The following is a 57,671-nucleotide window of genomic DNA, read 5'->3' as shown; positions in this document are numbered from 1 at the left end:
GGCGACGGCCAATCTACCTTCGCGGTCCCCGATCTGCGCGGCCGTGTGCCAATCCACACGGGCACCGCCAGCAGCGGCACGACCTATGTCATGGGGCAGACTGGCGGCGTCGAAAACGTAACACTCACGACGCAGACGATCCCGCAGCATTCACACGCCTTCATCGCCGCGAAGCAGACCGGCACCGCGTCGAACCCGCAGGGAAATATTCTCGATCAGACGACCGGTACGATCGCCATGTATATCGACGGCCAGCCGCCCGATGGCCCGATGGCGAGCGGAATGCTGACGAATACCGGCGGGAACCAGCCGCACAGCAATTTGCAGCCGCTGCTTTGCGTCAGCTTCATCATTTCGCTGTACGGCATTTTTCCGAGCCAGGGCTAGGAGCGCGACGACATGTCCGATCAGTTTCTCGCCGAGATCCGCATCTTTCCATTCAACTTCGCTCCCAAGGGCTGGGCCTTCTGCGGCGGTCAGATCCTGCCGATCTCGCAGAATACGGCGTTGTTCTCACTACTCGGCGTCACCTATGGCGGCAACGGCACGTCGAACTTCGCGCTTCCCAACATGCAGGGCAACGCACCGGCGGCGCCCGGACAGGGCCCCGGGCTGTCGCTGTATGACCTCGGAGAGACCACCGGCTCTCCCAATGTGACGCTGCTGCAAAACCAGATACCGCTTCACAACCATCCTGTGAACGTCGGCACGCAGGACGTCGCTGACGTTCAGGTCCCCAGCCCGACCCGCATCCTGGGCAAATCGGCCAATGCCTTCGCCTATGTGCCCGGTAGCGCGACGCCAACACTGACGCAGATGAACGCCACCATGATCGGCATGACGGGCGGCAACCAGCAGCACAACAACATGCAGCCTTACCTCACGCTGAACTTCTGCATCGCGCTGCAGGGCGCCTTCCCGGCGCGCGGCTGAGGTCGTCTTGGGTTTCGACGCGCCAGGCACCACGCCCGCACCAGCGTTCGGCTGGACGCGCGCGGCCGCTTCCGGCTGCCGCTTTCGCCGCCTGGCGGAGCCGGATCTGCCGTTCCTCGGCCAGCTCTATGCCTCGACCCGCGCCGAGGAGCTGGCGCCGGTGCCCTGGAGCGAGGCGGACAAGGCCGCCTTTCTCGATCAGCAATTCCGTGCCCAGCACGCGCATTACCAGAAATACTATCCGAACGCCGACTGGCTGGTGATCGCGCAGGGTGGTGAGGACATCGGCCGGTTCTACATCGAGCGCTGGCCGAGCCAGCACCGCATCATCGATATCGCCTTCATGCCGGCGCATCGCGGCAAGGGTTATGGCGCGGCGCTGCTGCGCGACGCGATCGACGAGGGGGCGGCCGCCGGCAAGGACGTCTCGATCCATGTCGAGAAGCTCAATCCGGCGATGCGGCTCTACCGGCGGCTCGGCTTCATCACCGAGGAAGACAAGGGCGTTTACGACCTGATGCGGTGGCGGGCGGCAGGAGCTTCCGACCGTCAGGTGAAGACCGCCTGATAGCCATTGCCGTCTCCGAGCGGGCCGATCGGCACCAGGAAGATCTCCATCACGCCCCGCGCCGGATGCCGCACCGGATAGATCGCCTGCGGCAGCCACGCGCCCTTCGGGCCCGTGAACAACAGCGAGAACGCACCGCCCGGCCGGCCGCTGTTGCCCGCGGGCTCGACCTTGGCGAGCTTCAGCGCCACCGCGCGATCCGCCGCCTGCATCTCGAACTCAGCATCCTGATGCGGCGTGAAGTCGTCAATGTGCAGTTTGGCGAGATCGACGGTGGATGTCATGCGCACGTCCCTGTTGCTTTCGAGGTGTAACACACGCCGCGATGTTGCCGTCAAGATTTCTGCCGGTCATCCGATTTCGACCTGAAGCTTTCACCGTCATTCCGGGGCGCCCGCTGCTTCCAGGGGGAGGCAAGTAAACGCAAGACTCGGATGCAGCGCGCCGCGAGGATGCGGATGTATGACTCACGCGAGCGCCACATATTCGATGTCGTCCCGGGCAAGCCAACGGGTCGGCGCGAAGCGCCGCCCGATGACAGGCTCCGCGCGACCCGGGACCCATAACCACCGATGCCAATTGTTTAGCCAGCGCTCGGGCCACAGCTCACTTCAACAACGCAACCCTGTGGTTAGCGACAGCGGAATGGGCGGCGCGACCGTATCAAACCACCGGCAGGACCCTGATGACGGCCCCGCCTTCCTCCGCTAACCTCCCGGCAAAGAGCCGCCAGCAAGGCGGCGAACCGTGTTGAGGGAGGATAGGCGCGTGCATCGAGGCCGTGTCGTATTCGGCGCCATGGACGAGGTCGTGTTCGGGCGGCCCGCGCGTGAGGCCATCGTCGAGCAGTTGGACCGGCTGGGCGCCGAGCGCGCCTTTCTGATGGTGTCGGGCACGCTGAACCGCGAGACCGACGAGATCGAGAAGGTTCGCGCGGCGCTTGGGCCCCGCTGCGTCGGCACCTTCGACAAGATGCCGGCGCATACGCCGCGCGCCGCGGTCATCGCGGCGGCGCAGCAGGCGCGCGGCGCGAAAGCGGATTTGATCGTCACGATCGGCGGCGGCTCGATCACCGACGGCGCCAAGGCGGTGCAGCTTTGCCTCGCCAACAACGTCACGACGTCCGACGGCATCGAGACGATCCGCACCCATGGCGGCGTCTCGCCCGCGATGAATCCGCCGACCGTGCGCCAGATCAGCGTGCCGACCACCATCGCCGGCGGCGAGTTCTCGTCGATCGCCGGCGTCACCAACGAGGCCAAGCGGCAGAAGGAGATGCTGCGCCATCCGTTGGTGATGCCGCGGGCCACCATCCTCGATCCGGAACTTTCGGTGCACACGCCGGAATGGCTGTTCCTGTCGACCGGCATCCGTGCCGTCGATCATTGCGTCGAAGGCATCTGCTCGCGCGAGGCGCATCCTTACGGCGACGCGCAGGCGCTGAAGGGGCTCGAGATGCTGGCGGCCGGCCTGCCGCGGGTGAAAGCCAACCCGAAGGATATTTCGGCGCGGATGGATTGCCAGATCGGCACCTGGCTCTCCACCGGCCCGCTCGCCTCGGGCGTGCCGATGGGTGCGAGCCACGGCATCGGCTACGTCCTCGGCGCCGAGTTCGACGTGCCGCACGGCTACACCTCGTGCGTGATGCTGCCCGCGGTGATGCGCTGGAACAAGCGCGACAATGCCGACCGGCAGGCGCTGGTCGCGGCCGCAATGGGGCATGCGGGCGCGGACGCCGGCGACGTGCTCGACCGCTTCATCCACGACCTCGGCATGCCGCGCAGCCTGCACGAGGTGCGCGTCGGCCCCGAGCATTTCGACCGCATCGCAACGCAAGCGATGCGAACGCCCTGGGTGCCGCGCAATCCGCGCAAGATCGACGATCCATCCCAAGTTCGCGAGATTCTGGAGATGGCTGCATAGAGCGTTTTCGAGCGAAGTGGGTACCGGTTCGCGTGAAGAAAACGCGTCAAAACAAGAATCTAGATCACGATAAAGGGGGATGTGACGTTCGATGTACACCGGCAAGCATGCTTACCTGCGCCCGCTGCAACCCGCCTTCATCATGGCCGGGACCGGCGAGACCGTCACCTATCGTGAGCTCGAGGCACGCTCCAACCGGCTCGCGCATCTGTTCCGCAAACAGGGGCTGCGGCGGCTCGACCATTATTCGATCTTCATGGAGAACAACAACCGCTACCTCGAGGCCTGCGGCGCCGGCGAGCGCGCCGGGCTCTACTTCACCTGCGTCAACTCCTACCTCACCGCGGGCGAGCTCGCCTACATCCTGACCAACAGCCAGTCGCGGATCCTGATCACCTCGAGGCTGAAGCTCGACATCGCGCGCGAGGCGCTGAAGGAGTGTCCGCAGGTCGAACTCTGCATCGTGGTCGACGGCGAAAGCGAGAGCGATCGCGTTGTCGGGCTGCAACAGGCCACCGCGGACCTGCCGTCAACGCCGATCGCGGACGAATATGCCGGCACCGCGATGCTGTATTCCTCCGGCACGACCGGCCGGCCCAAGGGCATCGTGCGGCCGCTGCCGGAGCAGCCGCCGTCGCAGAACCTGCCGCTGTTCGATTTCCTGACCAGGCTCTGGCACTACCGCGAGGGCATGGTCTACCTCTCGCCGGCACCGCTCTACCACTCGGCGCCGCAAGCCGCGGTCAACCTCACCATCCGGATGGGCGGCACCGTCGTCATCATGGAGAGTTTTGATCCCGAGCGCTATCTCGAGCTGGTGCAAAGATGGGGCATCACCCACAGCCAGCTGGTGCCGACCATGTTCTCGCGTCTGCTGAAATTGCCCGAGGAGGTTCGCTCCCGCTACGATCTGTCGACGCTCGAGATCGCGATACACGCCGCCGCGCCCTGCCCGGCGCTGGTCAAGGACGACATGATCAAATGGTGGGGTCCTATCATCCACGAATATTACGGCGCGACCGAGGGACTCGGCTTCACCGCCTGCAACAGCGAGGAGTGGCTCGCGCATCGCGGCACCGTCGGCAGGGTCCTGCTCGGCGATCTGCATATCCTCGACGAGAACATGCGGCTCTGCCCCAAGGGAACGCCAGGCACCGTGTGGTTCAGGACCGCCACACCATTCGAATATTTCAACGACCCCGCCAAGACCAGCGAGGCGCGCTCGGCCGACGGCAGCATGAGCACGGTCGGCGACGTCGGCTATGTCGACGACGACAATTTCCTTTATCTCACCGATCGCGCCACCTTCATGATCATCTCCGGCGGAGTAAACATCTATCCGCAGGAATGCGAGAACCTCCTGATCACCCATCCCAAGGTCGCCGACGCCGCGGTGTTCGGCGTGCCCAATGTCGATCTCGGCGAGGAGGTGAAGGCGGTGGTGCAGCCGGTCGACGGCATCGCGCCGGGGCCGGAGCTTGCCGAGGAACTGATCGCGTTCTGCGCCAGCGCGCTGTCGCGCCAGAAAGTGCCGCGCTCGGTGGATTTCGAGGCCGAGCTGCCGCGGCTGCCGACCGGCAAGCTCTACAAGCGCCTGCTGCGTGACCGCTATTGGGGCAACAAGACCTCGCGGATCGTGTGAGCGGCATCCGGACTGATGCTGCCAATCCAAGCCGGCGGACGCAACGGACTCGCCGGTCGCGCGGATTTCGCGCTATGCTCCGGGATCGCAAGCCAGCTTCGCCGGAGGCCGCCATGCCATCGCCCCAGCCGCGCGAGCCGGAGCCGGTGCAGGCCGGAAGGCTCGAATTCACTGCCGCCGAGATCGGTGCACTCGCCCATCTCTATCGTGGCGAGGTCTATCGCAGCACGGTCTGGCGCACCCGTCTCGACAGCTCGACCAACTGGGCGGTGGTCACGACCGGGATCGCGCTGTCGGCGACCTACAGCAGTGCGGAAGCCTCGCCCTTGCCGATGGTCCTGGTCGGACTGCTGGTGACCGTATTCCTGCTATTCGAGGCGCGGCGCTATCGCTATTTCAACGTCTGGCGCGCCCGGGCGCGGTTGCTCGAAACCGATTTCTACGCACCGATGATCCGCGGCGAGGGGCTGTCGCCGAATGCGGCCTGGACCGACCTGCTCGCCAACGACTACCGCCGCCCCAGCTATCACATCAGCTATGTCAGAGCGATCGGCCGGCGCCTGCGACGGACTTATGGCTGGATCTTCGCGATCCAGGCCATCGCCTATTACGGCAAGCTGGCGATCCACCCGCTGCCGCTGACCACGATGAGCGCGATCTTGGACCGCGCTTCGATCGGTCCGATTCCCGGAACCATCGTGATTCTGGCCGGTGTCGCCTTCCATTCCAGCTGGGCGCTGTTCGCCTTCGTCACACATCGCATCGAGGTCGCGGACCGGCGCACGCGGCACAATCTGATCGCAATGGGCTGAGGCGCCGCGGGCCGCGTTGCCGATCGCGGGCTTTTCCCCTAACCTCGCCTCAACAACAAAGAAAAGGGAGGACTTGCGATGGAAGTGATCCCACTGCGTCCGGGATTCGGTGCCGAGCTGCGCGGCGTCACGCTGTCAGACGTTGCCGCCAGCGATGCCGCCTATGCGGCGGTGCGCGCGGCGTTCGAGGAACATTCGGTGCTGGTGTTCCGCGGCCAGGAGGTCAGCGACGACACCCAGCTCGCTTTCTCGCGCCGGTTCGGTCCGCCCGAGGTGACCAAGGTCGGCTCGATGGGCACCGGCTCGCATTTCGTGATCCTCTCGACCTTCGGGCCCGACGGCAAGGTGGTTCCATCCGATCACCGGCAGCAGCTGCGCGCCAGGGCCAACCAGCTCTGGCACACCGATTCCTCCTTCAAGCGGGTGCCGGCGCTGACCTCGATCCTGTCCGCCCGCATCATCCCGGAGCATGGCGGCGAGACCGAATTCGTCTCGATGCGGCTTGCCTTCGAGCGGCTCGACAAGGACACGGCGAAGCGGCTGGAGAACGCGTTCGCCTGGCACTCCTACGCGCATTCGCGCAGCAAGGTGGCCACCGGCCTTGCAACGTCGGATGAAGTCGACGCGCTGCCGCCGGTGTGCTGGCGCATGGTCTGGCGCAATCCCGTCAACGGCCGTGGCGCGCTGTATCTCGCCTCCCATGCCTATGGCGTCGAGGGCATGGATGCCGAGGCCGGCAAGGCGCTGATCGAGCAATTGACCGAAGCCGCGACCGCGGCCGGCGTCAGCTATCTGCACCAATGGAAGCAGGGCGACGTCGTGATGTGGGACAACCGCGCCACCATGCATCGCGGCCGCCCCTGGCCGGCGCATGAGGGCCGCCTGATGATTCGCACCACGATCTCGGCGACCGAGGCCGATGGCGTCGCCAACATGCACCTGTCCTCGCCGCAGGCGGCGGAGTGAGGCGCTGCTGCGCCTGTCGTACCGTCATCCTGAGGAGCGCGCTCTTGCGCGCGTCTCGAAGGATCGACGGCCACCGGCCGGGCCGTGCATCCTTCGAGGCTCGCTCCGCTCGCACCTCAGGGGATGACGGGACAAGATAACGTGCGAAACGTCGGCGACAAACTGTCGCTGATTGCGAATCATTTCACACCGCACGCGTCAGTGGCGGCAACCGAATTCAAACGGAGTTTCGCCGCTGCATAGCAAAACAACCCGGGTTCCCCGCTATCACAGCCATTATTCCCGATCCGCGGAAATTTTAATGTTGTGGGGTCATCCGAATTGCCAATCCCCGCGCGATCCTCGCTGGTTGCCCGACAGCCTCACCGTGGTATCGTCGATGCCAATCGGCCATTGAGACCGAAATGTGGGAGGGGACCATGCGGAGCGTGCAAGCGCTGGCCGTCGCGGTGTTGTCTGTGCTGATCATCAGCGACGTTTCACGCGCAGCCGAGCCGAAACCGGGCGGCATCTTCAGGATCTATCACCGCGACAGTCCGGGCAGCGCCTCGATCCACGAGGGCGCGACCTATTCGCTGAACGTTCCGTTCATGCCGATCTTCAACAATCTCGTCATCTTCGACCAGCACATCGCCCAGAACAGCGCCAGCACGATCCGGCCCGAGCTTGCGGAAAGCTGGGCCTGGAGCGGCGACAACAAGACGCTGACCTTCAAGCTGCGCAAGGACGTGAAATGGCACGACGGCAAGCCCTTCACCGCGGCCGACGTCAAATGCACCTTCGACATGCTGATGGGCAAGTCGCAACAGAAGTTCCGGCAGAACCCGCGCAAGTCCTGGTACGAGCAAGTCGAGGAGGTCACGACCAACGGCGACTATGAGGCGTCGTTCAAGCTGAAGCGGCCGCAGCCCGCCCTGCTGTCGCTGCTCGCCTCGGGCTATTCGCCGGTCTATCCCTGCCATGTGTCGCCGGCCGAGATGCGCACCAAGCCGGTCGGCACCGGCCCGTTCAAGTTCGTCGAGTTCAAGGCCAACGAGTCGATCAAGCTCACCAAGAACCCCGACTACTTCAAAAAGGGCCTGCCTTATCTCGACGGTATCGAGTTCACCATCATCCCGAACCGCTCGACCGCGATCCTCGGCTTCGTCTCCGGCAAGTTCGACATGACGTTCCCGACCGAGGTCTCGATCCCCCTACTCAAGGACGTCAAGTCGCAGGCGCCCAACGCGGTCTGCGTGGTGGAACCGAACAACGTCTCCACCAACATCATCATCAATTCGACCGCGCCGCCGTTCGACAATCTCGACATCCGCCGCGCGCTGGCGCTGGCGCTCGACCGCAAGGCGTTCATCCAGATCATGTTCGAGGGCCAGGGTGACATCGGCGGTACCATGGAGCCGGCACCGGACGGGCTGTGGGCGATGCCGAAGGACATGCTGGAGCAGATCCCCGGCTACGGTCCCAACATCGAGAAGAACCGCGAGGAAGCCCGCAAGCTGATGCAGAAGGCGGGCTACGGCCCGGACAAGCACCTGCAGATCAAGGTCTCGACCCGCAACATCGCGGTCTATCGCGATCCCGCGATCATCCTGATCGACCAGATCAAGAGCATCTACATCGACGCCGAGCTCGACGTCGTCGACACCGCGCAATGGTTCCCGAAGATCGCCCGCAAGGACTACTCGCTCGGCCTCAACCTCACCGGCAATGCCGTCGACGAGCCCGACCAGTCGTTCTACGAGAACTATGCCTGCGGCTCGGAGCGGAACTACACCAACTATTGCAACAAGGAGATCGAGAAGCTGTTCGACCAGCAGTCGGAAGAGACCAACGTCGACAAGCGCAAGAAGCTTGTCTGGGAGATCGACAAGAAGCTGCAGGAAGACGTCGCGCGTCCGATCATCTTCCATGCCCGCACCGGCACCTGCTGGCAGCCTTACGTGAAGAATGTCACGATCATGTCCAACAGCTCCTATAACGGCTATCGTTACGAAGACGTCTGGCTGGACAAGTAGGCATAGCGTTTTCGGGCGAAGTGGATACCGGTTCGCGCAAAAAAAGCGCGCCGGAAGACAAGACACAGGCGGGATCAAGGAGAGAGCCAGGGTGTTTGCCTATATCGTGCGGCGGCTGTTCCTGATGCTGGTGACCCTATTCGGGATCTCGGTCATCATCTTCGTGCTGCTGCGCGTCGTTCCCGGCAACATCGTCGACATCCTGTTCGACGCCGCGGGCTTCGTCGACCCCGCCGACAAGGCCAATCTCGAGCGCGAGCTCGGGTTGAGCCAGCCGATCGTGATCCAGTATCTGCACTGGATCGGCGGCCTGCTGCACGGCGATCTCGGCTATTCCTACGTCTCGGAAAAGCCGGCGCTGGAGGAAATCCTGCCGCGGATTCCGATCACCGCGCGGCTTGCGGGGTTGGCGCTATTGTTCTCCGCCTCGATCGGCATTCCGCTCGGTGTCATCAGCGCCGTCCACCAGGGCTCACGGCTCGATTATGCGCTGCGCGTCGTCAGCCTCAGCGGCCTGTCGCTGCCGTCATTCTGGCTCGGCCTGCTGATTTTGATGGCCTCGGTCTCGCTGTTCGGCACCATGCCGATCTTCAATCCGAACCCGAAAACCTGGCTCGAGGCGCTGACCATCTATGCCGTGCCGGCGATGGCGGTCGGCTTCCGCAGCGCGGCGCTCACCATGCGCATCACCCGCTCGTCGATGCTGGAGATCCTGCGCCAGGACTATATCCGCACGGCGCGCGCCAAGGGCGCCTCCGAAGCCTCCGTGAACTATCACCACGCGCTGAAGAACGCGGTGCTGCCGGTCATCACCGTGATCGGCATCGAGGCCGCGTTCCTGATCGGCGGCCTGATCGTCACCGAGACCGTGTTCAACATCCCCGGCATCGCCCGCTTCCTGGTCGAGGCGCTGCGCTGGCGCGACTATCCGATCGTGCAGAACCTCGTGATGTTCATCGCCGTCGTGGTGGTGGTCGTGAATTTCATCGTCGACATGCTCTACGCAGCAATCGACCCGCGTATCCGGTTTGGAGACTGAGCGCGTGGCAACGATCAATTTCGACAGCGAATTGCGACGTGCCGGGGCCAACGCCACCGGCGGCTGGGGACGGTTTGCGTTCCTCGCGCAACGCCACGTGCTCGGCACAATCGGCCTCGTCATCATGCTGCTGTTCGTGCTGACCGCGATCTTCGCGAACGTCATCAGCCGCTACGATCCGCTCAGCGTCGATTCAGCGCACCGGCTGGCTGCGCCGTCCGCGCTGCACTGGTTCGGCACCGACTCCTTCGGCCGCGACGTCTGGAGCCGCATCATCCATGGTGCGCGGATCTCGCTTGCGGTCGGCATCGGCTCGACGACGCTCGGCGCCACGCTCGGCGTGATCGTGGGCCTCGCCTCCGGCTATCTCTCCGGCTGGGTCGACCTCGTGTTCCAGCGGGTCACCGACATCCTGCAGTCGCTGCCGCTCTTGGTGCTCGCACTCGTGATGACCGCGGCGCTCGGCCCATCGCTGCCGAACGTGATCCTGGCGATCGCAATTCCCCTGATCCCGACGGTCGCGCGCGTGATCCGCGCCAACACGCTGGCGCTGCGCGAGCAGCCGTTCGTCGAGGCCGCCAAATCGATCGGCATGAGCGAGACGCGGATCGCGCTGCGCCACGTGCTGCCCAACACCATCGCGCCACTGATCGTGCTCGCCACCGCGCAGCTCGGCTCGACCATCCTGACCGAAGCGTCGCTGTCGTTCCTTGGCCTCGGCATCCCCGAGCCTTATCCGTCCTGGGGTCGCATGCTGTCCGAATCCGCCGCCGAATATGTCCGCACCGCGCCATGGCTGGTGATCTTCCCCGGCATTGCGATCAGCCTTGCGGTGTTCGGCACCAATCTGTTCGGCGACGCGTTGCGCGACATTCTCGATCCGAGGCAGCGCGGCTGATGAGCGAGGCCAAGACGCTCGATACGATTCTCGACGTGAAGAACCTGCAGACGGTGTTCTTCACCAACTCCGGCCTGTTCCGCGCGGTCGACGACGTCTCGTTCTCGGTCCGTCGCGGCGAGACGCTCGCGATCGTCGGCGAGTCCGGCTGCGGCAAGAGCGTCAGCGCGCTGTCGATCATGCGGCTGGTGCCCGATCCGCCCGGCCGAATCGTCGGCGGCTCGGTGACACTCGAGGGCACTGATCTGCTGAAGCTCGACGATGCCGCGATGCGCGACATCAGGGGCAACCGCATCTCGATGATCTTCCAGGAGCCGATGACTTCGCTCAATCCGGTGATGCGGATCGGCGACCAGATCATCGAGGCGGTGCGGTTGCACCAGAAGGTCAGCAGCAAGGAGGCCTGGAAGCAGGCCGTCGACATGCTGCGGCTGGTGCGCATCCCGGAACCGGAGCGTCGCGCGCAGGAATATCCGCATCAGCTGTCCGGCGGCATGCGCCAGCGCGCCATGATCGCGATGGCGCTGGCGTGCCGGCCGGCGCTCCTGATCGCGGACGAACCGACCACGGCGCTCGACGTCACCATCCAGGCGCAGATCCTGGCACTGATCGTCGATCTGCAAAAGCGGCTCGGCACCGGGCTGATCCTGATCACCCACGACCTCGGCGTCGTCGCGCAAACCGCGCAGCGCGTGATCGTGATGTACGCCGGCAAGAAGGTCGAGGAGGCGACGGTCGAAGCTTTGTTCGAGACACCGCTGCACCCCTACACGCGCGGACTGATGGCCTCGATGCCGGCGGTGATCGCGCTCGGCGCGAAGACCGATGCGCGGCTGACCGAAATCCCCGGCATGGTGCCGTCACTGACCAAGCTGCCGCCTGGCTGCGCCTTCGCGCCGCGCTGCAAGCTGGCAGTCGACCGCTGCCGGCAGGAATATCCGCCGCTCGACGAGGTCAAGAGCAATCACTGGGCCGCGTGCTGGCGCGCCGGCGAGATAGCGGAGGCGTCATGACCGAACAGCGCCCGCTCCTCGAGGTGACCGACCTCGTCAAGCACTACGCGGTGCGCGGCGGTGTGCTGCGCCGGCAGGTCGGCACCGTGCATGCGGTCGACGGCGTCAGCTTCGCGCTTGGCGCCGGCGAGACGCTCGGGCTGGTCGGCGAATCCGGCTGCGGCAAGTCGACGGTGGCGCGCACCGTGCTGCGGCTGGTCGAGCCGACCAGCGGCGCCATCAAGCTCGATGGCGAGGACATCGCGCCGCTCAGCAAGACGGCGCTGCGGCCGTACCGGCGCTCGATGCAGATCGTGTTCCAGGATCCGTTCGCCTCGCTCAACCCGCGCATGACGGCCGGCGACATCGTCGGCGAGCCCCTCACCGTGCATGGCCTCGCGACCGGCGCGAAGAAGCAGGAGCGTGTCGCGGAACTGTTCCAGCAGGTCGGCCTGCGGCCCGACCAGATGAAGAATTTCCCGCACCAGTTCTCCGGCGGCCAGCGCCAGCGTATCTGCATCGCGCGCGCGCTGTCGCTCGGGCCGCGGCTGATCGTCTGCGACGAGCCGGTCTCCGCGCTCGACGTCTCGATCCAGGCGCAGGTGATCAATCTGCTGATCGACCTGCAGCGCCAACAGAACTTCTCCTATCTGTTCATCGCGCACGATCTCGCTGTCGTCGCCCATATCAGCCACCGCGTCGCGGTGATGTATCTCGGCCGCATTGTCGAGATCGCCGACAAGCACGAGCTGTTCGCCAATCCGCGCCACCCCTACACCCAGGCGCTGCTCGCCTCGGTGCCGATCGCCGACCCCAAGGCCAAGCGAACCGCGCCGCTGATCGACGGCGATGTCCCGAGCCCGATCAATCCACCGTCAGGCTGCGCCTTCCACACCCGCTGCCGCTACGCGATGGATCGCTGCAAGACCGAACGCCCGGTGCTGCAGGCGGCCGGCCCGGCGCATCAGGTCGCCTGCTGGCTGAATGACGGCACGGGGCGGAGCGAATAATTCTATCGTCGTCCCGGCGAAAGCCGGGACCCAGAACCACAAATGTTCGCTGTTGCGCCGCGCTGTGGCCTTAGCTTTTTTGAATCACCACGTCCTGTGGTTGTGGGTCGCGGGTCGCGCTCCGCTTGCCCGGGGCGACGGTGGTTAGGCGACAGCCTCGATCTCCACCACGATCTTCCCCGTCGTCACCTGCTCGCCCTCGGCGACATCGATCGACGACACCGTGCCCGCGACGCCGGCGGTGTGGACGTGCTCCATCTTCATGGCTTCCAGCGTCATCACCGGCTGGCCGGCCGCGACCTTGTCGCCCGGCTTCACCAGCACCGCGACGACCCGGCCGTTCATGGCGGCGCGGACCTTGCCGTCGCCTTCGGCCGCCGTCGCGCTCTCCGGCGGCGCCAGCGTGAGATCGCGCGCCGACAGCGTGACGCCACGGTGCAGGATATGGAGCCGATCGCCATCGCGCAGGAATTTGGCCTGCTCCATCACCCCATCGTGGTGGAAGCGGATGCTGTCCTGACCGAGCTCGTCGATCACGAAGCTGAAGCGATCGCCGTTGCGGGTCGCGAGGTAGCTGCCGTCGCGCTCGCGAACGATCTCGATCTCCTTCACGCCGTGGCCGAGATCGATCCGCAGGCCGAGCGGGAATGTCGCTGCGAGCGACCGGCCGCGCTGCCATGGCGGCGCGTGCGGATGGGTCACGTAGAGCAGCAGCGCCGCGAGCGCGATATCGCTGCCGCGATCGGGTCGGACCGCGAGCAGCGCATCGCGGTTGTCGCCGATGAAAGCCGTGGTCGCCTCGCCCCTGGCGAAGACCGGATGGCGCAGGCAATCGATCAGGAAGCCCTGATTGGTGGTGACGCCGAAGGCCGTGACCTGCTCCAGGGCGCAGATCAGCTTGCCGCGCGCTTCATCGCGGGTCGCGCCGCGGCTGATGACCTTGGCAATCATCGAATCGTAGAACGGCGGAATCTCCGAGCCGGACTGCAGCGCATGCTCGACGCGGATACCATCTGGCATCTGCCACCGCGCCATCGTGCCGGATTGCGGCATGAAATCGTGCGCGGCATTCTCCGAGCAGAGCCGGACCTCGATGGCATGGCCGGAGAACTTGACGTCCTCCTGGGTCAAGCCGAGCGGCGCACCACTGGCGACGCGCAGCTGCAATTCGACCAGATCGAGCCCGGTGATCGCCTCGGTGACGGGATGCTCGACCTGCAGTCGCGTGTTCATCTCCATGAAGTAGAAATTGCCGGCGCGATCGAGCAGGAATTCCAGGGTGCCCGCACCCTCGTAGCCGATCGCCTTGACCGCCTGCACCGCGACCGCGCCCATCCGCGCGCGCAGCTCCGGCGTCACCGCCGGCGACGGCGCCTCCTCGACCAGCTTCTGGTGCCGCCGCTGCACCGAGCAATCGCGCTCGCCGAGATGGATGGCGTTGCCATGGCGGTCGCCGAACACCTGAATCTCGATGTGGCGGGGATTGACGATCGCGCGCTCCAGAATGACGGTCGGATCGCCGAACGCGCCCTGCGCCTCCGATCGCGCACTGCGCAGCGCGTCGGGAAATGCCGCCGCATCGGTGACCAGCCGCATGCCGCGGCCGCCGCCACCGGCGACCGCCTTGATCATGACCGGAAAACCAATGGCCCTGGCTTCCGCCAGCATCACGGCAACGCTCTGGTCGACACCCTGATAGCCGGGCACGCAGGGCACGCCGGCCCGCTGCATGATCTCCTTGGCGCCGGCCTTGTTGCCCATCGCAAGGATCGCTTCCGGCGACGGACCGATGAACACCAGACCCGCATCGCGGCAGGCCTGCGCAAAATCCTCGTTCTCGGCGAGGAAACCATAGCCGGGATGCACCGCGCCGGCGCCGCTCGCCTTGGCCGCGGCGATGATCGCGTCGATCTTCAGATAGGATTGCGCCGGCAGCGCCTCGCCGATCCGCACCGCCTGGTCGGCCTCGCGCACATGCAGCGCATCGCGGTCGGCGTCCGAATAGACCGCGACGACGCCATGGCCGAGCCGCCGTGCGGATCGCATGATGCGCAGCGCGATCTCGCCGCGATTGGCGATCAGGATCTTGAAGAACGGCGTCCGCTTCACGATTGCCCCGCTCATGGCCGCGCCACCGAGAACTGCATGCGCTGCGGGCTGCGGGCCTCGGCCTCGCGGCAGATCGAAAGCACCTCTGACAGCACCGTCCGCGTATCGCGCGGATCGATCACGCCGTCGTCGAGCACGCGGGCGCTGGTCGAGAATACGTCCATCTGGCTGTCGAACACCCCGGTGATCTGCGCCTTCATCGCGTCGAGCTTCTCCTTCTCGATCGGCTTGCCCCGCCGCGCCGCCGCGGCTTCGGTGACGATCGCCATGGTTTCGGCGGCCTGCTCGCCGCCCATCACCGCGGTCTTGGCGTTGGGCCAGGAGAAGCAGAAGCGCGGGTGGAAACCGCGGCCGCACATGCCGTAATTGCCGGCGCCGAACGAGGCGCCGCAATACAGCGTGATCTGCGGCACCGTCGCCGAGGTCACCGCCTGGATCATCTTCGAGCCGTGCTTGATCATGCCGGCCTCTTCATAGGCCCGGCCCACCATGTAGCCGGTGGTGTTGTTCATGTAGAGGATCGGCGTGCGCGACTGGCAGCAGGCCTGGATGAAATGCGTCGCCTTGTTGGCGCCGGGCACGTCGAGCGGGCCATTATTGGTGATGATGCCGATCGCTTGGCCCTGGATGCGGGCATGGCCGCAGACCGTCGCCGGACCGTAATTGGCACCGAATTCGGTGAAGTCGGAATCGTCGATGAAGCGGGCGATCGCCTGGCGCATGTCGACGGGACGCTTGTGATCCATCGGCATGATGCCGAGCAGTTCCTCGGCGTCATAGCGCGGCGGCTTGAACGCGCCCGGCGCCGGTGCCGGGCGGTCCCAAGAACGGTCCCAAGGCAGCTTGGCCATGATGTCGCGCGCGATGCGCAGTGCGTCGCGGTCGTCCTCGGCGAGATAATCGCCAAGGCCCGAAATCGAGGTGTGCATCTCGGCGCCGCCGAGCTCCTCCTCGGTCGCGATCTCGCCGGTGGCGGCCTTGAGCAGAGGCGGCCCGGCGAGGAAGGCGCGGGTACGGCCGCGCACCATCACGATGTAGTCGGACAGACCCGTCTGGTAGGCACCGCCCGCGGTCGAGGAGCCGTGGGTGACGGTGACGACGGGAAGCCCCGCCGCCGACAGCCGCGCCAGGTTGCGAAAAATGTTGCCGCCACGGACGAAGTCCTCGACGCGGTAGCGCAGCAGATTGGCGCCAGCGCTCTCGACCAGCTGCACATAGGGCAACTTGTTCTCCAGCGCGAGTTCCTGCACCCGCAGCGTCTTGTCGAGGCCGTAGGGCTGCAATGCACCCGCGTCGATGCCGGCATCATTGGCGCTGACCATGCAGCGGATGCCGGAGACGAAGCCGATGCCGGCGACCAATCCGCCGCCGGGCACGCTCTTGTCGGCATCCGCCACGTCGAACATGTAGCCGGCGAGCGTCGACAGTTCGAGGAAGGGAGAGCCGGGATCGAGCACCAGCGCGACGCGCTCGCGCGGCAACAGCTGGCCGCGCTTGTGGAAGCGGTCCTTCGCCGCGGCCGACGCCGCACGCGTCCGCTCCTCTAGCCCCCGCATCCGGGCGATCAGCGCCAGCATGCCGTCGCGATTGCCCTGGAAGGCGGCGCTGCCGGTGGAAATCGTGTTCTCGATGATGGCCACTAGGCGCGCTCCACAAAATGCCCACTGTATTGCTGCCGCAACTCGACCTTGCGCAGCTTGCCGGTCGCGGTCATCGGCATCTCCTCGAGGATACGCACCAGCTTCGGCACCTGGAAGCCGCCGAGGTGCTTTCTGCAATGCGCCTCGATGCCGGCCTCGTCGGCCACCGCGCCGGGTTTCAGCTTGACGAAGGCGGAGACCGCCTCGCCCCATTGCGGATGCGGCAGGCCGACCACGGCGGCATTCTGCACGGCGGGGTGCGCCAGCAACGTCTCCTCGATCTTGACGGAGGCAACGTTCTCGCCGCCCGACTTGATCATATCCTTCTTGCGGTCGAGGAACAGCACCTCGCCATTGCCGTCGATCAGGGCAAGATCGCCGGTATGGTGCCAGCCGAACTTGCGCGCCTCCTCTGTCGATTTGGGGTCCTTGTAGTAGCCCATCATCACGTTGGGCCCGCGATGCACCAGCTCGCCGATCTCGCCGCGCGGCAGCAGGTTGCCATTGTCGTCCATGATCGCGGTCTCGTTGACGATCAGCGATTCGCCCCAGTAATTGCCGAAGCGGTCGAGCTGAACCTCCGGGCGGGACATCGTCGTCGCCGGATACATCTCGGTCTGGCCGCTGGACAGCACGAAGTTCGGACAGAGATCGGCCATGGCGCGCTCGAGCAGCGGCTTGCCCATCGGCGCCATGGTGTAGATGCAGCAGCGCAGACCCGACAGGTCGTAGTCGCGCCGGCGCGGATGGTCGAGGATCGCCTGGTACATCAAGGACAGGCCGACGAACACGGTGAGCTTATCGCGGACGATCGCCTCCATGCAGGCAACCGGATCGAAGCCGCCCATCAGCGCCATGCGTCCGCCGACCGAGAGATAGCTGAGCAGCAGCACGTGGCCGGCGCAGTGGAACAGCGGAAACTGTCCGGTGATCCCGTCATCGCGCGAGAGCTGCATCTCGATGCAATTGCTCATCACGGCCATGACAACGGCGAGGTGGCAATGCATCGCGCCCTTCGGCCGCGAGGTCGTGCCTGACGTATAGATGATCATCGCGAGGTCGCGGTCGTCGATCTCGATGTCAGGCTCGATATCGGACTGTCCCTCCAGCAGACCGTTGAACTCCTGCAATCCGGTCTTGCCGGCATTGCCGGTCAGGTCGATCGTGATCATCTCCAGGCCGCGCGCTTCCAGCGCGGCGCGGCGGTCGGCCTGGGCATGAAGCGCGTCGTCGATGACGGCGAAACGCACCTCGGCATGGCCGAGGATGTAGTCCATGTCAGACGGTCCGAGCATGGTGTTGATCGGCACCCAGACCAGGCCGGCGCGGTGAATGCCGAACAGCGCTTTGACGAATTCGACGGAGTTGTTGCAGATGGTCGATATCTTTTCGCCCGGCTTCAGCCCGCGCTGCACCAGATGATTGGCGAAGCGATTGGCGTCGCGCTCGAGTTCGGTAAAGGTCACCTGCCGGTTGCCGTCGGTGAGCGCGATGCGATCCGGAAACCGCCGCGCGGCGCGCTTCAACAGATCGCCGATCGCGACCCGCCCGATGCGGCCCGGCCCGGTGACACCGCCGGTTACTGCGAGATTGTCCATGCGTGTTGTCTCCCCTGCTCCGTCATTCCGGGATGCGCGAAGCGCAGACCCGGAATCCAGAGGTGTGACGCGAGATTCTCAGATGCGCAATTGCGCATCATAGTTCACGGTTCGCGTACCTCGGAATGACGGTCAGTGCCTGACCCCGAAAATCTGCCGCGCTTCCGCGGGGCTCGCGATCTCACGGCCGGCGCGGCGCGCGCAGGCGGCGAGGCCTTCGACGAGCTGCCCGTTCGACGTCACCTTGGTGCCGTCGCCGAGATAGAACGTATCCTCAAGCCCGCTGCGCAGATGGCCGCCGAGATCGGCGGCGCGCTGGTGCAGCGGCCAGATCTCGGCGCGGCCGATCGCGGTGACCTGCCAATGCGCCTCCGGCGCCTTCAGCTTCAACAGGATGGGCAACAGCTCCGGATCGGCGGGCATGCCCGAGGCGACGCCCATGACGAAGTTGTATTCGAGCGGCCCGGAATACATCCCGGTCTGCCGGTACATCCCGACGCAGCGCACGATGCCGACATCGAAGCACTCGAATTCGGGAATGGTGCCGGCCGCCTTCATCACGTCGAGATAGTCCTGCACCTTCTCGACGGCGTTATCGAACATCATGGGCGGCCAGGCCCAGGTGTTGTCGGCCTTCACCTTGAGATAATTCAGCGAGCCGGCATTGCAGGCGGCGATCTCGGGCCGCGTCTCGCGCACGCAATCGAGCGCGCCCTGGTAGTTCGGGCCCGAGGTGCCGGTGGTGTGGTTGATGATCACGCCGGGACAAGCCTCGCGGATCGCCTGCTGGATCTCCTTGCTGACGCCGACTTCCCAAGACGGCAGATGGCCCTTGTTCGGCTCTTGCTGGCGTAGGTGGATGTGCATGATGCTGGCGCCCGCGTTGAACGCGGCCCTGGCCTCGCGCGCCATCTCTTCCGGCGTCACCGGAACGTTGTGCTGCTTCGGGTCGGTAAGCACGCCGTTCAGCGCGCAGGTGATGACGGCCTTGTCGCTCATGGGTCTCTTGTCCGCTTTGCGGCGCACATGCGCTGCTGATCGCCCCATGATGAGAACTTTGTCGTCGCGTCATCTTGCGTTGACTGGCTAAGTGGATGCGCTCACGACGCAATCCGTCGCCAGCCGGTTAACACAAGACGCGACGCCCGCATCACGCCTAACCTTGCCGCCAAGCAGAAGCGGCGCAACAAGCCGGCATCACGGGGAGAACGTCATGGTCTCGATCAACCGGCGCACATGGCTTACGGGCGCGGCAGGCGCGGGATTTGCCGCGGCCGCGGGTCTTAAGCCTTCGCTAGCCGACGACACGCCAGGCGTCACCGCGACCGAGATCAGGATCGGCAGCACCACCTCCCTGAGCGGCCCGGTATCCGCGCTCGGCGTGCAGGCGCGCTGCCAGGAAGCCTATTTCAAGATGCTGAACGAGCAGGGCGGCATCGCCGGCCGGCAGATCAAATACATCTACTACGACGACGCGTTCAATCCGGCGAAGACGGTCGAGCAGGTACGCCGTCTGATCGAAAGCGACAATGTCGCCTTCCTGTTCAACATGCTCGGTACCGCGCCGAACTCGTCGGTCGTCAAATACATCAACGCCGCCAAGGTGCCGCACCTGTTCCTGTCGGTGAACGGCGACAAATGGGGCGACTACAAGACCTATCCCTGGACCATGGGCTTTGCACCGAGCGCGCGGACCGAGGCGCAGGTGTTCGTCAAATACGCGCTGAGCCAGAACAAGAACGCGAAGTTCGCGGTGCTCTACCAGAACGACGACCTCGGCAAGGATTTCGTCGCTGGGGCCAAGGACGTGCTCGGCGAGCGGTTCGCGACCGCAGCCGTGGTGGCCTCGCACGAGGTCACCGATCCCACGATCGATTCCCAGATCGTTGCGCTCCGCGGCGCCAATCCCGATGTGCTGATCTCGGGCACCACGGCAAAGTTCTGCGCGCAGTCGATCCGCAAGATCTATGAGCTCGGCTGGAAGCCGATGCACTTCATCGCCAGCGGCGCCGCCTCGATCTCCTCGACCATTGCGCCTGTCGGCCTCGACAAGTCGCAGGGCACGATCTCGTCGGCCTATGTCAAGGACGTCGCCGATCCGGCCTGGGCCAATGATCCCGGCGTGAAGAACTTCCTCGCCTTCATGGAGAAATACTTCCCCGACGGCAATCCGAAAGAGGGCTACAACCTCTACGCCTACACGGTGGCGCAGGTGCTGAAAATCGTGCTCGAGCAATGCAAGGGCAATTTCAGCCGCGACAACATCATGGCGCAGGCCAACAACCTGAAAGACATCGAGGTCCCGACGCTGCTGCCCGGCATCCGCGTCAACACCAGCCCGACCAATCATCACCCGCTGCAGCAGCTTCAGCTGCAACGGATCGAAGGGCCCGGCTGGCTGCGGTTCGGCGAGGTGATCCAGGGCGCGAATCTGTAGCGGAGGAGAATCCCAGGTGTCGTCCCTGCGAAAGCCGGGACCCATAACCACAGCCGATTATTGTTTCAAAAGGTCTCTGCCAGCCCACGCCATCGATAGATCACGCGGTATGGGTCCCGGCTTTCGCCGGGACGACAGTCTACGTCAGCGCGCGTTCGTTCGCGGCCTGTCCGGTGCGATAGATCGCAAGATCCCGCGAGCCGGAGAAGATCGCGCGCGGCTTCAAGCCATAGAAGCGACGAATCGAGTGGCTGAAATGCGTCGAGTCGGGATAGCCGATATCCTGCGCGAGATGCGCGAGGTTGATGTCCTGGTTGGCGAAGTGCAGCAGATGCCGCGCGCGCTTCCAGGCGCGGAAGGAGCGGAACGAGATCCCGGTCTCCTCCTTGAACAGATGCAGGAAGCGCGAGGGCGATAGCCCGGCCTCGGCGGCGCAGCCCGCCGCCGTCACCGGCTCGCCGGAGAACTGCCCAATGCGGCCGATCGCGCGCACGACACGCGGATCGAGCACGCGCTGCGGCAGCGCGTCGCCGAAGCACATGGTGTCGAACTCGGCATTCGCAATCGCATCGCGATGCTGCATCTCGGCAAGCGTCGCATAGGCGTTGCGAATCCGGTTCGCGAACAGATGAGAGTCCGGTCCTTGCAAACGGCGGGCGACCGCCTCAAGCGTGCCGTCGGGCACGCTTTCCGGCTCGATCGCGACGCAGATCGCCGAGCGATATTCGCTGGTGATGGTGTGGCGCACGTTCGGCATCGTCACCGCGAGCTCGCCATGCGACTCGCGGCCTTCGCTGGTCGACAGGTGCAGCCCGTCGCGGATCGCGACATAGACATGGAATGCGCCGGGACAGCGCTCGCGCGGGCGTCCGAGCAGCCCGGCATAGAACACCCGTTCCGGCGTAATCAGCATCCGGTGACCGGATTGCTGGCTGGAGCTCTGGCACTTCGTGTCCACGATCGCGTCCATGGCGGTTCCTCCTCGCGCGGCTCTTTGGGCCGCTGCGGCGGAGCTACCATAACGCAAATTCGCAAGCTGTCACCGATGTGCTGGATCAATTCCGGGACACATTGCCTTCGGCGAGATCAGAGCCGCGCCCGCGGCGCAACGTTCTGTTCCTGCCCGGCTTTTTGCTCCGCCGCCACCGCGCGCTTGTAGCCGTCGCGCTGCTGCAGCCGCGCCCAATAGGCCGCGACATTCGGCCCGAAATCCTTGGCGAGGCCGATATTGCTGGCAAGCCGCAGCGCATAACCGTTCGTAATGTCGGCCGCCGTGAAGCGTTCCGCGCAGAGGAATTCCGACTTCGCGGCGGCAGCTTCCACTGCACGCAGGCGGCCCAGGAACCATTTTGCATAGTCACCCGAGACCTGCGGATTGCGCCGCTCCTCCGGCTCGAGCTGGCTGTAGCGGAGCACCAGCGTCTGCGGAAAGGTCAGCGTCGCGTCGGAAAAATACATCCAGTTCAGGAACGCGCCATAAGCCGGCTCGTCGACGCCGACGATCAGCGGCGTCGGACCGTATTTGGTGCCGAGGTAATGGCAGATGCCGGAGGACTCGGTCATCCTGGTCTCGCCATCGATCATGAACGGGATGGTGCCGAGCGGATTGATCCCGAGATATTCCTTGGCGAACACCCGCGGCGGGAACGGCAGCATCTTCAGCTCATAGGCAAGCCCAAGCTCCTCCAGCATCCACAGCGGACGGAACGAGCGCGCGGCATCGCAGTGATAGAGCGTGATCATCAGGCGTTTCCCTTTTGCTTCAGGCCAGGCAGCGTGCCCATCATCTTGCACAATACCATGAGCATCACCTCGTCGGCGCCGCCGCCGATCGAGGTCAGGCGGCTGTCGCGATAGGCGCGGCTGACCGGCGTCTCGTTGGTGAAACCCATGCCGCCCCAATATTGCAGGCAGGCATCGGTGAGCTCGCGGCCGAGCCGGCCGGCCTTCAATTTCGCCATGGTCGCGAGCCGGGTCACGTCCTCGCCGGCCACCAGCGCCTCGCCGGCACGATAGATCAGCGAGCGCAGCAGCTCGACCTCGGTCTGCATCTCCGCGAGCTTGAAGTGCACCACCTGGTTGTCGAGGATCGAGCCGCCGAACGCCTTGCGGTTGCGCGTGTAGTCGATGGTCTCGTTGATGATGAATTCATGCGCCTTCAGGCAGGCCGCTGCGCCCCACAGCCGTTCCTCCTGGAACTGGATCATCTGGTAGGTGAAGCCCTGGCCCTCCTCGCCGATCCGGTTGCGCTTCGGCACCCGGACATTGTCGAAGAAGATCTGTGCAGTGTCGGAGGAGCGCATGCCGAGCTTGTCGAGCTTGCGCGCGACCTGCACCCCCTTGGTCTTCATCGGTACGCAGATCAGCGACTTGTTGCGGTGGACCTGACCGTCGCTGGTGTTGGCGAGCAGGCAGATCCAGTCGGCCTGGGTGCCGTTGGTGATCCACATCTTGCCGCCATTGATAACGTAGTCGTCGCCGTCGGAGCGGGCACTGGTCTTGATCGAGGCGACGTCGGAGCCGGCGCCGGGCTCGGAGACACCGATGCACGCGACCTGATCGCCTGATATCGCGGGCACCAGGAATTCGCGCCGTACCTCGTCGGAGCCGAACCGCGCCAGCGCGGGCGTCGCCATATCGGTCTGCACCCCGATCGCCATCGGCACGCCGCCGCAGGTGATCGCCCCTAACTCCTCGGCCATCATCAGCGCGTAGGAATAATCCAGCCCCTGACCGCCGAACTCGACCGGCTTGTTGAGGCCGAGGAAGCCGAGATCGCCGAGCTTCTTGAACAGCTCATGCGCCGGGAAGATGTCGGCCTTCTCCCATTCGTCGACATGAGGGTTGATCTCGGCCGCGATGAACTTCTGTAGAGCGCGGCGCGGTTCGTCGTGGTCGGCGGTGAAGAGCATGTTCTCGAACTATCCTTTGTCATTCCACGGCGATGCGAAGCATCGAACCCGGAATCCTTATCCATCATCTCGAGATTCCGGGTTCGCGCTACGCGCGCCCCGGAATGACTTTTCCATCTCACCTCCCCCTGAAAGGAGGAGGTCGGCACGCTCGGCAACGCCGAGCGGGCCGGGTGGGGGTCAAACTGGCAGTCGGACTCGCGGCGTGACCCCCACCCTGCCCTCCCCCCTTCAGGGGGAAGGTGCGTACCGCGGCTCACTAATTCACAATCCCATCTGCCGGCTCGCGAGATCCTTCATGATCTCCTCGGTGCCGCCGCCGATGGCGTTGACCTTGACCTCGCGGTAGATGCGCTCGACCTTGATGCCGCGCATGAAGCCGGCGCCGCCGAAGATCTGCACCGCCTCGGAGGCGCAATGCGCCATGGTCTGCGTCGCCTGGTTCTTCATCATACAGATCTCGGCGACCGGGCTTTCGCCCTGGCCGAGCCGCCACGCCAGCATCTCCAGCATCGCCTGCGAGGCCGCGACCTTCTGCGCCATGTCGACGATCTTGTGCCTGATCACCTGGTGCTGGGCGATCGGCTTGCCGAACGTCTTGCGCTCCTTGGCATAGGCGACCGCCTCGTCGAGGCAGACGCGCGCATAGGCGGTGCAGCTCGCCGCCATGCCCATGCGCTCGCTGTTGAAGTTCTGCATGATGATCTTGAAGCCCTGGCCTTCCTCGCCGATCAGGTTCTCGACCGGCACCCGGCATTCGTCGAAATGAAGTGTCGCGGTATCCGACGCCCACCAGCCCATCTTCTTCAGCTTGGTGCGGGACAGGCCCGGCGTGCTGCCTTCGATCAGCAGCAGGCTGACGCCGCCGGGGCCCTCGCCGCCGGTGCGCACCGCGACCGTCAGATAGTCGGCCCGCATGCCCGAGGTGATGAAGGTCTTCTCGCCGGAGACGACGTAATGATCGCCGTCGCGCCGCGCCTTGGTGCGCAGGTTCGCGACGTCGGAGCCGCCGCTCGGCTCGGTGATCGCGAGCGCGGAGATCTTCTTGCCGGCGAGCACCTCCGGCAGCACCCGTGCCTTGACCTCGGGCCGCGCGGCGCGCGCGATCGGCGGCGAGCCGATGGTGTGGCTCATCAGGCTCGAGGAGACGCCGCCGGCGCCGGCCCGCGCCAGCTCCTGCGAGGCCACGATCTTCATGAACTGGTCGGCGGCGATGCCGCCATATTCTTCCGGGAAGCCAAGGCCGAGCAGCCCGATCGCGGATGCCTTGGCATAGAGCTCGCGCGGAAACTCGCCGTCTTCGTCCCATTGATGGGCATAAGGCTCGATTTCCCTGGCAACAAAGCGCCGCATCACCTCGCGAAAGGCCTCATGCTCGCCGGTGTAGAACGGGTTTGCCATCCGCGTGCTCCGTTGATTCTTTCCTCCGACGATGTCCGGATTTCTCCCGGTTCACTTGCGTCGAGTGGCTGCCATCGGTGCCGGCGCCCGGTCCGACGATTTGCCAGCCACTAAACGCAAGACAGTATCCTAATACGCCGCCTCCACTGCCATTTCATGGCATCAATTGAGCCAGGAACAGGCGGCGCAAGACTGCCGTTCCGGAGGAGGGAAATTTGCCGGTTCGTTATTACGACTGGATCGCGCATCATCGCCGGCGCACGCCGGACAAGATGGCGCTTGTCGATCTCGCCAGCGATCGCCGCTTCAGCTATGCGGAGCTTGACGCCCGCGTGTCGCGGCTCGCCGCCTGGCTGCGCGATGGGCTGAAGGTCGCCCGCGGCGACCGCGTCGCGGTGCTGGCACTGAACACGACTGATACGCTGGAGGTGCAGTTCGCCTGCTTCCGGATCGGCGCGATCTTCCTGCCGCTCAACACGCGCCTCACCGTTCCCGAGCTGCGCTACATCACCGGTGACGCCGCGCCGAAGGTGATGATCCACGACGACGACCTCGCCGAGACCGCGCTTGCGGTGGCAAAGCTCTGCAATGTCGTCGCGACCGTGAGGCTCGGCCCGGGCGGCGCCTATGAGGCCGGCATTGCGGCAGCCGCGCCGCTCGAGCGGTTCGAGGAGGTCATGCTCGATGACATCTCGACCATCATGTACACCTCGGGGACGACGGGCCAGCCCAAGGGCGCGATCATCACCCATGGGATGACGTTCTGGAATTGCGTCAATCTCGGCGGCCCCGCCTACATCTCGCCGGCCTCGGTGCTGCTGACGGTGCTGCCGCTGTTCCACACCGGCGGGCTGAATTGCTACACCAACCCGGTGCTGCACGCCGGCGGCACCGTGCTGATCATGCGCGCCTTCGATCCCGGCGAGGCACTGAAGCTGATCGGCGACCCGGCGCAAGGCATCAACGTATTCTTCGGCGTGCCCGCGATCTACCAGTTCATGGCGCAGCATCCTGCCTTCGCATCAGCGGATTTCAGCCGCCTCGTCATCGGCGGCGTCGGCGGCGCGCCGATGCCGGTGCCGTTGCTCAAGACCTGGGAGGCGCGCGGCGTGGCGCTGCAGCAGGGCTACGGCATGACCGAGACCTCGCCGGCGGTGATGGTGCTCGACCGCGAGGATGCCGCGCGCAAGGCCGGCTCCTCCGGCAAGCCGGTGCTGCACACCGAGGTCCGCATCGTGCGGCCCGACGGCAGCGACGCCGCGGTCGGCGAGCTCGGCGAACTCTGGGTCAAGGGTCCGAACATCACGCCGGGCTACTGGAACAGGCCGGACGCCAATGCCTCCTCCTTCACCGACGGCTGGCTGCACACCGGCGACGCCACGCGGATCGACGAGGAAGGCTTCTACTACATCGTCGACCGCTGGAAGGACATGTACATCTCGGGCGGCGAGAACGTCTATCCGGCCGAGGTCGAGAGCGTGCTGCATCAACTGGCGGCCGTCGCCGAGGCCGCCGTGATCGGCATCCCCGACGAGCAATGGGGCGAAGTCGGCATGGCGATCATTGCCGTAAAGCCAAGCCATTCGCTGACCCCGGCCGAGGTCTACGCGCATTGTCAGGCCAATCTGGCGCGGTTCAAATGCCCGCGCCTGATCGAATTCATCGAGGTCCTGCCGCGGAACGCGACAGGCAAAATTCATAAGCCGACGCTCCGGCAACAATTCAGCCGGCCGAAGCCAACCGATACCGCGGCGTGAGTCAAACGCGCGCCGCGCGTTCCGGAATTCGCCGCGACAAGGATTCCCCCGTTGCCGTCTGCCGGGACCGGCTGCGGGTTCGTTGCGTAAGTCCCCAACCAAAATCAATCGAGGAAATTTCCTTTATGAAAACAACAACACTGTCGCTGCTGGCGGCCGCCACGGCGCTCTGCCTGCTCTCCACCCAGGCCGCCTTTGCACAAAAGAAGTATGATACCGGCGCCTCCGACACCGAGATCAAGATCGGCAATGTCGAGGCCTATAGCGGTCCCGCCTCCGCCTACGGCGTCATCGGCAAGACCGAAGAAGCCTATTTCAAGATGATCAACGACCAGGGCGGCATCAACGGCCGCAAGATCAACTGGATCTCCTATGACGACGGCTACTCGCCGCCGAAGACCGTGGAGCAGATCCGCAAGCTGATCGAGAGCGACGAAGTCTTCCTGGTGTTCAACGCGCTGGGCACGCCGACCCAGACCGCGGTGCAGAAGTATCACAATGCCAAGAAGGTGCCGCAGCTGTTCCTCGCCACCGGCGCCAGCAAGTGGAACGATCCGAAGGATTTCCCGTGGACCATGGGTTTCCAGCCGAGTTATCGCGTCGAGGCGCGGATCTTCGGCAAGTACATCCTGAAGGCCAAGCCGGATGCCAAGGTCGCGATCTTCTATGCCAATGACGATTTCGGCAAGGACTACCTGGTCGGCTTGAAGGAGATCCTCGACAAGTCGAGCGTCAAGATCGTCGCCGAAGAGAGCTACGAGACCACCGAGCCGTCGATCGATTCCCACATCGTCAAGCTGAAGGACACCGGCGCCGACGTGTTCGTCAACATCTCGACGCCGAAATTCGCGGCGCAGGCGATCAAGAAGATCGCCGAGCTCAACTGGAAGCCGATGCAGGTGATGACCGACGTCTCGATCTCGATCGGCGCGGTCATGAAGCCTGCCGGGCTCGAGGCCTCGGAAGGCGTGCTGTCGGCCGGCTATCTGAAGGACGCGTCCGATCCGCAATGGAAGAATGACGAGGGCATGAAGAAGTTCATGGCCTTCGCCGAGAAGTACATGCCGGGCGCCAACCTCGCCGACGCCAATCTGGTCTATGGCTACGCCGCGGCACAGACCATGGTGCAGGTGCTGAAGCAGGCCGGCGACAACCTGACGCGTGAGAACGTGATGAAGCAGGCCGCCAGCCTGAAGGATTTTGCGCCCGACACGCTGATCCCCGGCATCCGGATCAACACCAGCGCGACCGACTTCGCGCCGGTCGAGCAGCTCAAGATGATGCAGTTCAAGAACGGACAGTGGGAGCTGTTCGGCGACATCATCAGCGCCGAGACCGGCGGCTAGCGCCCGCCGCTCCACGAGCAACAATATCGCGAAGCCGCCCGTCCGGGCGGCTTCGTCGTTTCGGCGAGCACTCTCACCGTCACCCCGAGGAGCCGCGAAGCGGCGTCTCGAAGGGTCGACGGCCCGGCCGGTGGCCGTGCATCCTTCGAGGCTCGCCCAGCGGCGCAATTGCGCCGCAAGGCTCGCACCTCAGGATGACGGAGCTAACTCTGCCGTTGTTAGCCCGGCAGGAAAATCGCGAACGGCTCGTCGATGGTGCGGCGCAGATGCTCGCGATAGGCGGCGTAGTTCGCGTCATCGGCCGACACCCGGCCGAGGCTCGGCTTCGGCACGTTCTTCACCGGCAGGAACGCGATCGGCGCGGCGACCGGCGTCAGCAGCGAGCCGCGGCCGGCGAGCAGCGTCGTGATGATGCCGTACATCTCGCCGGAATTGCGCGGGCGCGAGACCGTAATCACGCGATGCTGGCCGTGCCTGTTGGTGACCAGGTAGACGAAGCCGGATTCATTGGGCACCGCGACTTCGCCGTACTGCGTATAGTCGGCGTCCTGCCGCTCGCCTTCGCGGAAGCCGAGCGATGAGGACGCCTCGTCCCAGGTAATCTCCGTCCGATAGGCATAGAGCGCGCCCTGCTCGCCGAACGACGGACGCACCGTGATGTAGGTCCCTTCGATCCGCGCCACCGCGCGGCGGGAATAGGATCCGAGGCTGTCGGGCGCGATCCCGCCAATGGCGGGTGCGGCCACCGTGATCGTCTCCGGCAGCTTGCGCAAGGACACACCCAGCGCCTGCTCCAGCCGCACCGTGGTCGCCAGCGTGAACGGGCGGCGGCCGCCGAGCACTTTTTCCAGCGTCGAAAGGCTCAGCTTCGCCTGCTCGGCCAGCGCCTGCCGCGAGATTCGGCGGCGCGCGATTTCCTCGCGGATGGTCTCCGCGACCTGCCGGCTCTGCTCGGCGGACAGCTGCTTGTCAGGCGTCGGCATCCAGATTCCTGCCCGGTTCCCCTTGATTCCGCGCAGTCTAGCAGACCGCACAACCCATCACAAAACCGCACAAACCCGCCGCAGGCGGCGGCGGGCCGCGCCGGACCGCGGCCAATCAATGCCGATCATTCTGCTCGCGCCACAACCGCCGTTCTCCATGATCGCGAGGCAGCGAAAGTCTCGCTCGGGAGTGACGAAAATGACGATTTACGATGCATGTAAGAGCAGCCCGCAGATCCGCCTGTCGCGCAGGATGCGCATTGCGCTGTTCTTCCTGGTGGAAGGTGTGGCCGCGCTGGTGATCGGCTTTGCGGCCTTGTTCGTGAGCTTCGATCCGGTGTGGTCGGCCGAACTGCCGCAACAGGCGGTGCTGCGGCCATCAGATGCGCGTTCCGGCTCGCTGCTGTTCAAGACCGACGATGGCTACAGGGATGCACTCAGGCTCGGCGTCGATGTCGACCTCACCGTGTCGGGCCCGACCGTCCGCGCCCGCGTCACGCAGATCTTCCGCAACCCGACCAAGGACTGGGTGGAGGCGACCTATGTCTATCCGCTGCCGGCGGGCGGCGCGGTCGACACGCTGAAGATGGTGGTCGGCGACCGCGTCGTGCTCGGCGACATCAAGGAGCGGCAGCAGGCTCGCGCCATCTATGAGCAGGCCAAGCAGAATGGCCAGAAGGCCGCGCTGACCGAGCAGGGGCGGCCAAACATCTTCACCAACTCCGTTGCCAATATCGGCCCCGGCGAAACCGTGCTGGTGCAGATCGAGTATCAGGAGCCGGTGCAGCAGAACGGCAACGAGTTCTCGCTGCGGGTGCCGATGGTGATCGGCCCGCGCTACAATCCGCGCCCGGTGGTGCAGAGCGTCGACCTTCGCGCCGATGGCAACGGCTGGGGCGCCACGTCAACCGATCCCGTGCCGGACCGCGACCGCATTGCGAGCGAAGTGCTCGATCCGGCGGAGAATGCGCCGGTCAATCCGACCAACATCACCGTGCACCTGAACGCCGGCTTCCCGCTCGGCGAGGTGAAGAGCCATTTCCACCAGGTCAGGATCGAGAGTCCCGACAGAACCACGCGCATCGTCAAGCTCGCCGAAGGCCCGGTGCCGGCCGATCGTGATTTCGAGCTGACGTGGAAGCCGGCCGCCGAGAAGGCGCCGTCGGTCGGGCTATTCCGCGAGCATGTCGGCAATTCCGACTATCTGCTCGCCTTCGTTACCCCGCCGTCGGTCGAGCAGGCGCAACAGAAGCCGTTGCCGCGCGAAGTGATCTTCGTGATCGACAATTCCGGCTCGATGGGCGGCACCTCGATCATCCAGGCCAAGGCGAGCCTGACTTACGCGCTCGGTCGCCTGCAGCCGGCCGATCGCTTCAACGTGATCCGCTTCGACGACACCATGGACACGCTATTCCCGTCGCCGGTCGCGGCAAACAGCGCCAATATCGGCAATGCGACGGCGTTCGTCAGCGCGCTGCAGGCCCGCGGCGGCACCGAGATGGTGCCGGCGATGCGCGCGGCGCTGTCCGACACCAACCATGACGACGCCAATTACGTCCGCCAGGTCGTGTTCCTGACCGACGGCGCGGTCGGCAACGAGCAGCAATTGTTCGAGACCATCAGCGCGCTGCGCGGCCGCTCGCGGGTATTCATGGTCGGCATCGGCTCGGCGCCGAACACCTATCTGATGACGCGCGCCGCCGAGCTCGGCCGCGGCACCTTCACCCATATCGGCTCGGTGGAGCAGGTCGACGAGCGCATGCGCGGCCTGTTCGCCAAGCTGGAGAACCCGGCGGTAACGAACCTCTCGGCGAAATTCTCCGAGGCGACGGCCGACCTGACGCCGTCGGCACTGCCCGACGTCTATCGCGACGAGCCGCTGGTGCTGGCCACCAAGCTCGACAAGCTGGCCGGCTCGGTCGAGATCAAGGGCCGCATCGGCGACCGTCCGTGGAGCGTGACGCTGCCGCTCGCGAATGCCGCTGAAGGCAAGGGCCTGTCGAAACTGTGGGCGCGCCGCAAGATCGCCGATGCCGAGGTCGCACGCACCACGCGACAGGAGAGCCCCGAGGAAGCCGACAAGACCATCCTCGCGCTGGCGCTGGAGCATCAGCTCGTCACGCGGCTGACCAGCCTTGTCGCGGTCGACAAGACGCCGAGCCGCCCCGAAGGCGAGCCGCTGAAGTTGAGCGAACTCCCGCTCAACCTGCCCGCTGGCTGGGATTTCGCGAAGCTGTTCGGCGAGCGTCCGAATCTGCCCGCCGTCCCGGGCGAGCGGCGCGCCGACGGCGGCGACGGCAAGGTGCAGCTCGCTGCGCTGAAGCGGTCACCGGTCGCGACGCAAGCTCCCGGCACGATCCAGCTGCCGAAGACCGCGACCGATGCGGAGCTGAAGATGATCGCGGGCGTGATCCTGCTCACGGTCAGCCTTCTCCTCCTGGTGTTCAACCGGCGTCAGACGTCGCCCCAATGACGTCGGATGAAAGGAGGAGGTGCCCCCCAACCTCCTCCTTCAAGAGCGCGCGCGGCCTTCCACCCGTCCCCCAAGGGCCGCGCGCGCAGCTTCTCCCACCCGAGGAAGGCATCGCGCGAATTTCCAACCCTCACCCTGAGGAGCACGCGAAGCGGGCGTCTCGAAGGGCGAGGCCACCGGACCGGCCTCACCCTTCGAGACGCGCTGCGCGCTCCTCGGGACGAGGGTCAGACAGTCGCTTCCCGCAATGGCCAGAGCAGAACAACATGCCCCGCGTCATCCCATCCCTCGCCTTCGCCCTCATCGGCCTGATCCTGTTCGGCCAGGGCGCCTATATCCACGCCAAGGCGCTGCTCGCGCAGGTCCTGCTGGAACGCGCCTTCGCACAGAGCATCGCGACCGGCCAGCCGGTGAAGCCGTGGAGCTGGGCCGACACCTGGCCGGTGGCGCGGATCGAGGTGAAGCGCCTGCACGCTTCCGCGATTGCACTTGCCGGCAGCAGCGGCCAGGCGCTGGCGTTCGGCCCCGGCCATGTCGAACAGACCGTCGATGCCGGCGAGCGGGGCGTGGCGGTCTATTCCGCACACCGCGACACGCATTTTCGCTTTCTCAGGGATGTCACAATCGGTGACGAGATCGACGTCACGCGAAGCGACGGCAAGATGTTTCGCTATCGGGCCGATCGCAGTTCGGTGGTCCGCTTCGATCAATCGGGGGTCGATCCGCTCACCGACCGACGTGAACTGGTGCTATCGACCTGCTGGCCGTTCGATGCGCTGACATCGGGGCCCGAGCGTTATCTGTTGCACGCGACTTTGGTCGAAGCGGATTCGCGCCCGCGCGAATCGGGTTCCTGATACGCAATCAATTTTGCGCCTGCCGGGATATTGCGCGCGGTGCCCTGACCTGCGCCAGCATGAGTTGCTACCCCCTTTCCCTCGCCATAAAAACAATGAAAAATCGCGCGCCTCACGGTGATCCGCCGTGGCCACAGGAAACAAAGACAACAAGGATAAGGGCAGGCTCCATGGAAGCTTTCGCAAGCACCGCGTCTCATGTGTCCCACAAATGGGCGCCGCCCGCTGACGCCAGCGATATCGTCAAGAGCATCCACGCGATGCTGCATCCGCGCAACATCGTGCTGGTCGGCGCCACCGACAAGCCCGGCAATTACGCCGAACGGATATGGAACAATCTGGTCAAATACGGCTACGCCGGCGGCCTCTATCCGATCAACGCCAAGCGCGAAGCGATCTGGGGCGTCACCTGCTACAAGGACTTCGCCAGCCTTCCCGAAAAACCCGACCATGTGCTGGTGCTGGTGCCGGCCCGGTTTGCGGTACAGGTGATCCGCGACGCGGCCGCGGCCGGCGCGCGCTCGGCGACCATCGTCACCTCCGGCTTCAGCGAATTGCAGGATGAAGAGAGCCAGCGGCTCGCGGTCGAGCTGAAGCAGGCGATCAAGGAGACCGGGCTTGCGGTCACCGGCCCGAATTGCCTCGGCAATCTTAGCGCCGGCGAGAACCTGTTCACCAATATCGACGACCGCATCGTCACCATGGAGCAGGGCGCGGTGGCGATCGCCGGCCAATCCGGCGCGATCGTGATGGCAATCCGCCAGGCGCTGGAGGATCGCGGCGTCGGCGTCGGCTACATGGTCACGACCGGCAACGAATCCGGGCTCGAGACCCCGGACCTGATGAGCTATTTCGCCGCCGATCCGAGCATCCGCGTCATCGTGGTCTATCTCGAAGGCGTCAGGAACACAAAAGTGTTCCGCGATGCCTGCAAGGCCGCGCGCGCCGCCGGCAAGCCGGTGATCGCGCTCAAGCTCGGCGCCTCCGAAGGCGGCCGCGCCGCGGCGATGGCGCATACCGGCGCGCTCGCCGGCTCGATCGAGACCTTCGATGCGATCTCGACCCGCGAAGGCGTGATCCGGGTGCGCGGGCTGGATGAACTGATCGAGACCACCGAGTGCTTCGTCCATGCCGATCCGCCGAAGGGCAATCGCCTCGCGGCGGTGTCGCTGTCGGGCGGCAAGCGCGGGCTTTTGATCGACGCGTTCTATTCCGCCGGGCTGAATTTTGCGCCGCTGAGCCCGAACGCCTCGGAGCAGCTGGCAAAAATGCTCGGCCCCGGCAGCATCGTCGGCAACCCGCTCGACGCCGGCTTTGCCGCGGTGGTCGATCCCTCCGTCTACATGAAGTCGATCAAGATCATGATCGACGATCCCGACACCGATATCGTCATCATCGATGCCGAGCTGCCGAAGGCGCCGCACGAGCTGCGCGAGCGCAATTTGCGCATCGTCAACGAGATGGCGGGCCAGGCTAACAAGCCGGTGATCTATATCAGCGCGATGTCGATCGGCTTCACCGAATTCACCAAGGGGCTGCGCAAGTCGCTGCCCGATATCGCAGTCATGCAGGGCCTCGACCGCGCGGTCGGCGCGATCAAGTCGTTGATCGAATATGCCGGCCTGCGCAAGGAAGTACCCGATATCGCGTCGAGCTCGAAGGCATCGGCGCGCGCGGTGCTAGAGAAGACGCTGAAGGCCGCCAACGGCGCCGCCGCGCTCGACGAGGTCGCCTCGAAGAAGCTGCTCAAGGCCTATGGCATCCCGATCTCAAAGGAAGAGGTCGCGCAGACCGCGGCTGAGGCCGTGAAGATCGCCAGGAAAATCGGCTTCCCGGTGGTCGCCAAGGTGGTCAGCCCCGACATCCTGCACAAATCCGATATCGGCGGCGTGGTGCTGAACCTTGCCAGTGCGGCCGAGGTGAAGAAGGCGTTCAACGACATCACCGCGCGGGTGAAGAAGCTGAAGGGCAAGCCGAAGCTCGAGGGCATCCTGATCGCACAGCAGGTCAAGGCCGACCTCGAGCTCGTGGTCGGTGCCTCGCTCGACGCCGAGATGGGCCCCGTCGTGCTGTTCGGCACCGGCGGCGTCGATATCGAGCTGATGAAGGACGTCGCCCTCGCCGGCGCGCCGCTCGACGCCGCCGAGGCGAAGGAGCTGATCGCCAGGACCAAGGCCGGGGTCAAGATGAAGGGCTACCGCGGCAAGCCCGCGCTGCACGAGCCGTCGGCGGTGAAGGCGCTGGTCGGTCTTTCCAACCTGATGGCAGACGCCAATGGCCGCATTGCCTCGATCGACGTCAACCCGTTCCTGATCAACAGCAAGCTCGGCGTCGCCGTCGACGGCCTGATCGTGCTGAACAACGCCGCCGCGAACAAGGCCGCGGGGCATTAGGCTTCACTCCCTCTCCCCGTTCTTACGGGGAGAGGGTCGGGGTGAGGGGCTCTCTCCGCGAGGCGGTACCAGACGAAAGACCTGTACCCCCTCACCCGGATCGCATCTCACGATGCGATCCGACCTCTCCCCGCAAGCGGGGCGAGGTGACTTTAAAAGCTCGCACCCCACTGCCGCGCGGTCTGCATCACCCAGTCGCGATAGAGTGTCAGCGGCGTCACGCCGGTGATGCCGCCGCAGCCGGCGGCGCCGTTCGGCCCGGTGGACCAACTCACCACGCCGACGATGGCGGGGCCGCCCTGCTTGTTCTCGAACACCGGCGCGCCGGAATCGCCGGTGCAGGCCCCGAGCCCTTCGCGCAAACCCTGCCCGACCGGATCGACGAGACGGATCTGCAACGTGCCGGGCTTGCCGCTCGCGATCAGGCCGGCGACGCGGGTAGCGCCACCGCTTTTGCCGTCACCGCGCACGGTGACGCCGACGCCCGCGATGGTGAAGCGGCCGCCGACCTGGATCGGAATGTTTGGCATGCCGAGCGCGGCCGGTGCCTTGCCTGCGGCCGGCGCCGCGAGCTGCAGCAGCGCGACGTCGGCGGTGGCGACATGATTGGTCATCGCCTGCATCCGAAAGCCGGGATGGATCGCAACCGTCCTGACGTCCTGCAGCGTCGGCTGCCTGTCCGCGCCATATTCGACGATCTTGTAATCGGCGCCGGGCTGCACGCAATGCGCCGCGGTCAGCACGACCTTCGGCGCGATCAGCGCGCCGGTGCAGAAATTGCCGCGCGAGCCGACGATGGTGACGACGGAGCGCGCAACGCCATCCGTCGACGGCGCGCCGCCGCCGACGATGGCCAGCGCCGGCGTCGCCACCAACAGGGTCAGAAAAGCTGTCGCTCGAATCACGCTCGTCATGAAACCCCGTCGGTCTGCTGCTGAATCGAGCCTATCCGAGGCGCGGCATTGCGTCGCTCGCACCGGGCTCTGGAGAACACGCAATATTGTACAGAGCATCCAGACCTGCGCGCGTCAATTGTCTAAATATCTACGCGTCGATCTCTACGACGTTGAAGTCGCCGCCGGAATCCTGCAGCGCCATTGCGTTCACGCGCCACACATCGCCGTCTTGTCGCCATACGCACACATCGAATCGCGCGTCCGGCGCGCGGGTGACGTTCGAATGTGAACTGCGTCTCTTGATTGCCCGCATCAGCGCCGTAATTTCGATCCGGCAATCATACAACCTCCGGCAGCATATCGCATACTTACCTTTATGACTTTTCTGGATGCCGGCGCCGTAGATCTCAACACGGCGCTCCATCCGTCATTTCGTTGAGTTAGAGGATAATGATGAGGATAGCGGTCGTCACGCCGATCAGGCTGTTCAGCGAGGGGCTTACCTCGAGTTTCCAGAACCACGCCGAGTTTGCGATTGCGGCGGCGGTGTCCGATCTCGCCGGCCTGCGCGAGACCCTCGAGACCGACAGTGTGAATGTCATTCTGATCGACGTCACACAGGGCATCGATCTCGACGAAGTGCGTGCGATTGCGAGCGACCATGCGGATGTCGCACTGGTGGCGCTCGGCCTCAACGAGGACCGGCGCGACGTGGTCCGCTGCGGCCGGGCCGGATTCAGCGGCTACATTTCCCGGAACGCCAGCTTCGATGAGCTCTGCCGGGCGCTGTCGGATGTGGCATCGGGGCGGCTCGCCTGCAGCGCCGAGATTTCCGGCGGCCTGCTGCGCGCGCTGTTCTGCATGGAACGTCAAGCGGATACGATCGACGCGGACCAGGGGCTGACGCGCCGCGAAAGCGAGGTTCTCAAGCTGATCGGACACGGCCTGTCGAACAAGGAGATCGCGCGCGATCTCAATCTCAGTCTTGCGACGGTCAAGCACCACGTCCATCACGTGCTGCAGAAGCTCGGCCTGCCGCGCCGGGCGCAGGCGATGCGACGGGTGCGCGAAGCACCGTGGATCGCATCATCGGCAGCGATCCCCGATCGGGCCCGCGAGCTCGACTGACACCGACATCCTGAATTCCGTGTTCGCCCGACGCGCGGGTCGCGTTCGCGCACCGGCGCGCAGATGCAAGCGCATGTCTGCCCTGGCACGCACAATGGTGCGGTGAGATCGGTCTCGACTAAACCCTTCGATCGATCGTTCGAGAGGCAGGATCGATCTCATCGACCGATCGATCCGTATCGCCGGCTCGATCCTTTCTGATCCACCGCGGTGAATAGGCCTTTCGCGTCACAGCTGCCACAACTGCACCAACGCAACGACATGTGGTTCGCTGCGTGAGAGCAAATTGTCGCGGAAGACGGATCGGCTGCACGGATTTGCGGCTGATCAGTCGGGATTGATTTCATGAATCCAGTTGCCGATATCGCTGGTCTGGCTGCCTTATGGCAGAGAACGTCGGGCGGCGACCCCGCGGTCAAGATCGCGATCATCGACGGCCCCGTCGATTTCAATCATCCTTCGCTCAGGCAGGCCCGCGTCGCCAGGGGCGGCGAGTTCGTCGCACCGGCTTCGCCGATGATCCAGTCCGAGCACGGCACGCATGTCACGAGCGTGCTGATGGGCACGCCCGGCAGCCCGGTGCTCGGCGTCGCGCCGAATTGCAGCGCGACCGTGTTCTCGATCTATCGCGAGAATGTCGCCGGGCAGATCGAGCCGTCGTCGCAAAGCACCCTGGCGCTCGCGATCAACCAGGCGCTCGCCGCCGGCGCCGACGTCATCAATATCAGCAGCGGCCAGCAATCCGCGACCGGCCAAGCCGACCGCATTCTGGTCGACGCGGTCCGCGCTTGCGAACGCGCCGGCAAGCTGATCGTCGCCGCCGCCGGCAATGACGGATGCCGCTGCGTCCAGGTGCCGGGCAGCCTCGCTTCGGTGCTTGCGGTCGGCGCGTGCGATCCGGCCGGCAATCCGCTGCCCTTCAGCAATTTCGGCGACGCCTATCTCGAGAACGGCATCCTCGCGCCGGGCGAAAACATCGCCGGCGCCTCGCCGGTCCGCAATATCAGCCTGCGCTCCGGAACGAGTTTCGCGGCGCCGATCGTCAGCGGCGTCGTCGCCCTGCTGCTCTCATGCCTGCGCCAGACCGGACGCAAGGCCGATCCGCAAGCCGTCCGTGCCGCGCTGCTCGAAAGCGCGGTGCCCTGCCGCAGCGACGGCAGCGCCTCGCGCTGCCTCGCCGGACGGCTCGATATTCCCGCGGCTGTCGCCGCCCTGCTTGGCGAGCAGGCGGACGCCGTCATGCCGTCGGGTGCCACGGCCGCGACTCCCCGTTTCCGGGGAGTGTCCGCGCGCCCTTTCGTCCAACCGTCATCCGCCGCTCAGCCAACTGCAACCAGAGAGGGTTCCATGGGAGATCTATCAGCAATGTCTGCACCATCGGCTCCGCGCATATTCGGGCCGGACGGCTCGGTCCTGCGCAGCAGCGCCGGGATCATGCCAAGCGAAGCGCAGCCTGCTGCGCCCGCAGCGCCTGCGGCCATCGCCGCGGCCGTTGATCACGGCGTCGCCGTCGCGCCGATCGCAGCGCCGGCGCCGTATCCGTATCACGCCCCCCACGCGGGCGGCGACATGGTCTGGATGCCGACGCCGGCGCCGCAGATGGTCATGCCGCCGATGATGATGCCGCAGATGGCGATGCCGGCGGCCGGCATGATGCCGCAGGCCTGGCTGCAGCCGCAGCAGCTGCCTGCGCTGATGCCGAGCAACGCGCTTCCCGTCGCGATGCCGCAGGCGCTGCCGATGTACGAAGCCCCCGCGGTTCGTACCAGCGAGAAGAGCTGCGGCTGTGGCGGCGGCATGCGTCCGCAGGGCGCCGCGGCGGAATCCACCGGACAGCTCGCGTTCCCGATCGGCCGGCTGTTCTACGATTTCGGCAAGGAGGCCCGCCTCGACTACTTCGTGCAGGCCATCGCCAATTGGCGCGACAGCCTGATCGGACGCGGCGATCCGGCGTTCGGACCGGAGCGCGACCGCTCCGGCGATACCTCGGCGCCGTACAATCCGGCGATCATGGCGCGCTATCTGTTGAACCAGGCCGAAGGCGAAAGCGCGACGCCGAGCGGCTCGGGCAACAACTTCCCGGATGCCGATGCCATCATCTGGACGATGACGATCGACTCGATCCCGATCTATGCGGTCAAGCCGCTCGATGTGTTCGGTCTCGGATTCTTCGCCGCGCTGATCCTGGCGCTCTGGCATCAGGAGGTCTCGCATGACGATCCATCGAACACCCGAACCGTGGTACCGGCAGCGCGCGGCGGCGACGATACGCCACCGACCACGCCCCCGGCTTTCCCGCCGCGCGGCGGTGTTGCGCGGATTTCGATGGCCGGCTGGGTCGACAGCGCCAACACGACCAAGCTCCTGAACGGGACCGTCGTGCCGACGCTGGTGACCGACTGGCGCGGCTTCTACCAGTGGGATCTCTACACGCTCTTCGGACCCGATCCCGACACCTGGCCGGCCGGCGCGGAAGGCTTCCTCGAACGGATCTACAACGAGTTCCGCAATGTCGGCCTCTCGCCGCAGGATCGCGCGCTGAACTATTCCGCGATGAATGCCTACAACACGCGGAAGATCTTCACCGACGTCGCCAAGAAGGGCTTGCGGCTCGACACCGTCGAGGTCGACCAGAGCGTCATCTGCCGCCCGGACTCGGTTTGTCACGACGTGACTTACCGCTTCTTCAATCCGACCCAGGTCCTGACCCAGGCGCGCGAAGTCTATCAGTACACGATCGACGTGAGCGACGTGGTGCCGGTGGCGGTCGGACCGCTGCGGCAGTGGCAGGTCTATTGACGCGATTGCTCCTCTGCGTCCGGAGGAGATCAGAACGTGGCGCGAATGCGTCACGTGGTCCGGGGGATCGACGCGATGAGCGATCCCCTGGGCGACGTCCAGCGACGGCTGCCCCGGTCGGTGCCCACCTCCCGTAGTTGCCGTCAATTCAAACCGAAAGAAGGAGCTGAACATGTACGCAAGGAACGACTTTGAGACCTTCGGCAGCGTGCGTAGCCCGATCCAGTGTGAGGGCATCGAGCGCGGTCCGAAGCGGATTGCCGACGTGGCGACCAACGGGTCGGTCAACCCGCAGGGCTGGGGAGAAATCCTCGGCGGCGTCGCGCAGGCGCTGCCGGGCGTCCTCGGTGCTTTCGGCATCTGATCGCCAAACTCGGGGCCCGGCGCTGTCGGGCCCCACCCCACCTTCGAGGAGGCCGACATGATGCAGAAATCCACCGCCAGGAGCCCACAGCAACAGCAGCAGAACGGTCGCCGGATCGAGCCATCCGGCAAGATCGTCGTGTCGTCAGTCGTGAGCCACGCCTCGCTGATCGCCGCGATCAGCGATCGCAATCCGATCATCGCCAAACGCACCACATCCGACGAAGACAAATCCTGACGTCGTCGTCATCACCGAACCTATGGAGCCGATGCCATGGCAAAACCGCCCCGCAAATCCGGATCCGACAGCGCCGCCTCGCCGCCGCCGGCGGAAGCACCTTCCGCAGCGTCACGCATGGCCCAGGCGCGGCGCCCGATGGAGGCCGCTGTTGTCGCCCGTCCGAAGATCGCCACCACCCCCACTCCGCCGACAACGCCGACCTATCTGGCGCCGCCGCAGGGCCCCGGGGCTCCGCAGCAGATGCGCCATGATGGCTCACCGCATTCGGAAGAGCGGCTCAACACTGCGATGAAGATCCTGCTCGATCCCACGGCGCGCGCGCTGCCGAGCAAGGTCTATTCCGGACAGGCGCGAAACTGGACTCGCAGATCGTAATCGGCGTTGCGCGCCGAGCAGGCGCGATCCGCAAGCACGCACGCAACGGCCCGCCCGATCCGGCGGCGCGGCCGTTGCCGTTCGCCGGAGAGCAACATGAACGAGAACGGCAGTCCCCCCCGCGTCAATCGGCGCCGCGCCGCCTTCACATGTGTTGGCCTCGGCACATTCCTGTTTCTCGCGGCCGGCACCCTGCGATGGGCCGGCGCCTGGGTGTTCCTGCTCGAGATCACGATCGGCGGGCTGATCACCGAGGCCTGGCTCGCCCGACACGATCCGGGGTTGCTGGCGGAGCGGCGCACCGCACGCGGCCAGGCCGGATGGGACCGCATCATCACGACGATCATGCCGCTGCTGTGGCTGACATGGCTGCCGCTGATGGCGCTCGACGCAGTCCGCTACCAGACATCGCTCGTGCCCTTCTGGTTGCAATGCGCCGGCGCCGTGATGATCGCGGCATCGTTCTACATCGTCTACCGGACCTACCGGGAAAACAGCTACGCCGCGCCGGTCGTGAAGATCCAGCGCGAGCGCGGGCATGCGGCGGTGACCACCGGACCCTACGCCTATGTGCGGCATCCGATCTATGCCAGCGGCCTCCTGACCTATGTCGGGACGCCGCTGCTGCTGGGATCCTGGTATGGCCTCGCCATCGTGCCCGTGATGGCGGCGCTGCTCGGCTTGCGGTCGCTGATGGAGGAGCGGATGCTGACCGCCGAGCTCGACGGCTATGCCGAATATCTCGCACGGGTGCGCTATCGCCTGGTGCCGATGGTCTGGTGAGCTGGTTCCGCGTGGCGGATTTTGCCGCGAACTGGCGGCTTGCCTGATCGGCGGCAATTCCAATAAAGAAGGCTGGACGCGCGTTTCCCTGTTGTCCTGCAATCGGCCGGACGATCCGAGGCGAAGCCGCCGCTTTGCAACGGGCAGGACTTTGATGATCGAGACTTTGATGATCGAGGCAGTGATCTGGGATTTCGGCGGCGTCTTGACCACCTCGCCGTTCGAGGCATTCGCGCGCTATGAGACCGAGCGCGGCCTGCCGATCGACATCATCCGCCGCACCAACGCCGCCAATCATCTCGAGAACGCCTGGGCCAAGTTCGAGCGCGCCGAGATCGATATCGAGGCGTTCGACGCGCTGTTCGCCACGGAATCGAAGGCGCTCGGCGCCGAGGTGCGCGGCAAGGACGTGCTGCCGCTGCTCTCCGGCGACCTGCGCCCCGAGATGGTCGAGGCGCTGAAGCGCATCAAGGCGGCATTCAAGACCGGATGCATCACCAACAATCTGCCGGCGAACGCGATCGGCAGCCGCAGCGGACGCACGCTCTATGTCGCCGAGGTGATGACACTGTTCGACCACGTCATCGAGTCCGCGAAGATCGGCCTGCGCAAGCCCGACCCGCGCATCTACCGGATGATGGTGGAGACGCTGCAGGTGAACCCGAAGAACTGCGTCTATCTCGACGATCTCGGCGTCAATTTGAAGCCGGCGCGCGAGATGGGCATGACCACGATCAAGGTCGCGAACGCCGCGCAGGCGATCGGCGAGCTTGAAGCCGCGACCGGCCTCACGCTGAGGTGAGGCGGTTTCGCAGCCGGCACGACCAGATGCAGCTCTGCATGGCGCATGCGCATCTGGACTGCCTGAAGTAGGCGATCGACCAGAAGATCGTTGGCCCGCAGCGCAAGGAATACGTGAGGAGCTGCGCGGGCTGACGGTAGCCGGTCTACGAGATTCTTCCCCTTCCCCCTGAAAGGGGGAAGGTCGGGATGGGGGTCAGCCGCAGACGCCGGTGTTGATGGAGAGAGTAGATCCCCACCCGCTTTGCTCTGGCGAGCAAAGCGACCTCCCCTTTTCAAGGGGAGGTTCGAACTACACGCTAACGACCGTATTGCGCTCGGCGGAAATACCCCGGAACCCTTGCGCTAACGCCAGCCTTTAGCCCTCATGCCTTTGCGGGCCAAACGAGCCTTGTGCTTTGTCCGCAACGGGCGCAGAACAGGTCCGAGTTCAAGGCAAATTCGGAGCTGATCCTCGTGGCTGACACCAGGCCCACCGCCTCGATCGAGGCCGTGGAAAGCGGCCTCGCCGCGCAAGGCTATATTGCGAGCCGGCAGATCGCGACCGCGGTCTTTCTGTCGCAGCAGATCGAGAAGCCGATCCTGGTCGAGGGCCCTGCCGGCGTCGGCAAGACCGAGCTGGCGAAGGCGATCGCCACATGGCGCGGCATGAAGATGATCCGCCTGCAATGCTATGAGGGCCTCGACGAGGCCAAGGCGCTGTATGAGTGGAAATATGCCAAGCAGCTGCTCTACACCCAGATCCTGAAGGACAAGCTCGGCGAGGTGCTCGGCGGCGCGCAGTCGCTGGCCGCTGCGCTCGACCAGCTCCACACCTTCGGCGACGTGTTCTTCTCCAAGGAATTCGTCGAGCCGCGGCCGCTGTTGCAGGCGCTGGAGCAGCCCGCCGGCTGCGTGCTGCTGATCGACGAGATCGACAAGTCGGATGCCGAATTCGAATCGCTGCTGCTGGAAATCCTCTCGGACTTCCAGGTCACGATCCCCGAGCTCGGCACCGTCTCCGCGGTGGCGCCGCCGACCGTGATCCTGACCTCGAACAGCGAGCGCGATCTTGGCGATGCCTTGAAGCGGCGCTGCTTGCATCTGCACATCGGCTTCCCCGAGCAGAAGCTGGAGGAGCGCATCGTCGAGAGCCGGGTGCCCGGCATCTCGCAGACGCTGCGCAAGCAGATGGTCGGCTTCATCCACGAGATCCGCTCGCTCGACCTGAAGAAGCTGCCCTCGGTCAGCGAGGCAATCGACTGGGCGCGCGTGCTGGTGCTGCTGCAGGCCAGCGAGCTCGACACCGAGATCGTCAAGGACACGCTCAACGTGCTCCTGAAATACGAGGCCGACATCGAGGCCGCGACGCCACAGATTTCGTCCTTCATCGCCAAGGCGTCGCGCCAGGGCGTGTTCAGCTAAACCAACATGCGCGAGAACCTGCATCGCTTCTTTCGTGCGGCGCGGGGAGCCGGGGTCCGGGTCTCGCCCGCCGAAAGCATCGATGCGATGCGGGCGGTCGCCCAGGTCGGCTTTGCCGATCGCGACATCCTGCGCGACACCTTCCTGCTGACGCTGGCCAAGACGCAGGACGAGAAGCGCGCGCTCGGCGAATGCTTCGACCTGTTCTTCAGCCAGCCCGAGCCGCAGCAGGAGAACGCCGAGCAGAGCGAATCCGGCGCCAACCCGTCGGCCGACGAGCATGGCGATGCCTCGGGCGGCGCCGCCAACGAGAATGTCGGACCGCTGGCGCAGATGCTGCTGTCGCAGGATCGCTCCGCGATATCGAGCGCAATCGCCAACGCCTCCGGCGCCGCCTCGCTGCCCGATATCCGCTACTTCACCCAGCGCGGCATCTTCCAGACCCGCATCCTCGATGCGATGGGGATCCAGCGCCTGCGCGACGACATCGACGACCTGACCACGCGCAATCCCGCGCTCGCCGAAAGGCTGCAGGAGGCGCTCAACGGCCTGCGCGGCACCGTTCGCGATGCGGTCTCGCAGGCCCTGCTGCTGTACGGGCGCGAGGAAGCGGAGAATTTGCGCAACGAGATCCTGCGCAACGCGCCGCTGGCGCGGATCGAGCCGCGGCAGGTCGAGCAGATGCGTACGCTGATCCGCCAGATCGCGCGCCGGTTGCGCGAGCGCTACTCCAAGCCGCGCAAGCGCCAGCGCCGCGGTCATCTCGACGTCCGCCGCACGCTGCGCCGGAACGCGGCCTGGGGCGGCGTCCCCTTCCTCACCGCGTGGAAGCGCAAGCATCGCGACCGGCCGAAGATCGTCGCGCTGTGCGACGTCTCGGGCTCGGTCGCCCGCGTCTCGGACTTCTTCCTGCTCCTGATCCACAGCCTGCACGAGGTGGTGGACGACGTCCGCTCATTCGCCTTCTCGGGCCACCTGATCGAGGTCAGCGACATCCTGGAATCGAACTCGCCGGAAGAGGCGATGAAGGAGATCATGTCCAAGGTCGGCTTCGGCTCGTCCGATTACGGCAATTCCTTCGCCGATTTCGAGGACAATTGGATGAGCGCGATCACGCCGCAGACCACGGTGATCGTGCTCGGCGACGCCCGCAGCAACAATCTCGATCCGCGCGCCGACATTCTGCGCCGGATCGGCGAGCGCTCCAAACGGCTGGTCTGGCTCAACCCCGAGGGCCGCATGGTCTGGGGTTTTGGCGATTCCGAGATGCCGCGCTACGCGACCTTCTGCAGCGTGGTGCGGCAGTGCGCGACCGCGCAGCAGCTCGAGCGCGCCGTGTCGGATATCGTCGCGACGTATCAGTAGGCCGCCGGCCGCGCCTTAGATGGCAAGCGACTCGCCGTGGAACAGCCACCCGACGAACGCCGCCAATGTCAGCGCGATCGAGGCGAAGATGCCGACCAGCTTGATCGTCGTGATCGCCTTCAGGATCGAGACCGACCGCGCCGCCGCATGCGGGTCGCCGTGCAGCAGCAGCCATGCCAGGAGACAATCCTCGATCAGATCGCTGAGCAGGTACACCGCCGGCACGACCAGGCCGAGCCACGCCGCGGACGGATAGATCCGGCTGAGCCAGTGCGATGACGCCGCCCCCATCGCGCCCGCCAGCGCCAGCATGACGATGAGATCGAGCGGAAACAGGATCGGAAAGACGTACTTCATCCGCAGATCGGACTGCACCAGCTCGCCAAGCTGGTCGCCGGTGTAACTCAGCGTCTTCTCCGGAAAGCGGGTGCGAAACCTGCTTGCGAACACACGGTCGGAATAGCTGCCGACCCACCAGAACAGTCCGAACGCCGCCACCACAAGTCCTGAGAGAATGGCCGTCACGAGAGCTTGAGGGCTCATGCCGACCCGTTCCTGTTGTTGTTGAGGAAGCTGTGGGAGGCCGCAGGAAAGATGATCGCGTGCACCGCGGAGTCCCTGAAAGGGAGAAAATGTCGACGCATATAGCAATGATCGACGGGCAGATTTCCATCTTTTCCGAAGTGTTGCAATTGAATTCTGGGAGCGCCATTGGCGGCCGACTCAACGCATCACGAACGGAATTGGATCACGGCAACTCTCCGTCATGGCCGGCATCGGCGAGCCGAAGCGACGCCGTCCTTGGCGCAGCTTTGGCCGGCCGTGGCGAGATTCAATTCGATCCAAAGGCAGGCAATGCCGGCGCGCATCACACTTCGGCTACCCGGCACCACCGGCGGTCACGCCGCCGCCACAGAACCGTCTTCAATTGGAGATTGAATTTTCACCGCATTCTGCCGTACATAGAGGCCGCGAATTTTCACGGCGGCCGCGAGGGCAACGGATGCCGAAGGATATTGTGATTTGCTGCGACGGCACCGGCAACGAGATCGGTGACAATATTTCCAATGTGCTGAAGCTGTTCCGCGTCGCCGACAAGAATGACCGGCAGCGGATCTATTATCATCCCGGCCTCGGCACCATCGGCCTGCAGAACGCCTGGGGCCGCTTCAAGCAGCAGATGCGCGGCTTGTTCGGGCTGGCCTTCGGCGCCGGTCTCGACCAGGACACGCTCGGCGCCTACCTGTTCCTGTGCCGAACGTGGGAGCCCGGTGACCGGGTCTGGATGTTCGGCTTCAGCCGCGGTGCCTACACGGTGCGCGTGCTCGCGGCCTTCGTCCATGTGATGGGCCTTCTGCCCGTCGACCAGCTCGACCTCGCGAGCTACGCCTTCGGCACCTACAAGAAAGCCAGCTCCGACGCCCAGAAATCCGACGGCACGTTCGACTATGCTCCGTTGAAGGAAGCCTGGCATTTCAGCCAGATTGCCGGCGGCCGCAACATCGATATCGAGTTCGTCGGGGTCTGGGACACCGTGGCCTCGATCATCGTGCCGCGACAGGACAATTTCCTGTTCGACTTGCAGACGCTGCTGTTCACCCGCACCAATTCCAGCGTCAAACGGTTCCGCCAGGCGATCTCGATCGACGAGCGCAGGCGCATGTTCCGACTCAATCGCTGGATCGAGCCGCAGAAATTCCGCTCGGATCCGTTCGATCCGGCGACGGAGGTGGAGCAAAACATCAGCCAAGTCTGGTTTGCCGGCGTGCACTCCGACGTCGGCGGCGGCTATCCGGAAGACCAAAGCGGACCGTCAAAGTTTCCGCTGATCTGGATGCTCGAGCAGGCCAAGGCGGCCGGGCTGCACATGGATCAGGCGCTGATCGATCATCTCGCCTGGGGGATGCCGTTGCCGCCGCACAAGCACGACTATGTGCCGCCGAGCGCGACCGCCCCGCTGCACAATTCGCTGACCGCCGCCTGGGAAATCCTGGAATGGATTCCGAAGAGCGACAAATGGAAGGAATGGCCAGAGCGGAAATCCTTCCTCGGCTTCTATCTGCCGCGCGGCGAGCCGCGGCCGATTGCGGACGGCGCGACCATCCATGCCTCGGTGCTGGAGCGCATGGAGAAGGATCCGGCCTACAAGCCGATCAATATGCCGAAGACCTACAAGGTCGAGCCAATGACGCCGGCGCCGGCTCCACCCGCGCCGACAGCTTGAAGACCAGAATGAATTTGCTTTGGATGGGACAGCGCTCTGCTTCACCTCGCCCCTCCTGGGCAAGGCTATCGCATATGCTCCTTGGCGACCGCGCAAGTGCTGGGCCTCGTGGTTCGAGACGCGCCGCAAGCGGCGCTCCTCACCATGAGGGTCTACTATTGTGCCGCAGAACAAGACCTCATCCTGAGGAGCCCGCCGAAGGCGGGCGTCTCGAAGGATGGCCACGAGGGCACCACCACGAAATGCGATAGCCCTGCCGTGTGCGGGGAAAGGCACAGGCCGCCTTCGGCGGCCGTTCTCAAGAACGCCGAAGCAGAGCTTCGGCTATGACGCATCGCCAGATGCGTTCCGGGTGAGGAGAAGTCTCCGCAAAGGCAGCTATCACCTTACACGCGGAGAAGGCCCCTCACCCCAACCCTCTAAGAGCGAGCTTCGCTCGTCTCGACCCCGTAAGCACGGGGAGAGGGAGCGTAGCGCCGTCGCATTCGACCTAATCTCGCCACGCGCTACGTATCGATCGCGTCCTTGATCCGCTTGCGGCTGAGCGGCAGGTCGCGCAGCCGCTTGCCGGTCGCATGCGCGATGGCATTGGCGAGCGAGGCGGCAGCCGGGCCCTGCCCGGTCTCGCCGCTGCCGAGGAACGGCTGGCCCGGACGGTTGATGATGTGGACGGCGATGCTGTCGGGCACCGCATTGAAGCGCAGGATCGGGTAGGTCTGCCAGTCGATGCTGGTGATCCTTGTCTCATCGAAGGTGACGCTTTCATAGAGCGTCCAGCTCGACGACTGCATGATCGCGCCCTCGATCTGGTTGGTGATGCCGTCCGGATTGACGACCTGGCCGGCGTCGACGGCGGCGACCGCGCGCACCAGCCGGGCCCGCCCGGTTTCGCGATCGACCTCGACCTCGGATGCGATGGCGCAATAGGCGGCAAGATTCTTGTAGCGCGCGAACGCGAAGCCGTAGCCGCGATTTCGCGGCGGCTGCTGCCCGCGCGTCCAGCCGAACTCCTCCGCGGCCTTCTCGACCACCGCGCGGCCGCGCTGGTCGTCGAGATGCCTGAGGCGAAACTCGACCGGATCGGCGCCGGCGAGAGCGGCCAGTTCATCCATGAAGCTCTCGGTCGAGAACACGTTGTGATAGGCGCCGAGCGCGCGCATCGCGGAGATCCGCAGCGGCATCACGGGGATGAAGTGATGCATCACATGCGCGTTCGGGAAATTGTAGATCGGGATCGCGTTGCGATCGCCGCCACCTTCCGGCAGCGGCAACGGCTTTGGTGCGGGCACCGCGAATGATCGCGCCATGTGCTGGGCCGCAAGCAGCGCGCCGGCGCCGCCCGGCCGCATCGAATGGGTGTTGCTCCACACCGCAAAATTCCAGTCGGCAATCTTGCCGTCGGTCGTAAGCGACGCGCTCAGCCTGGTCACCATCGCCGGACCATAGGGCTCCCAGCCGTGCTCCTGCTCGCGCATCCACTGCACCCGTACCGGGCGCCCTGGCAGCACCCGGGCGATCAGCGCGGCGTCAGCCGCGGCATCGTCGGCGCCATTGTGGCCGTAGCAGCCGGAGCCTTCGACATGGATCAGGCGGACGCTGGCGGGCGTCATACCGAGCATCTCGGCGATCGCCTGCCGGTCGGGATAGACGCCCTGCGTGTGCGTCCACACCGTCATCGCGCCATCGACGAATTGCGCGACCGCGCAAGACGGCCCGATCGAGCCGTGCGACTGGTAAGGCCGCGTATAGGTCGCTTCGAGCGACCGCGCGCCGCTCACCGTGGGATCGCTACGCCGGAAGATCGCGAAATCCTGTGAGAGCAGCGCGGTCAGCACGTTGGCCAGATCGTGCTGGTTCGGCAGCTTCGCGCTCTCCCGCCACTTCGCCGCGGCGGCCAGCGCGTGCATGGCCTTGACCGCCGAAAATTCCTTCTCCGCCACCACGGCCAGGAAGTTGCCGTCGCGCACGATTTGAATCACGCCGGGCATTTTCTCGATCGCGGCCGTGTCGCATTCCACGAGCTGCGCGCCGTAGCTCGGCGGGCGCACCACGCGCGCATGCACCATGCCGGGAAGCCGCATGTCCTGCACATAGGCGGCGCCGCCCGTGACCTTGGCCGGAATGTCGACGCGCGGCACCGGCTGGCCCATCACCTTGAAGCTCGCCGGATCCTTCAGGCTCGATGCCGGTTGCGCCTGGACGTGCAACATTTCCGCGGCAACAAGCTCGCCATAGCCGAGACGTCGGCCATCGGGAGCGACGACAGCCGCATTCTCGGTTCGCAAGACGTCGGGCGGCAAGTCGAAACGGTTTGCCGCCTCGGCCACCAGCAACATGCGCGCCTGCGCTGCGGCATGCAGGATCGCCGTGCCGCTGTCCTGCATCGAATGACTACCGGACGTATAGCCTTCGTTCGCCGTGAGTTTGGTGTCGGCGGTGATCACCTTCAGCGCATCGAAGGGAATGTCGAGCTGCTCGGCCGCGATCTGCTGGAACGCAGTGCGGAATCCCTGGCCGAGTTCGGCCTTGCCCGTAAGGGCCGTGACCTGGCCATTGGCATCGATGCGGATCCAGGAATCCAGATTGGGCGCTTTCGCCAGGCTGCCCGGCAACGCCGGGCTCTGCGCAGCCTTCTGCTCCTGTGCCACCGCATGGCGAAGCGAGAAGCTGACGATCAGCGCGCCGGTGCCGGCCAGCACGCTGCGGCGATCGAGAACCACCGGCGCGGTCATCGGACGCTCCTGTCGCTTGCGGCGTCGGCCGTATCCATCAACCTGGCGGCGCGGTGCACTGCGCGCAGGATGCGCATATGGGTGCCGCAGCGGCAGAGATTCGACTCCAGCTCGGCGCGGATCTGCGCATCCGATGGCTTCGGGTTGCGCATCAGCAGCGCCTGCGCGCGCATCATCATCCCGGCGATGCAGTAGCCGCACTGCGCCGCCTGCTCCTCCATGAAGGCACGCTGGATCGGCGCCGGCGTGGCCACGGTGCCGAGCCCTTCGAGCGTCGTCACCTGCTTGCCTTCGACCAGGACCAGCGGCGTGACGCAGGACAGCACCGCCTTGCCGTCGACGATCACCGTGCAGGAGCCGCATTGCCCGAGCCCGCAGCCGAACTTGGCGGCATTGAGCGCCAGATCATTGCGCAGCACATAGAGCAGCGGCGTATCCGGTTCCGCATCGACCTGATGATCCCGGCCATTGACCTTCAATATCATCATGGCTTGCCTCGCTGTCTGGATTCTGATGGCGTGTCGCGCGCCGCAAGCGACGCGGCCTGCACCGCCCGCGCATCACGCACCGCCTTGTCGAGATTGGCCCACGCCGGCCGCTTGCCGAATCGGGCGCGCAGATAGGCCGTGAGCGCAACCATCTGCGCATCATCGATGCTGGCGGCGAAGCCCGGCATGATCGGGCTGCGCTCGCCTTCGACGGCGCCAACGCCCGACAGCACGATATTGAGGAGGTTGCGCGGGTCGGGGCTCGCGATCGCCGTGCTGAGCGCGAGATTGATGCCGCCATAGGGCAGCGCGCGGTTGCCCTCATGGCAGGAGGCACACGCCGCGGCATAGATCGCCGCGCCGGCAGCATGGGCCTGTGCCGCATCATCCGAAGACGATTGTGCTACGACGTCGGCTGGCCGCTTGCGATCCGGCGCCGGCGCGCCCGAGATATCGGCCATGTACACGGCGATGGCCCGCACGTCGCTGTCGGGCACCGTTGCCAGATTGCCGACCACTTCAGCCATGGGCCCGCGCGCGGTGCCATGATCGGCCTGCCAGCCGTGGCGCAGATAGGCGTAGAGCGCGTCGGCGGTCCACCGCACCGGGGCGTGCGAGGTGTCGTTCAGCGCGTAGGCATGCCAATTGTCGACCTCGCCGCCGGAGAACTGCGCATTGACGCGCTCGGCGCCCAGCGCGTTGCGCGGCGTGTGGCAGGCGCCGCAATGCGCGAGCCCCTCCACCAGATAGGCGCCGCGGTTCCATTCCGCGCCCTTCGCCGAGTCCTGAGGGGCATCGCCGCCGCGAAGATACAGCAGTTTCCACCCTGCGATCAGCGGTCGATAGTTGAACGGAAACGACAACTGATTCGCCGGCGGCGACGCGTGGACCGGCTGTCGTGTCATCAGGAATGCATATAGTGCCCGGTCGTCCGCATCCGAGACGTTGGTGAAATGGTCATAGGGAAAAGTCGGGTAGAGATGCTGGCCATCGCGCGCCACGCCCGAGCGCATCGCGCGGACGAACGCCTCCTCCGGCCAGCGCCCGATGCCGGTTTCGGCATCCGGCGTGATGTTGGATGAGAAGACGATGCCGAACGGCGTTGGAACCGGGAGCCCGCCGGCATAAGTCGCGCCGCCCTGCACGGTATGGCAGGTGTTGCAATTGCCGATCGCGGCGAGTTCGCGGCCGCGTTTGACCGCATCGGGGTCGAAGGTATCGGCCCGCGGCGGCGCAATGGCGGCAATCTGCGGCCGCCAGGCGACCGCGAGGCCCATTGCCGCGCCCGCGACCAGCACGATCGCGGCAATGCCTGTGATGATCCGCAGCTGACCAGTCATGCTGAATTGAGTTTGTTGTTGGGACGTGTATTAACACCTTTCGTTCCGGTATCGTTCGGCCATAAGACCTCGATCACCGCCTGTTGACCCCAAGGAAATCCTGGGAAATCCCAAAGGGATCGCGCAAGGGACCATGACCGCCCAGCCCGCCCTCGATCGCGCCTCCGCCCCGTCTCGCGATGCGCTGTCCGTGCTCAGTTCCGTGTTCGGCCTGTCGGGCTTCCGCGGCGCGCAGGAAAAGATCATCCGCCACGTCACCGATGGCGGCAATTGCCTGGTGCTGATGCCGACCGGCGGCGGCAAGTCGCTGTGCTATCAGCTGCCGTCGCTGCTGCGCGACGGCTGCGGCATCGTGGTGTCGCCCTTGATCGCGCTGATGCGCGACCAGGTCGCGGGCCTCACTGAAGCCGGCGTCAACGCCGCGGTGCTGAATTCGACGCTGTCCTATGAGGAAGCCTCCGAGGTCGAGCGGCGGCTGCTCGCCGGCGATCTCGACCTGCTCTATGTGGCGCCGGAACGGCTGCTGACGCCGCGCTGCCTCAATCTGCTCGGCCAGGCGCAGATCGCGCTGTTTGCGATCGACGAGGCGCATTGCGTCTCGCAATGGGGCCATGACTTCCGCCCGGAATATATCGGCCTGTCCGCACTCGCCGAGCGCTTCCCGAAAGTGCCGCGCATCGCGCTGACCGCGACCGCAGACGCGCTGACCCGAAGGGAGATCGCCGAGCGGCTGCAGCTTACCGACGCACCGCAATACGTCGCGAGCTTCGACCGGCCCAATATCCGCTACGAGATCGTCGACAAGCAGAATGCGACCACGCAGCTGAAGAACTTTATCAAGGAGCGGCATGCCGGCGACGCCGGCGTGGTGTATTGCCTGTCCCGCGCCAAGGTCGAGGATGTCGCGGCGGCGCTCAGCGAGGCCGGCATTGCCGCGTTGCCCTATCATGCCGGGCTCGACGCCGGCCTGCGTGCCCGGCATCAGGACCGCTTCCTCAACGAGGACGGCATCGTGATCGTCGCCACGATCGCGTTCGGCATGGGCATCGACAAGCCCGACGTGCGCTTCGTCGCGCATCTCGATCTGCCGAAGAGCATCGAAGCCTACTACCAGGAGACCGGACGTGCCGGCCGTGACGGCAAGCCGTCGGCCGCGTGGATGGCCTACGGGCTCTCCGACATCGTGCAGCAGCGCCGCATGATCGATGAATCGACCGGCTCCGACGCCTTCAAGCGCGTCTCGGTCGGCAAGCTCGACGCGCTGGTTGCGCTGGCTGAAACGGTGCATTGCCGCCGGCAGCGCTTGCTCGGCTATTTCGGCGAGACCCGCGCGGAGGAAATCTGCGGCAATTGCGACAACTGCCTGACGCCGCCGCGCGTCCGCGACGGCAAGGTGCTTGCACAAAAGCTGCTGTCCTGCGCCTACCGCACCGGGCAACGTTTCGGCGCCATGCACCTGATCGACGTGCTGGTCGGACGGCTGACCGAACGGGTCAAGCAGTTCAACCACGACCAGCTGTCGGTGTTCGGCATCGGCCGCGAGCTCAACGAGAAGCAATGGCGCGCGGTGCTGCGCCAGCTGGTGGCGATGGGCCATCTGCGCGCCGACAGCGACGCCTTCGGCGCGCTTGTTCTGACCGACAGCGCCCGCGGCGTGCTGAAGGGCGAGACCGCGGTGATGCTGCGCGAGCAGCCGGAAGGCGCGCGCAACCGCGCAGTCCGCGGCAAGTCGCGCCGCGGCGAGCTTGTGCCCGCACCCGACAGCCCGGGTGGCGTCGCAAATCCCGCGCTGCATGCGGCGTTGCGCGCCTGGCGCTCGGACGTCGCGCGCCAGCGCGGCGTGCCGGCCTATGTCGTGCTGCACGATTCCACCATCGACGGCATCGCCGCGATGCGGCCGGACACGCTGGGCGAGCTGCGCAACATCGCAGGGATCGGCGACAAGAAGCTCGAGCACTACGGCGACGAGCTGATCCGCATCGTGAAGGCGACGGAAGGCTGAACCTGGGCCAAGCTATATCCAGATCCGCCAGCATTTCCGGATCAGTCTCGAACGAAGCGGCGTCCGGATGTGCGCCAATGGTCGGCAGATCTAGGGCGACTGCACCTCAACCTTGATTGGCGAGGCAACATTTCTTGTATTTCTTGCCGCTTCCGCATGGACATGGATCGTTGCGTCCGACATGGCGGAGGGGATTCCTCACGGGCTCCGAGGGCATCCATTGCGTGTCGAGATCGTCCTCGGCGTCATCGTAATCGGTCCACGCCAGCGCATCGACCACATCTTCGATATAGCCGAGATAACTTTCCTCGAAGCGGGTAATGTCGTCGGGTCTCTGCTCGGCGGTGGCGAGCAAGTCGTCGAACTCGCTGCGTACGAACGGCGAGTCAGGGATGCGGCCATCGTCGATGGCGCTATGCACCAGCGGTGCCAGCTCGCGTAGTCCCAGCAAGGCAATTGCCTGCTGCCAGCCATACCAAGCTTGGCCCTCATCGTCGGCAAGTCTGTCCTCAAAGAATGCTACGAGCAGGTGTCGCATCCGCTCGTGCGGGATGCGTCCGTTCCACGTAAGGAAGGCTGCCGCGCCGAGAATTTGGTCGCGGACGAACTGATCAATGGATCGATCCCCCACCATGCCCAATAGTGTATCGACGTCCCCATCGAAAACGCCGGCGACGATGCTCGCCATGCTTTGGGGCACAACATCCCCGAGCAGATAATCGAGCTCGGCTTCGGGCCGGCGCAGCAACCGCAGCAGGTCGCGGCATACGTCCTGGTCGCGGGCTCCGCCGAGGATATAGAGGCCGCGGAACAGAAGCGTGACCTCGTCGTCGGAGAGCGCTTCACCATTCGCCGCACGAGCGACCAGGGCGCGCAGCGGCGGAGCCGCCTCTTCCATCCTGACCAGACACATCCCAACCGCAAGGGCAGGTAACCGCTTTTCAGTAGCGACCGCTTCCAGGTAACCGTCGATCGGCCCCAAGTCGCCCCGCTTGAAGATAGCTTCTACTTCTTCCTTCTTCATGGGAACTCGATCTTTTCGGGCAGGTGAACGATCGCGACAGAACAACTACCGGATCACCGCTCATCCCCATACTCTACCAGAGACAGCATAGGAGCTATTCGCTGGACGGCAATACGCTTGCTTGCGGGCCGCGCCGCCCTCGCCCTAATCTTCGTCCATCGCGTCCAACGAGGCGCGGACACGACATAACGATATAGGGAAGAGACGGCCCATGGCTCAGGAGAGCACCGCGCGCAAGGCTGCGCGCCCTGCCGAAACCGGAACGTTCGATGCCGTGGTGATCGGCGCCGGGTTCGCCGGCATGTACATGCTGCATCGGCTGCGCGGACTCGGCTTCACCGCGCGGGTCTATGAAGCCGGCGGCGGCGTCGGCGGCACCTGGTACTGGAATCGCTATCCCGGCGCGCGTTGCGACGTCGAGAGCCTGCAATATTCCTTCTCGTTCTCCGAGGAACTCGATCAGGACTGGAGCTGGTCGGAGAAATATTCTCCGCAGCCCGAAATTCTCGCTTACGCCAATCACGTCGCCGATCGCTTCGATCTGCGCAGCCAGATCGTGTTCGACACCCGCGTCACCGCGGCGACCTTCGACGAGCAGGCAGGCACATGGCTGATCGAGACCGACCGCGGCGACAGGGTCACCGCAAAGTTCTGCATCATGGCGGTCGGCTGCCTGTCGGCGCCGAACCGGCCGGCTTTCCCAGGCATGGCGGATTTCCGCGGGCCGATCTATCACACCGGCGAATGGCCGCATGAGGGTGTCGACTTCACCGGCCTGCGTGTTGGCGTGATCGGCACCGGCTCATCGGCGATCCAGTCGATCCCGATCATCGCGCAGCAGGCCTCCGAGCTCACCGTGTTCCAGCGCACCGCGACGTGGTCGGTGCCGGCATGGAACGAGCGGCTGTCGGCGGAATATCTGAGGGAAGCCAAGGCGCATTATCCCGAGCTGCGCGCAAAAGCCCGTGCGCGCCCGACCGGCTTCTATTTCCAGTTCAACGCCCAGCCCGCCTTGCAGGCGAGCGAGCGGGAGCGCGAGCAGCAATACGAAGAAGCCTGGCAGCGCGGCGGCCTGCCCTTCCTCGGCGCGTTCGGCGATCTCCTGTTCGAGAAGGCCGCCAACGACACCATCGCCGATTTCGCGCGCGAGAAGATCCGCGGCATCGTCAAGGATCCCGCGACGGCCGAGCTGCTGTGCCCGCGAAACGTGTTCGGCTGCAAGCGGCTCTGCGTCGACACGAATTATTTCGAGACCTACAATCTGCCGCATGTGAAGCTGGTCGACGTGTCGACGACGCCGATCGATCGCTTCACGACGGAAGGCATTATCGTCGACGGCACCGAATACACGTTCGATGCGATCGTCTCCGCCACCGGCTTTGCCGCCATGACCGGCTCGTTCGACAAGATCGCGATCACCGGCCGCGGCGGCCAGACACTGGCCGAGAAATGGCGGGCGGGCCCGCGCGCCTATCTCGGCCTTGCCTCCGAGGGCTTTCCGAACCTGTTCATGATCACCGGGCCCGGCAGCCCCTCGGTGCTCGCCAGCATGATCCAGGCGATCGAGCAGCATGTCGACTGGCTGGCGGATTGCATCAGTCATATGCGCGACATTGGCGCCGGCACGATCGAGGCGGTCCGCGACGACGAGGACGCCTGGGTCGCCCATGTCAACGACGTCTCCACGGTCTCGCTGCGCTCGACTTGCAGCTCCTGGTATGTCGGCGCCAACATCCCGGGCCGCCCCCGCGTGTTCATGCCCTATATCGGCGGCTTCCCGATCTATGTGCAGAAGTGCAATGAGGTGATGAACTCGGGTTACGACGGCTTCGTGCTGCAGGGCGGGCGCAACGGCAATGCACCGCCGCAGGTGCGCTTCACCGAGCGCTGGCAGGTGCCGCTCGACATCGAGGTGATCTCGCCGGCCGCGGTCGCCGCGAAGCGAGTTCCCGTGGTCTGAGTGCCGGCGGTATCCGCACCGGGATTGCGCATGATAGTGTCGCGCCGGTCCGCGCTTCAAACCGCGGGCCGACGGGGAACATGGCCGACACGGCATTGCAGGGATTGATCGAGCGGATCGGCGCCGACCATGTGGTGCGCCGGCTTGGGATCGAGGCCGCGCACGAGAAGCAGCTGTTCGGCCAGGGCACGCTGGTGTTCAATGTCGAGAACTGGAAGCTGGCGCCGCGGATCATCGAGACCGCGCTCAAGGTGACCGGCCTGCACGGCCGCGCGCGGCGCAATGCCGATAGGGTAGAGGTGCGGCGCAACCTGGTGACGTCGGCGCGGCTGCCGGCGGCCTTCGACGGCTTCACCATCCTGCAGCTCAGCGATCTCCACGCCGACATCAGCCAAGGCGCGATGCGGCATCTGATGGACATCGTGCGCGATATCGCCTGCGATATCTGCGTTCTCACCGGCGACTACCGCGGCAAGACGTATGGGCCGTTTGAAACGAGCCTCGCGCTGATGCGAGATCTGTGCGCGCGGATCAAGCTGCCGCTCTACGGCATCCTCGGCAATCACGACAGCATCCGCATGACGCCGGCACTGGAGGCGATGGGCATCAGGATGATGTTCAATGAGCAGGAGCCGATCACGCGCGATGGCGCGACGATCCACCTCGCCGGGATCGACGACGCGCATTTCTACCGCACCGACGACATCGCAAAGGCTGCCGCGGCGATCCCGCGCGATGCGTTCTCGATCCTGCTGGCGCATACGCCGGAATCCTATCGCGCGGCGGCGGCCGCCGGCTTCGATCTGATGCTGAGCGGCCATACCCATGGCGGCCAGCTCTGCCTGCCCGGCGGTATCGCCATCAAGCTCGAGGCGCGGCTGCCGCGCCGGATGGGCAGCGGCGCCTGGCGCTTCGGCGCGCTTGCCGGCTACACATCGACCGGCGCCGGCACCAGCCTCGCGCCGGTGCGGCTGAACTGTCCGGCCGAGATCACCGTGCACACGCTGCGGCGGCTCGGTTGAGCTCACCCCGCCCGTACGTC

The 57,671-nt window shown here is 65.3% G+C and carries 49 protein-coding genes (1 of these 49 cut by a window edge); 32 read left to right on the top strand and 17 right to left on the bottom strand.

Features of this window, described 5'->3' with window-relative positions; genetic code table 11:
* The 3 genes in view from IF803_RS16495 to IF803_RS16485 are tightly spaced (at most 12 nt apart) and all read left to right on the top strand, a layout consistent with a single transcriptional unit that may run on beyond the window.
* Positions 1-387: the 3' portion of a phage tail protein gene (locus IF803_RS16495; protein ID WP_028344247.1), read on the top strand. It extends 138 nt beyond the left edge of the window; only the last 387 of its 525 coding nucleotides appear in the window; its start codon lies off the left edge, out of view; it ends in the stop codon at positions 385-387.
* A gap of 12 nt (positions 388-399) precedes the next feature.
* Complete coding sequence (locus IF803_RS16490; protein WP_028344248.1) at positions 400-933, top strand: phage tail protein; 534 nt, start codon at positions 400-402, stop codon at positions 931-933.
* Positions 934-940: 7 nt separating this feature from the next.
* Entirely contained in the window at positions 941-1,501 is a 561-nt protein-coding gene (locus IF803_RS16485; protein ID WP_461192799.1) for a GNAT family N-acetyltransferase, read from the top strand.
* On the opposite strand, the gene IF803_RS16480 is transcribed toward IF803_RS16485, so the two are convergent.
* Positions 1,483-1,785 carry a DUF6916 family protein gene (locus tag IF803_RS16480; protein ID WP_245288904.1) on the bottom strand — a complete coding sequence of 101 codons (303 nt, stop codon included), beginning with the start codon at positions 1,783-1,785 and terminating at the stop codon, positions 1,483-1,485. The genes IF803_RS16485 and IF803_RS16480 overlap by 19 nt on opposite strands.
* 484 nt (positions 1,786-2,269) lie before the next feature.
* Here IF803_RS16480 and IF803_RS16475 point away from each other — a divergent pair, with 484 nt between their 5' ends.
* From IF803_RS16475 to IF803_RS16435, 9 genes are all read left to right on the top strand, one after another.
* Positions 2,270-3,424, top strand: coding sequence for an iron-containing alcohol dehydrogenase (locus tag IF803_RS16475; RefSeq protein WP_411783861.1), 1,155 nt, complete (start codon positions 2,270-2,272; stop codon positions 3,422-3,424).
* A gap of 91 nt (positions 3,425-3,515) precedes the next feature.
* Complete coding sequence (locus IF803_RS16470) at positions 3,516-5,066, top strand: AMP-binding protein (protein WP_461192798.1); 1,551 nt, start codon at positions 3,516-3,518, stop codon at positions 5,064-5,066.
* Positions 5,067-5,179: 113 nt separating this feature from the next.
* Positions 5,180-5,878 carry a DUF2270 domain-containing protein gene (locus tag IF803_RS16465; protein ID WP_375764010.1) on the top strand — a complete coding sequence of 233 codons (699 nt, stop codon included), beginning with the start codon at positions 5,180-5,182 and terminating at the stop codon, positions 5,876-5,878.
* 78 nt (positions 5,879-5,956) lie between these two features.
* The gene (locus tag IF803_RS16460; RefSeq protein WP_461192797.1) at positions 5,957-6,844 is read left to right on the top strand and encodes a TauD/TfdA dioxygenase family protein; all 888 of its coding nucleotides are present in this window, start codon (positions 5,957-5,959) and stop codon (positions 6,842-6,844) included.
* Between the two features lie 419 nt (positions 6,845-7,263).
* A complete protein-coding gene (locus IF803_RS16455; protein ID WP_461192796.1) occupies positions 7,264-8,859 on the top strand; it encodes an ABC transporter substrate-binding protein in 1,596 nt (531 codons plus the stop codon).
* 91 nt (positions 8,860-8,950) lie between these two features.
* Positions 8,951-9,898 carry an ABC transporter permease gene (locus IF803_RS16450; protein ID WP_028335293.1) on the top strand — a complete coding sequence of 316 codons (948 nt, stop codon included), beginning with the start codon at positions 8,951-8,953 and terminating at the stop codon, positions 9,896-9,898.
* 4 nt (positions 9,899-9,902) lie between these two features.
* Entirely contained in the window at positions 9,903-10,796 is an 894-nt protein-coding gene (locus tag IF803_RS16445) for an ABC transporter permease (RefSeq protein WP_411783867.1), read from the top strand.
* Positions 10,796-11,809 carry an ABC transporter ATP-binding protein gene (locus IF803_RS16440; RefSeq protein WP_461192795.1) on the top strand — a complete coding sequence of 338 codons (1,014 nt, stop codon included), beginning with the start codon at positions 10,796-10,798 and terminating at the stop codon, positions 11,807-11,809. Before IF803_RS16445 ends, IF803_RS16440 begins: the two co-directional genes overlap by 1 nt.
* Positions 11,806-12,798, top strand: coding sequence for an ABC transporter ATP-binding protein (locus IF803_RS16435; protein ID WP_461192794.1), 993 nt, complete (start codon positions 11,806-11,808; stop codon positions 12,796-12,798). The genes IF803_RS16440 and IF803_RS16435 overlap by 4 nt, the downstream gene beginning before the upstream one ends.
* 144 nt (positions 12,799-12,942) lie before the next feature.
* On the opposite strand, the gene IF803_RS16430 is transcribed toward IF803_RS16435, so the two are convergent.
* The 4 genes from IF803_RS16430 to IF803_RS16415 form a co-directional block, all read right to left on the bottom strand.
* The gene (locus IF803_RS16430) at positions 12,943-14,922 is read right to left on the bottom strand and encodes an acetyl/propionyl/methylcrotonyl-CoA carboxylase subunit alpha (RefSeq protein WP_461192793.1); all 1,980 of its coding nucleotides are present in this window, start codon (positions 14,920-14,922) and stop codon (positions 12,943-12,945) included.
* Positions 14,919-16,547, bottom strand: a complete 1,629-nt coding sequence (locus IF803_RS16425; protein ID WP_461192792.1) for an acyl-CoA carboxylase subunit beta — start codon at positions 16,545-16,547, stop codon at positions 14,919-14,921. Before IF803_RS16425 ends, IF803_RS16430 begins: the two co-directional genes overlap by 4 nt.
* Positions 16,547-18,145, bottom strand: coding sequence for an AMP-binding protein (locus IF803_RS16420; RefSeq protein ID WP_461192791.1), 1,599 nt, complete (start codon positions 18,143-18,145; stop codon positions 16,547-16,549). The genes IF803_RS16425 and IF803_RS16420 overlap by 1 nt, the downstream gene beginning before the upstream one ends.
* Positions 18,146-18,277: 132 nt before the next feature.
* Positions 18,278-19,144: a beta-keto acid cleavage family enzyme gene (locus IF803_RS16415; protein ID WP_461192790.1), complete on the bottom strand. Its 867-nt coding sequence runs from the start codon at positions 19,142-19,144 to the stop codon at positions 18,278-18,280.
* 214 nt (positions 19,145-19,358) lie between these two features.
* On the opposite strand from IF803_RS16415, the gene IF803_RS16410 reads away from it, so the two are divergent.
* On the top strand, positions 19,359-20,582 hold the full coding sequence (locus IF803_RS16410; protein WP_461192789.1) for an ABC transporter substrate-binding protein: 1,224 nt from the start codon (positions 19,359-19,361) through the stop codon (positions 20,580-20,582).
* A 139-nt stretch (positions 20,583-20,721) separates the two neighbouring features.
* Here the strand turns inward: IF803_RS16410 and IF803_RS16405 are convergent, their stop codons facing one another.
* The 4 genes from IF803_RS16405 to IF803_RS16390 all read right to left on the bottom strand — a co-directional run bounded on the left by IF803_RS16405 (position 20,722) and on the right by IF803_RS16390 (position 24,895).
* Positions 20,722-21,552, bottom strand: coding sequence for a helix-turn-helix domain-containing protein (locus IF803_RS16405; protein ID WP_461192788.1), 831 nt, complete (start codon positions 21,550-21,552; stop codon positions 20,722-20,724).
* A 116-nt stretch (positions 21,553-21,668) separates the two neighbouring features.
* Positions 21,669-22,325 carry a glutathione S-transferase family protein gene (locus IF803_RS16400; RefSeq protein WP_411783876.1) on the bottom strand — a complete coding sequence of 219 codons (657 nt, stop codon included), beginning with the start codon at positions 22,323-22,325 and terminating at the stop codon, positions 21,669-21,671.
* A complete protein-coding gene (locus IF803_RS16395) occupies positions 22,325-23,494 on the bottom strand; it encodes an acyl-CoA dehydrogenase family protein (protein ID WP_461192787.1) in 1,170 nt (389 codons plus the stop codon). The genes IF803_RS16400 and IF803_RS16395 overlap by 1 nt, the downstream gene beginning before the upstream one ends.
* 264 nt (positions 23,495-23,758) lie before the next feature.
* Positions 23,759-24,895, bottom strand: a complete 1,137-nt coding sequence (locus IF803_RS16390; protein ID WP_304498279.1) for an acyl-CoA dehydrogenase family protein — start codon at positions 24,893-24,895, stop codon at positions 23,759-23,761.
* A gap of 215 nt (positions 24,896-25,110) precedes the next feature.
* Between IF803_RS16390 and IF803_RS16385 the strand changes: the two genes are divergently transcribed.
* Positions 25,111-26,652, top strand: a complete 1,542-nt coding sequence (locus IF803_RS16385; RefSeq protein WP_461192786.1) for an acyl-CoA synthetase — start codon at positions 25,111-25,113, stop codon at positions 26,650-26,652.
* Positions 26,653-26,777: 125 nt separating this feature from the next.
* Positions 26,778-27,998 (top strand): ABC transporter substrate-binding protein, encoded by a 1,221-nt coding sequence (locus tag IF803_RS16380; protein ID WP_028341508.1) that lies wholly within the window; start codon positions 26,778-26,780, stop codon positions 27,996-27,998.
* A 218-nt stretch (positions 27,999-28,216) separates the two neighbouring features.
* Here IF803_RS16380 and IF803_RS16375 read toward each other — a convergent pair whose 3' ends face one another.
* On the bottom strand, positions 28,217-28,981 hold the full coding sequence (locus tag IF803_RS16375; protein WP_304498277.1) for a helix-turn-helix domain-containing protein: 765 nt from the start codon (positions 28,979-28,981) through the stop codon (positions 28,217-28,219).
* Between the two features lie 253 nt (positions 28,982-29,234).
* Between IF803_RS16375 and IF803_RS16370 the strand changes: the two genes are divergently transcribed.
* The 3 genes from IF803_RS16370 to IF803_RS16360 all read left to right on the top strand — a co-directional run bounded on the left by IF803_RS16370 (position 29,235) and on the right by IF803_RS16360 (position 34,704).
* Positions 29,235-31,454, top strand: coding sequence for a marine proteobacterial sortase target protein (locus IF803_RS16370; protein WP_461192809.1), 2,220 nt, complete (start codon positions 29,235-29,237; stop codon positions 31,452-31,454).
* Positions 31,455-31,720: 266 nt separating this feature from the next.
* Complete coding sequence (locus IF803_RS16365; protein WP_461192785.1) at positions 31,721-32,311, top strand: class GN sortase; 591 nt, start codon at positions 31,721-31,723, stop codon at positions 32,309-32,311.
* A gap of 170 nt (positions 32,312-32,481) precedes the next feature.
* Entirely contained in the window at positions 32,482-34,704 is a 2,223-nt protein-coding gene (locus IF803_RS16360; RefSeq protein ID WP_461192784.1) for an acetate--CoA ligase family protein, read from the top strand.
* A 152-nt stretch (positions 34,705-34,856) separates the two neighbouring features.
* On the opposite strand, the gene IF803_RS16355 is transcribed toward IF803_RS16360, so the two are convergent.
* Positions 34,857-35,618 carry a S1 family peptidase gene (locus tag IF803_RS16355; RefSeq protein ID WP_028341513.1) on the bottom strand — a complete coding sequence of 254 codons (762 nt, stop codon included), beginning with the start codon at positions 35,616-35,618 and terminating at the stop codon, positions 34,857-34,859.
* A gap of 130 nt (positions 35,619-35,748) precedes the next feature.
* Positions 35,749-36,024: a hypothetical protein gene (locus tag IF803_RS16350; RefSeq protein ID WP_155258555.1), complete on the bottom strand. Its 276-nt coding sequence runs from the start codon at positions 36,022-36,024 to the stop codon at positions 35,749-35,751.
* A 26-nt stretch (positions 36,025-36,050) separates the two neighbouring features.
* On the opposite strand from IF803_RS16350, the gene IF803_RS16345 reads away from it, so the two are divergent.
* From IF803_RS16345 to IF803_RS16305, 9 genes are all read left to right on the top strand, one after another.
* On the top strand, positions 36,051-36,728 hold the full coding sequence (locus tag IF803_RS16345; RefSeq protein WP_245288750.1) for a LuxR C-terminal-related transcriptional regulator: 678 nt from the start codon (positions 36,051-36,053) through the stop codon (positions 36,726-36,728).
* A gap of 345 nt (positions 36,729-37,073) precedes the next feature.
* Positions 37,074-39,527, top strand: a complete 2,454-nt coding sequence (locus tag IF803_RS16340) for a S8 family serine peptidase (RefSeq protein ID WP_028341515.1) — start codon at positions 37,074-37,076, stop codon at positions 39,525-39,527.
* Between the two features lie 172 nt (positions 39,528-39,699).
* Complete coding sequence (locus tag IF803_RS16335) at positions 39,700-39,891, top strand: hypothetical protein (RefSeq protein WP_016842276.1); 192 nt, start codon at positions 39,700-39,702, stop codon at positions 39,889-39,891.
* 57 nt (positions 39,892-39,948) lie between these two features.
* A complete protein-coding gene (locus IF803_RS16330; RefSeq protein ID WP_016842277.1) occupies positions 39,949-40,128 on the top strand; it encodes a hypothetical protein in 180 nt (59 codons plus the stop codon).
* A gap of 36 nt (positions 40,129-40,164) precedes the next feature.
* A complete protein-coding gene (locus tag IF803_RS16325; protein WP_461192783.1) occupies positions 40,165-40,506 on the top strand; it encodes a hypothetical protein in 342 nt (113 codons plus the stop codon).
* 96 nt (positions 40,507-40,602) lie between these two features.
* A complete protein-coding gene (locus IF803_RS16320; protein WP_461192782.1) occupies positions 40,603-41,289 on the top strand; it encodes a methyltransferase family protein in 687 nt (228 codons plus the stop codon).
* Between the two features lie 169 nt (positions 41,290-41,458).
* Entirely contained in the window at positions 41,459-42,091 is a 633-nt protein-coding gene (locus IF803_RS16315) for an HAD-IA family hydrolase (RefSeq protein WP_461192808.1), read from the top strand.
* 455 nt (positions 42,092-42,546) lie between these two features.
* On the top strand, positions 42,547-43,494 hold the full coding sequence (locus IF803_RS16310) for an AAA family ATPase (RefSeq protein ID WP_461192781.1): 948 nt from the start codon (positions 42,547-42,549) through the stop codon (positions 43,492-43,494).
* Between the two features lie 6 nt (positions 43,495-43,500).
* Positions 43,501-44,859: a vWA domain-containing protein gene (locus tag IF803_RS16305; protein WP_461192780.1), complete on the top strand. Its 1,359-nt coding sequence runs from the start codon at positions 43,501-43,503 to the stop codon at positions 44,857-44,859.
* A 15-nt stretch (positions 44,860-44,874) separates the two neighbouring features.
* Here IF803_RS16305 and IF803_RS16300 read toward each other — a convergent pair whose 3' ends face one another.
* The gene (locus tag IF803_RS16300) at positions 44,875-45,402 is read right to left on the bottom strand and encodes a hypothetical protein (protein ID WP_253593334.1); all 528 of its coding nucleotides are present in this window, start codon (positions 45,400-45,402) and stop codon (positions 44,875-44,877) included.
* A gap of 107 nt (positions 45,403-45,509) precedes the next feature.
* Between IF803_RS16300 and IF803_RS16295 the strand changes: the two genes are divergently transcribed.
* Positions 45,510-45,881, top strand: coding sequence for a hypothetical protein (locus IF803_RS16295; protein ID WP_461192779.1), 372 nt, complete (start codon positions 45,510-45,512; stop codon positions 45,879-45,881).
* The gene (locus IF803_RS16290; protein ID WP_461192778.1) at positions 45,863-47,083 is read left to right on the top strand and encodes a DUF2235 domain-containing protein; all 1,221 of its coding nucleotides are present in this window, start codon (positions 45,863-45,865) and stop codon (positions 47,081-47,083) included. The genes IF803_RS16295 and IF803_RS16290 overlap by 19 nt, the downstream gene beginning before the upstream one ends.
* A gap of 506 nt (positions 47,084-47,589) precedes the next feature.
* Here IF803_RS16290 and IF803_RS16285 read toward each other — a convergent pair.
* From IF803_RS16285 to IF803_RS16275, 3 genes are read right to left on the bottom strand one after another with little or no spacing between them, the layout of a single operon-like run.
* Positions 47,590-49,815, bottom strand: a complete 2,226-nt coding sequence (locus IF803_RS16285; protein WP_461192777.1) for a xanthine dehydrogenase family protein molybdopterin-binding subunit — start codon at positions 49,813-49,815, stop codon at positions 47,590-47,592.
* Positions 49,812-50,303 (bottom strand): (2Fe-2S)-binding protein, encoded by a 492-nt coding sequence (locus tag IF803_RS16280; RefSeq protein WP_461192776.1) that lies wholly within the window; start codon positions 50,301-50,303, stop codon positions 49,812-49,814. Before IF803_RS16280 ends, IF803_RS16285 begins: the two co-directional genes overlap by 4 nt.
* On the bottom strand, positions 50,300-51,643 hold the full coding sequence (locus tag IF803_RS16275) for a c-type cytochrome (protein WP_461192775.1): 1,344 nt from the start codon (positions 51,641-51,643) through the stop codon (positions 50,300-50,302). Before IF803_RS16275 ends, IF803_RS16280 begins: the two co-directional genes overlap by 4 nt.
* Positions 51,644-51,776: 133 nt before the next feature.
* Here IF803_RS16275 and recQ point away from each other — a divergent pair, with 133 nt between their 5' ends.
* Entirely contained in the window at positions 51,777-53,645 is a 1,869-nt protein-coding gene (recQ, locus tag IF803_RS16270) for a DNA helicase RecQ (protein ID WP_028341525.1), read from the top strand.
* A gap of 106 nt (positions 53,646-53,751) precedes the next feature.
* Here recQ and IF803_RS16265 read toward each other — a convergent pair whose 3' ends face one another.
* Positions 53,752-54,669 (bottom strand): DUF1186 domain-containing protein, encoded by a 918-nt coding sequence (locus IF803_RS16265; protein ID WP_461192774.1) that lies wholly within the window; start codon positions 54,667-54,669, stop codon positions 53,752-53,754.
* A gap of 211 nt (positions 54,670-54,880) precedes the next feature.
* Between IF803_RS16265 and IF803_RS16260 the strand changes: the two genes are divergently transcribed.
* Complete coding sequence (locus tag IF803_RS16260) at positions 54,881-56,629, top strand: flavin-containing monooxygenase (RefSeq protein WP_461192773.1); 1,749 nt, start codon at positions 54,881-54,883, stop codon at positions 56,627-56,629.
* A gap of 80 nt (positions 56,630-56,709) precedes the next feature.
* Complete coding sequence (locus IF803_RS16255; protein WP_461192772.1) at positions 56,710-57,651, top strand: metallophosphoesterase; 942 nt, start codon at positions 56,710-56,712, stop codon at positions 57,649-57,651.
* The last annotated feature ends 20 nt before the right edge of the window (positions 57,652-57,671 follow it).

Source organism: Bradyrhizobium sp. UFLA06-06 (assembly GCF_054820065.1).
Note: the sequence above shows the minus strand (reverse complement) of the source record. Positions and strands in the feature narration are given on the sequence as shown.

What these genes read in the sequence shown, in the direction of transcription:
- IF803_RS16490 (WP_028344248.1), top strand. Translation starts at nt 400, where the DNA reads ATGTCCGATCAGTTTCTCGCCGAGATCCGCATCTTTCCATTCAACTTC.
- IF803_RS16480 (WP_245288904.1), bottom strand. Translation starts at nt 1,785, where the DNA reads ATGACATCCACCGTCGATCTCGCCAAACTGCACATTGACGACTTCACG.
- IF803_RS16470 (WP_461192798.1), top strand. Translation starts at nt 3,516, where the DNA reads ATGTACACCGGCAAGCATGCTTACCTGCGCCCGCTGCAACCCGCCTTC.
- IF803_RS16465 (WP_375764010.1), top strand. Translation starts at nt 5,180, where the DNA reads ATGCCATCGCCCCAGCCGCGCGAGCCGGAGCCGGTGCAGGCCGGAAGG.
- IF803_RS16460 (WP_461192797.1), top strand. Translation starts at nt 5,957, where the DNA reads ATGGAAGTGATCCCACTGCGTCCGGGATTCGGTGCCGAGCTGCGCGGC.
- IF803_RS16455 (WP_461192796.1), top strand. Translation starts at nt 7,264, where the DNA reads ATGCGGAGCGTGCAAGCGCTGGCCGTCGCGGTGTTGTCTGTGCTGATC.
- IF803_RS16440 (WP_461192795.1), top strand. Translation starts at nt 10,796, where the DNA reads ATGAGCGAGGCCAAGACGCTCGATACGATTCTCGACGTGAAGAACCTG.
- IF803_RS16435 (WP_461192794.1), top strand. Translation starts at nt 11,806, where the DNA reads ATGACCGAACAGCGCCCGCTCCTCGAGGTGACCGACCTCGTCAAGCAC.
- IF803_RS16430 (WP_461192793.1), bottom strand. Translation starts at nt 14,922, where the DNA reads ATGAGCGGGGCAATCGTGAAGCGGACGCCGTTCTTCAAGATCCTGATC.
- IF803_RS16420 (WP_461192791.1), bottom strand. Translation starts at nt 18,145, where the DNA reads ATGGACAATCTCGCAGTAACCGGCGGTGTCACCGGGCCGGGCCGCATC.
- IF803_RS16415 (WP_461192790.1), bottom strand. Translation starts at nt 19,144, where the DNA reads ATGAGCGACAAGGCCGTCATCACCTGCGCGCTGAACGGCGTGCTTACC.
- IF803_RS16410 (WP_461192789.1), top strand. Translation starts at nt 19,359, where the DNA reads ATGGTCTCGATCAACCGGCGCACATGGCTTACGGGCGCGGCAGGCGCG.
- IF803_RS16405 (WP_461192788.1), bottom strand. Translation starts at nt 21,552, where the DNA reads ATGGACGCGATCGTGGACACGAAGTGCCAGAGCTCCAGCCAGCAATCC.
- IF803_RS16400 (WP_411783876.1), bottom strand. Translation starts at nt 22,325, where the DNA reads ATGATCACGCTCTATCACTGCGATGCCGCGCGCTCGTTCCGTCCGCTG.
- IF803_RS16395 (WP_461192787.1), bottom strand. Translation starts at nt 23,494, where the DNA reads ATGCTCTTCACCGCCGACCACGACGAACCGCGCCGCGCTCTACAGAAG.
- IF803_RS16390 (WP_304498279.1), bottom strand. Translation starts at nt 24,895, where the DNA reads ATGGCAAACCCGTTCTACACCGGCGAGCATGAGGCCTTTCGCGAGGTG.
- IF803_RS16380 (WP_028341508.1), top strand. Translation starts at nt 26,778, where the DNA reads ATGAAAACAACAACACTGTCGCTGCTGGCGGCCGCCACGGCGCTCTGC.
- IF803_RS16375 (WP_304498277.1), bottom strand. Translation starts at nt 28,981, where the DNA reads ATGCCGACGCCTGACAAGCAGCTGTCCGCCGAGCAGAGCCGGCAGGTC.
- IF803_RS16370 (WP_461192809.1), top strand. Translation starts at nt 29,235, where the DNA reads ATGCGCATTGCGCTGTTCTTCCTGGTGGAAGGTGTGGCCGCGCTGGTG.
- IF803_RS16365 (WP_461192785.1), top strand. Translation starts at nt 31,721, where the DNA reads ATGCCCCGCGTCATCCCATCCCTCGCCTTCGCCCTCATCGGCCTGATC.
- IF803_RS16360 (WP_461192784.1), top strand. Translation starts at nt 32,482, where the DNA reads ATGGAAGCTTTCGCAAGCACCGCGTCTCATGTGTCCCACAAATGGGCG.
- IF803_RS16355 (WP_028341513.1), bottom strand. Translation starts at nt 35,618, where the DNA reads ATGACGAGCGTGATTCGAGCGACAGCTTTTCTGACCCTGTTGGTGGCG.
- IF803_RS16350 (WP_155258555.1), bottom strand. Translation starts at nt 36,024, where the DNA reads ATGGAGCGCCGTGTTGAGATCTACGGCGCCGGCATCCAGAAAAGTCAT.
- IF803_RS16345 (WP_245288750.1), top strand. Translation starts at nt 36,051, where the DNA reads ATGATGAGGATAGCGGTCGTCACGCCGATCAGGCTGTTCAGCGAGGGG.
- IF803_RS16340 (WP_028341515.1), top strand. Translation starts at nt 37,074, where the DNA reads ATGAATCCAGTTGCCGATATCGCTGGTCTGGCTGCCTTATGGCAGAGA.
- IF803_RS16335 (WP_016842276.1), top strand. Translation starts at nt 39,700, where the DNA reads ATGTACGCAAGGAACGACTTTGAGACCTTCGGCAGCGTGCGTAGCCCG.
- IF803_RS16330 (WP_016842277.1), top strand. Translation starts at nt 39,949, where the DNA reads ATGATGCAGAAATCCACCGCCAGGAGCCCACAGCAACAGCAGCAGAAC.
- IF803_RS16325 (WP_461192783.1), top strand. Translation starts at nt 40,165, where the DNA reads ATGGCAAAACCGCCCCGCAAATCCGGATCCGACAGCGCCGCCTCGCCG.
- IF803_RS16320 (WP_461192782.1), top strand. Translation starts at nt 40,603, where the DNA reads ATGAACGAGAACGGCAGTCCCCCCCGCGTCAATCGGCGCCGCGCCGCC.
- IF803_RS16315 (WP_461192808.1), top strand. Translation starts at nt 41,459, where the DNA reads ATGATCGAGGCAGTGATCTGGGATTTCGGCGGCGTCTTGACCACCTCG.
- IF803_RS16305 (WP_461192780.1), top strand. Translation starts at nt 43,501, where the DNA reads ATGCGCGAGAACCTGCATCGCTTCTTTCGTGCGGCGCGGGGAGCCGGG.
- IF803_RS16300 (WP_253593334.1), bottom strand. Translation starts at nt 45,402, where the DNA reads ATGAGCCCTCAAGCTCTCGTGACGGCCATTCTCTCAGGACTTGTGGTG.
- IF803_RS16295 (WP_461192779.1), top strand. Translation starts at nt 45,510, where the DNA reads ATGATCGACGGGCAGATTTCCATCTTTTCCGAAGTGTTGCAATTGAAT.
- IF803_RS16290 (WP_461192778.1), top strand. Translation starts at nt 45,863, where the DNA reads ATGCCGAAGGATATTGTGATTTGCTGCGACGGCACCGGCAACGAGATC.
- IF803_RS16285 (WP_461192777.1), bottom strand. Translation starts at nt 49,815, where the DNA reads ATGACCGCGCCGGTGGTTCTCGATCGCCGCAGCGTGCTGGCCGGCACC.
- IF803_RS16280 (WP_461192776.1), bottom strand. Translation starts at nt 50,303, where the DNA reads ATGATGATATTGAAGGTCAATGGCCGGGATCATCAGGTCGATGCGGAA.
- IF803_RS16275 (WP_461192775.1), bottom strand. Translation starts at nt 51,643, where the DNA reads ATGACTGGTCAGCTGCGGATCATCACAGGCATTGCCGCGATCGTGCTG.
- recQ (WP_028341525.1), top strand. Translation starts at nt 51,777, where the DNA reads ATGACCGCCCAGCCCGCCCTCGATCGCGCCTCCGCCCCGTCTCGCGAT.
- IF803_RS16265 (WP_461192774.1), bottom strand. Translation starts at nt 54,669, where the DNA reads ATGAAGAAGGAAGAAGTAGAAGCTATCTTCAAGCGGGGCGACTTGGGG.
- IF803_RS16260 (WP_461192773.1), top strand. Translation starts at nt 54,881, where the DNA reads ATGGCTCAGGAGAGCACCGCGCGCAAGGCTGCGCGCCCTGCCGAAACC.
- IF803_RS16255 (WP_461192772.1), top strand. Translation starts at nt 56,710, where the DNA reads ATGGCCGACACGGCATTGCAGGGATTGATCGAGCGGATCGGCGCCGAC.